At 49.3% G+C, this 56,334-nt stretch carries 60 protein-coding genes and 3 tRNA genes (2 of these 63 cut by a window edge); 42 read left to right on the top strand and 21 right to left on the bottom strand.

Translation table 11 applies throughout. From position 1 onward, the window contains the following. The 16 genes from ACOZIO_RS21760 to ACOZIO_RS21685 form a co-directional block, all read left to right on the top strand. Positions 1-712, top strand: partial view of a DUF3383 family protein gene (locus ACOZIO_RS21760; RefSeq protein ID WP_421595718.1) — the 3' portion only. Its footprint begins 431 nt before the window's first position; 712 of the gene's 1,143 nt are visible here — the last part of the coding sequence; its start codon lies beyond the left edge, outside the window; the stop codon is at positions 710-712. Positions 713-721: 9 nt separating this feature from the next. After that, the gene (locus tag ACOZIO_RS21755) at positions 722-1,162 is read left to right on the top strand and encodes a DUF3277 family protein (RefSeq protein ID WP_217156537.1); all 441 of its coding nucleotides are present in this window, start codon (positions 722-724) and stop codon (positions 1,160-1,162) included. 3 nt (positions 1,163-1,165) lie between these two features. Continuing rightward, complete coding sequence (locus tag ACOZIO_RS21750; protein ID WP_421595717.1) at positions 1,166-1,591, top strand: phage tail assembly chaperone; 426 nt, start codon at positions 1,166-1,168, stop codon at positions 1,589-1,591. Positions 1,592-1,656: 65 nt separating this feature from the next. Continuing rightward, positions 1,657-1,779: a DUF6889 family protein gene (locus ACOZIO_RS21745; protein WP_235173148.1), complete on the top strand. Its 123-nt coding sequence runs from the start codon at positions 1,657-1,659 to the stop codon at positions 1,777-1,779. Next, on the top strand, positions 1,769-3,754 hold the full coding sequence (locus ACOZIO_RS21740) for a transglycosylase SLT domain-containing protein (RefSeq protein ID WP_421595716.1): 1,986 nt from the start codon (positions 1,769-1,771) through the stop codon (positions 3,752-3,754). Before ACOZIO_RS21745 ends, ACOZIO_RS21740 begins: the two co-directional genes overlap by 11 nt. Beyond that, positions 3,754-4,368, top strand: coding sequence for a phage baseplate protein (locus ACOZIO_RS21735; protein ID WP_421595715.1), 615 nt, complete (start codon positions 3,754-3,756; stop codon positions 4,366-4,368). Before ACOZIO_RS21740 ends, ACOZIO_RS21735 begins: the two co-directional genes overlap by 1 nt. Beyond that, the gene (locus ACOZIO_RS21730; RefSeq protein WP_217139265.1) at positions 4,365-4,667 is read left to right on the top strand and encodes a phage baseplate plug family protein; all 303 of its coding nucleotides are present in this window, start codon (positions 4,365-4,367) and stop codon (positions 4,665-4,667) included. The genes ACOZIO_RS21735 and ACOZIO_RS21730 overlap by 4 nt, the downstream gene beginning before the upstream one ends. A 3-nt stretch (positions 4,668-4,670) precedes the next feature. Beyond that, positions 4,671-5,753 (top strand): hypothetical protein, encoded by a 1,083-nt coding sequence (locus tag ACOZIO_RS21725; RefSeq protein ID WP_421595714.1) that lies wholly within the window; start codon positions 4,671-4,673, stop codon positions 5,751-5,753. Positions 5,754-5,830: 77 nt separating this feature from the next. Beyond that, positions 5,831-6,082 (top strand): hypothetical protein, encoded by a 252-nt coding sequence (locus tag ACOZIO_RS21720; protein ID WP_421595721.1) that lies wholly within the window; start codon positions 5,831-5,833, stop codon positions 6,080-6,082. Between the two features lie 2 nt (positions 6,083-6,084). After that, positions 6,085-6,531 carry a hypothetical protein gene (locus ACOZIO_RS21715; RefSeq protein ID WP_421595713.1) on the top strand — a complete coding sequence of 149 codons (447 nt, stop codon included), beginning with the start codon at positions 6,085-6,087 and terminating at the stop codon, positions 6,529-6,531. A 55-nt stretch (positions 6,532-6,586) separates the two neighbouring features. Beyond that, on the top strand, positions 6,587-7,339 hold the full coding sequence (locus tag ACOZIO_RS21710) for a Gp138 family membrane-puncturing spike protein (RefSeq protein ID WP_421595712.1): 753 nt from the start codon (positions 6,587-6,589) through the stop codon (positions 7,337-7,339). 1 nt (position 7,340) lies between these two features. Beyond that, entirely contained in the window at positions 7,341-7,694 is a 354-nt protein-coding gene (locus ACOZIO_RS21705; protein WP_421595711.1) for a hypothetical protein, read from the top strand. Then, positions 7,694-8,893: a baseplate J/gp47 family protein gene (locus tag ACOZIO_RS21700; protein WP_421595710.1), complete on the top strand. Its 1,200-nt coding sequence runs from the start codon at positions 7,694-7,696 to the stop codon at positions 8,891-8,893. Before ACOZIO_RS21705 ends, ACOZIO_RS21700 begins: the two co-directional genes overlap by 1 nt. Next, the gene (locus ACOZIO_RS21695; RefSeq protein ID WP_217139258.1) at positions 8,890-9,555 is read left to right on the top strand and encodes a DUF2612 domain-containing protein; all 666 of its coding nucleotides are present in this window, start codon (positions 8,890-8,892) and stop codon (positions 9,553-9,555) included. The genes ACOZIO_RS21700 and ACOZIO_RS21695 overlap by 4 nt, the downstream gene beginning before the upstream one ends. Continuing rightward, entirely contained in the window at positions 9,537-10,385 is an 849-nt protein-coding gene (locus ACOZIO_RS21690; protein WP_420803776.1) for a hypothetical protein, read from the top strand. The genes ACOZIO_RS21695 and ACOZIO_RS21690 overlap by 19 nt, the downstream gene beginning before the upstream one ends. Further along, the gene (locus tag ACOZIO_RS21685) at positions 10,385-10,798 is read left to right on the top strand and encodes a tail fiber assembly protein (protein ID WP_217139257.1); all 414 of its coding nucleotides are present in this window, start codon (positions 10,385-10,387) and stop codon (positions 10,796-10,798) included. The genes ACOZIO_RS21690 and ACOZIO_RS21685 overlap by 1 nt, the downstream gene beginning before the upstream one ends. On the opposite strand, the gene ACOZIO_RS21680 is transcribed toward ACOZIO_RS21685, so the two are convergent. Further along, a complete protein-coding gene (locus tag ACOZIO_RS21680; RefSeq protein WP_421595709.1) occupies positions 10,791-11,864 on the bottom strand; it encodes an acyltransferase family protein in 1,074 nt (357 codons plus the stop codon). The genes ACOZIO_RS21685 and ACOZIO_RS21680 overlap by 8 nt on opposite strands. An 804-nt stretch (positions 11,865-12,668) precedes the next feature. On the opposite strand from ACOZIO_RS21680, the gene ACOZIO_RS21675 reads away from it, so the two are divergent. Beyond that, the gene (locus ACOZIO_RS21675) at positions 12,669-13,799 is read left to right on the top strand and encodes a glycosyltransferase family 9 protein (protein ID WP_240783428.1); all 1,131 of its coding nucleotides are present in this window, start codon (positions 12,669-12,671) and stop codon (positions 13,797-13,799) included. Positions 13,800-13,842: 43 nt separating this feature from the next. Here ACOZIO_RS21675 and ACOZIO_RS21670 read toward each other — a convergent pair whose 3' ends face one another. Then, positions 13,843-14,091 carry a hypothetical protein gene (locus ACOZIO_RS21670; protein ID WP_129951873.1) on the bottom strand — a complete coding sequence of 83 codons (249 nt, stop codon included), beginning with the start codon at positions 14,089-14,091 and terminating at the stop codon, positions 13,843-13,845. A gap of 223 nt (positions 14,092-14,314) precedes the next feature. On the opposite strand from ACOZIO_RS21670, the gene ACOZIO_RS21665 reads away from it, so the two are divergent. Both ACOZIO_RS21665 and leuA read left to right on the top strand, forming a co-directional pair. Next, positions 14,315-14,737, top strand: coding sequence for a hypothetical protein (locus ACOZIO_RS21665; RefSeq protein ID WP_235173145.1), 423 nt, complete (start codon positions 14,315-14,317; stop codon positions 14,735-14,737). 305 nt (positions 14,738-15,042) lie between these two features. Beyond that, complete coding sequence (leuA, locus tag ACOZIO_RS21660; protein WP_421595708.1) at positions 15,043-16,713, top strand: 2-isopropylmalate synthase; 1,671 nt, start codon at positions 15,043-15,045, stop codon at positions 16,711-16,713. Here the strand turns inward: leuA and ACOZIO_RS21655 are convergent. The 3 genes from ACOZIO_RS21655 to ACOZIO_RS21645 form a co-directional block, all read right to left on the bottom strand. Beyond that, positions 16,700-17,458 (bottom strand): AraC family transcriptional regulator, encoded by a 759-nt coding sequence (locus ACOZIO_RS21655; RefSeq protein WP_129951871.1) that lies wholly within the window; start codon positions 17,456-17,458, stop codon positions 16,700-16,702. The genes leuA and ACOZIO_RS21655 overlap by 14 nt on opposite strands. Before the next feature lie 3 nt (positions 17,459-17,461). Further along, positions 17,462-17,635 (bottom strand): hypothetical protein, encoded by a 174-nt coding sequence (locus ACOZIO_RS21650; protein WP_165383693.1) that lies wholly within the window; start codon positions 17,633-17,635, stop codon positions 17,462-17,464. A 106-nt stretch (positions 17,636-17,741) separates the two neighbouring features. Further along, entirely contained in the window at positions 17,742-17,966 is a 225-nt protein-coding gene (locus ACOZIO_RS21645; protein ID WP_015697982.1) for a DUF2594 family protein, read from the bottom strand. A gap of 737 nt (positions 17,967-18,703) precedes the next feature. Between ACOZIO_RS21645 and uvrY the strand changes: the two genes are divergently transcribed. The 8 genes from uvrY to deoR all read left to right on the top strand — a co-directional run bounded on the left by uvrY (position 18,704) and on the right by deoR (position 24,511). Further along, the gene (gene uvrY / locus ACOZIO_RS21640) at positions 18,704-19,345 is read left to right on the top strand and encodes a UvrY/SirA/GacA family response regulator transcription factor (RefSeq protein WP_129951870.1); all 642 of its coding nucleotides are present in this window, start codon (positions 18,704-18,706) and stop codon (positions 19,343-19,345) included. 7 nt (positions 19,346-19,352) lie between these two features. After that, the gene (gene uvrC, locus ACOZIO_RS21635; protein ID WP_129951869.1) at positions 19,353-21,188 is read left to right on the top strand and encodes an excinuclease ABC subunit UvrC; all 1,836 of its coding nucleotides are present in this window, start codon (positions 19,353-19,355) and stop codon (positions 21,186-21,188) included. Positions 21,189-21,244: 56 nt separating this feature from the next. Next, a complete protein-coding gene (gene pgsA, locus ACOZIO_RS21630) occupies positions 21,245-21,793 on the top strand; it encodes a CDP-diacylglycerol--glycerol-3-phosphate 3-phosphatidyltransferase (protein ID WP_129951868.1) in 549 nt (182 codons plus the stop codon). Between the two features lie 148 nt (positions 21,794-21,941). Next, a tRNA-Gly gene (locus ACOZIO_RS21625) sits at positions 21,942-22,017 on the top strand. 58 nt (positions 22,018-22,075) lie between these two features. Continuing rightward, positions 22,076-22,149: transfer RNA gene (locus ACOZIO_RS21620), tRNA-Cys, on the top strand. Positions 22,150-22,160: 11 nt separating this feature from the next. Further along, a tRNA-Leu gene (locus tag ACOZIO_RS21615) sits at positions 22,161-22,246 on the top strand. 757 nt (positions 22,247-23,003) lie between these two features. Further along, positions 23,004-23,663, top strand: a complete 660-nt coding sequence (locus ACOZIO_RS21610) for a metallophosphoesterase (RefSeq protein WP_129951867.1) — start codon at positions 23,004-23,006, stop codon at positions 23,661-23,663. Between the two features lie 83 nt (positions 23,664-23,746). Further along, entirely contained in the window at positions 23,747-24,511 is a 765-nt protein-coding gene (gene deoR, locus ACOZIO_RS21605; RefSeq protein ID WP_129951866.1) for a DNA-binding transcriptional repressor DeoR, read from the top strand. Positions 24,512-24,516: 5 nt separating this feature from the next. Here deoR and ACOZIO_RS21600 read toward each other — a convergent pair whose 3' ends face one another. After that, on the bottom strand, positions 24,517-24,993 hold the full coding sequence (locus ACOZIO_RS21600) for a GyrI-like domain-containing protein (RefSeq protein WP_129951865.1): 477 nt from the start codon (positions 24,991-24,993) through the stop codon (positions 24,517-24,519). Between the two features lie 177 nt (positions 24,994-25,170). On the opposite strand from ACOZIO_RS21600, the gene ACOZIO_RS21595 reads away from it, so the two are divergent. From ACOZIO_RS21595 to ACOZIO_RS21585, 3 genes are all read left to right on the top strand, one after another. Next, on the top strand, positions 25,171-25,680 hold the full coding sequence (locus ACOZIO_RS21595) for a YlaC family protein (RefSeq protein WP_129951864.1): 510 nt from the start codon (positions 25,171-25,173) through the stop codon (positions 25,678-25,680). Between the two features lie 128 nt (positions 25,681-25,808). Next, positions 25,809-26,084, top strand: a complete 276-nt coding sequence (locus tag ACOZIO_RS21590) for a hypothetical protein (protein ID WP_129951863.1) — start codon at positions 25,809-25,811, stop codon at positions 26,082-26,084. Between the two features lie 48 nt (positions 26,085-26,132). Beyond that, a complete protein-coding gene (locus ACOZIO_RS21585) occupies positions 26,133-26,396 on the top strand; it encodes a hypothetical protein (RefSeq protein WP_015690199.1) in 264 nt (87 codons plus the stop codon). A gap of 75 nt (positions 26,397-26,471) precedes the next feature. On the opposite strand, the gene ACOZIO_RS21580 is transcribed toward ACOZIO_RS21585, so the two are convergent. Beyond that, positions 26,472-26,684 carry a YccJ family protein gene (locus ACOZIO_RS21580; protein ID WP_129951862.1) on the bottom strand — a complete coding sequence of 71 codons (213 nt, stop codon included), beginning with the start codon at positions 26,682-26,684 and terminating at the stop codon, positions 26,472-26,474. Between the two features lie 179 nt (positions 26,685-26,863). Between ACOZIO_RS21580 and ACOZIO_RS21575 the strand changes: the two genes are divergently transcribed. The 3 genes from ACOZIO_RS21575 (at position 26,864) to ACOZIO_RS21565 (ending at position 28,316) form a co-directional block, all read left to right on the top strand. Then, on the top strand, positions 26,864-26,995 hold the full coding sequence (locus ACOZIO_RS21575) for a hypothetical protein (protein WP_013576285.1): 132 nt from the start codon (positions 26,864-26,866) through the stop codon (positions 26,993-26,995). 265 nt (positions 26,996-27,260) lie between these two features. After that, on the top strand, positions 27,261-27,620 hold the full coding sequence (locus ACOZIO_RS21570; protein WP_129951861.1) for a DUF2502 domain-containing protein: 360 nt from the start codon (positions 27,261-27,263) through the stop codon (positions 27,618-27,620). Between the two features lie 435 nt (positions 27,621-28,055). Beyond that, positions 28,056-28,316: a hypothetical protein gene (locus tag ACOZIO_RS21565; RefSeq protein ID WP_129951860.1), complete on the top strand. Its 261-nt coding sequence runs from the start codon at positions 28,056-28,058 to the stop codon at positions 28,314-28,316. Between the two features lie 60 nt (positions 28,317-28,376). On the opposite strand, the gene mdoC is transcribed toward ACOZIO_RS21565, so the two are convergent. Next, positions 28,377-29,558 carry a glucans biosynthesis protein MdoC gene (gene mdoC / locus ACOZIO_RS21560; protein ID WP_129951859.1) on the bottom strand — a complete coding sequence of 394 codons (1,182 nt, stop codon included), beginning with the start codon at positions 29,556-29,558 and terminating at the stop codon, positions 28,377-28,379. A 330-nt stretch (positions 29,559-29,888) separates the two neighbouring features. Here mdoC and ACOZIO_RS21555 point away from each other — a divergent pair, with 330 nt between their 5' ends. The 3 genes from ACOZIO_RS21555 to ACOZIO_RS21545 all read left to right on the top strand — a co-directional run bounded on the left by ACOZIO_RS21555 (position 29,889) and on the right by ACOZIO_RS21545 (position 34,444). Then, a complete protein-coding gene (locus ACOZIO_RS21555) occupies positions 29,889-31,424 on the top strand; it encodes a glucan biosynthesis protein G (RefSeq protein WP_129951858.1) in 1,536 nt (511 codons plus the stop codon). Further along, entirely contained in the window at positions 31,417-33,999 is a 2,583-nt protein-coding gene (mdoH, locus tag ACOZIO_RS21550) for a glucans biosynthesis glucosyltransferase MdoH (protein ID WP_129951857.1), read from the top strand. Before ACOZIO_RS21555 ends, mdoH begins: the two co-directional genes overlap by 8 nt. Positions 34,000-34,198: 199 nt before the next feature. Next, complete coding sequence (locus ACOZIO_RS21545; RefSeq protein WP_129951856.1) at positions 34,199-34,444, top strand: YceK/YidQ family lipoprotein; 246 nt, start codon at positions 34,199-34,201, stop codon at positions 34,442-34,444. 6 nt (positions 34,445-34,450) lie between these two features. On the opposite strand, the gene ACOZIO_RS21540 is transcribed toward ACOZIO_RS21545, so the two are convergent. Beyond that, the gene (locus tag ACOZIO_RS21540; protein WP_129951855.1) at positions 34,451-34,858 is read right to left on the bottom strand and encodes a MysB family protein; all 408 of its coding nucleotides are present in this window, start codon (positions 34,856-34,858) and stop codon (positions 34,451-34,453) included. A gap of 215 nt (positions 34,859-35,073) precedes the next feature. Here ACOZIO_RS21540 and ACOZIO_RS21535 point away from each other — a divergent pair, with 215 nt between their 5' ends. Further along, positions 35,074-35,472, top strand: coding sequence for a VOC family protein (locus tag ACOZIO_RS21535; RefSeq protein WP_129951854.1), 399 nt, complete (start codon positions 35,074-35,076; stop codon positions 35,470-35,472). Positions 35,473-35,636: 164 nt separating this feature from the next. Here the strand turns inward: ACOZIO_RS21535 and mdtG are convergent, their stop codons facing one another. The 4 genes from mdtG to ACOZIO_RS21515 form a co-directional block, all read right to left on the bottom strand. Continuing rightward, positions 35,637-36,875 (bottom strand): multidrug efflux MFS transporter MdtG, encoded by a 1,239-nt coding sequence (mdtG, locus tag ACOZIO_RS21530; RefSeq protein WP_129990523.1) that lies wholly within the window; start codon positions 36,873-36,875, stop codon positions 35,637-35,639. Positions 36,876-37,162: 287 nt separating this feature from the next. Further along, positions 37,163-37,597: a DoxX family protein gene (locus ACOZIO_RS21525; protein ID WP_129951852.1), complete on the bottom strand. Its 435-nt coding sequence runs from the start codon at positions 37,595-37,597 to the stop codon at positions 37,163-37,165. 214 nt (positions 37,598-37,811) lie between these two features. After that, positions 37,812-38,747, bottom strand: coding sequence for a Kdo(2)-lipid IV(A) acyltransferase (locus ACOZIO_RS21520; protein ID WP_129951851.1), 936 nt, complete (start codon positions 38,745-38,747; stop codon positions 37,812-37,814). A gap of 373 nt (positions 38,748-39,120) precedes the next feature. After that, positions 39,121-40,218, bottom strand: a complete 1,098-nt coding sequence (locus ACOZIO_RS21515) for an NADH:flavin oxidoreductase/NADH oxidase (protein ID WP_129951850.1) — start codon at positions 40,216-40,218, stop codon at positions 39,121-39,123. Between the two features lie 230 nt (positions 40,219-40,448). Between ACOZIO_RS21515 and ACOZIO_RS21510 the strand changes: the two genes are divergently transcribed. Beyond that, the gene (locus ACOZIO_RS21510) at positions 40,449-41,504 is read left to right on the top strand and encodes a rhodanese-related sulfurtransferase (protein WP_129990522.1); all 1,056 of its coding nucleotides are present in this window, start codon (positions 40,449-40,451) and stop codon (positions 41,502-41,504) included. Positions 41,505-41,568: 64 nt separating this feature from the next. Here ACOZIO_RS21510 and ACOZIO_RS21505 read toward each other — a convergent pair whose 3' ends face one another. Further along, positions 41,569-42,144, bottom strand: coding sequence for a YceI family protein (locus ACOZIO_RS21505; RefSeq protein ID WP_129952140.1), 576 nt, complete (start codon positions 42,142-42,144; stop codon positions 41,569-41,571). Positions 42,145-42,208: 64 nt separating this feature from the next. Continuing rightward, positions 42,209-42,754: a cytochrome b gene (locus tag ACOZIO_RS21500; RefSeq protein WP_421595707.1), complete on the bottom strand. Its 546-nt coding sequence runs from the start codon at positions 42,752-42,754 to the stop codon at positions 42,209-42,211. A 553-nt stretch (positions 42,755-43,307) separates the two neighbouring features. Here ACOZIO_RS21500 and ACOZIO_RS21495 point away from each other — a divergent pair. Genes ACOZIO_RS21495 through ACOZIO_RS21485 form a run of 3 tightly spaced genes read left to right on the top strand, consistent with a single transcriptional unit; the run spans position 43,308 to position 48,624 of the window. Then, positions 43,308-44,447 (top strand): efflux RND transporter periplasmic adaptor subunit, encoded by a 1,140-nt coding sequence (locus tag ACOZIO_RS21495; RefSeq protein WP_421595706.1) that lies wholly within the window; start codon positions 43,308-43,310, stop codon positions 44,445-44,447. A gap of 9 nt (positions 44,448-44,456) precedes the next feature. Next, positions 44,457-47,552, top strand: coding sequence for an efflux RND transporter permease subunit (locus ACOZIO_RS21490; RefSeq protein WP_421595705.1), 3,096 nt, complete (start codon positions 44,457-44,459; stop codon positions 47,550-47,552). Between the two features lie 28 nt (positions 47,553-47,580). Next, positions 47,581-48,624: an AI-2E family transporter gene (locus tag ACOZIO_RS21485; RefSeq protein WP_129951845.1), complete on the top strand. Its 1,044-nt coding sequence runs from the start codon at positions 47,581-47,583 to the stop codon at positions 48,622-48,624. Between the two features lie 212 nt (positions 48,625-48,836). Here ACOZIO_RS21485 and ACOZIO_RS21480 read toward each other — a convergent pair whose 3' ends face one another. The 5 genes from ACOZIO_RS21480 to pyrC all read right to left on the bottom strand — a co-directional run bounded on the left by ACOZIO_RS21480 (position 48,837) and on the right by pyrC (position 52,953). Next, positions 48,837-49,505 (bottom strand): LuxR C-terminal-related transcriptional regulator, encoded by a 669-nt coding sequence (locus tag ACOZIO_RS21480; RefSeq protein ID WP_129951844.1) that lies wholly within the window; start codon positions 49,503-49,505, stop codon positions 48,837-48,839. Between the two features lie 201 nt (positions 49,506-49,706). After that, positions 49,707-50,822 (bottom strand): N-methyl-L-tryptophan oxidase, encoded by a 1,116-nt coding sequence (gene solA / locus ACOZIO_RS21475; protein ID WP_421595704.1) that lies wholly within the window; start codon positions 50,820-50,822, stop codon positions 49,707-49,709. 144 nt (positions 50,823-50,966) lie between these two features. Then, positions 50,967-51,221, bottom strand: a complete 255-nt coding sequence (gene bssS, locus ACOZIO_RS21470) for a biofilm formation regulator BssS (protein ID WP_129951842.1) — start codon at positions 51,219-51,221, stop codon at positions 50,967-50,969. Between the two features lie 346 nt (positions 51,222-51,567). Further along, positions 51,568-51,822 (bottom strand): DNA damage-inducible protein I, encoded by a 255-nt coding sequence (dinI, locus tag ACOZIO_RS21465; protein WP_129951841.1) that lies wholly within the window; start codon positions 51,820-51,822, stop codon positions 51,568-51,570. 81 nt (positions 51,823-51,903) lie between these two features. Further along, the gene (gene pyrC / locus ACOZIO_RS21460) at positions 51,904-52,953 is read right to left on the bottom strand and encodes a dihydroorotase (protein WP_129990517.1); all 1,050 of its coding nucleotides are present in this window, start codon (positions 52,951-52,953) and stop codon (positions 51,904-51,906) included. Between the two features lie 223 nt (positions 52,954-53,176). On the opposite strand from pyrC, the gene ACOZIO_RS21455 reads away from it, so the two are divergent. After that, a complete protein-coding gene (locus ACOZIO_RS21455) occupies positions 53,177-53,464 on the top strand; it encodes a putative quinol monooxygenase (protein ID WP_129951839.1) in 288 nt (95 codons plus the stop codon). A 75-nt stretch (positions 53,465-53,539) separates the two neighbouring features. Here ACOZIO_RS21455 and rne read toward each other — a convergent pair whose 3' ends face one another. Further along, positions 53,540-56,334, bottom strand: the 3' portion of a protein-coding gene (gene rne, locus ACOZIO_RS21450; protein WP_129951838.1) for a ribonuclease E. Its footprint extends 496 nt past the window's final position; 2,795 of the gene's 3,291 nt are visible here — the last part of the coding sequence; its start codon lies off the right edge, out of view — the gene reads right to left on this strand; it ends in the stop codon at positions 53,540-53,542.

Below are 56,334 nucleotides of genomic sequence, written 5' to 3'. Positions count from 1 at the left end.
CCTTGCCAACACCACGCAAGATGCAGAAGTAATGGATGCGACATCCACGACGGATATCGCCTATCTGCTGAAGACCGGCGGTTTCGGGCGCACCTTTACCCAGTATTCATCATCCAGTCGTTACGCGGCGCTGTCTGCGTTCGGTCGTGCTTTCACCGTAGATTTCAACGGCAGCAACACAACCATTACCCTGAAATTCAAACAGGAGCCGGGCATCACGTACGAAACGCTTACCGCGTCTCAGGCTACTGCGCTGGAGGCGAAAAACTGTAACGTTTACGTCCTGTATGACAACGATACGGCAATTCTTGAGCAGGGCGTGATGGCAAACGGCGACTTCTTTGACGAGCGCCACGGCCTCGACTGGCTGCAAAATACGGTGCAGACGACGGACTACAACACGCTGTATACCTCCCCGAACAAAATCCCGCAGACTGATGCCGGTACCACCACCCGTATGGCGGCCATCGAACTGGCGTTGTCTCAGGCGGTGGATAATGGCCTGTTTGCGCCCGGCAAATGGACTGGCGGTCCGATCGGCCAGCTCAGTACCAACGACTATCTGACGAAGGGGTATTATCTCTACGCCGACAGTGTTGATAACCAGCTGCAGGCGGATCGTGAACAGCGCAAAGCTGTGCCAATTCAGGTGGCAGGCAAGTTAGCTGGCGCCGTTCATTACTCATCTGTCGCCATTACCATGGTCCGCTAAGGAGAGAGCATGTCAACCTATAGCTTTTCGGACGTTTCGGCGTCCTTGTCTGGCGTGACCGGCATTGTTGATCTGGGCTACGGCTCGGCGAATGCCGATGAAGGTATCACCGTAACGATGGCTGAAGCCAAAAACACCATGACAACGGGTGCTGATGGCGAAGTGATGCACAGCCTGCATGCAGGTAAAAGCGGCACGATCAGCGTGGTTTTGTTGAAAACATCACCGGTGAATAAAAAACTGTCGTTGATGTACAACGCACAGAGCCTGTCTTCTGCCGCATGGGGGAATAACGTGATTGTTGTTCGCAACAAAGCTTCCGGCGATCTGGTTACTGCGCGTTCAGTGGCGTTCCAGAAGCAGCCCGATCACGCAAACCCGAAAGTAGCTGGTACCGTCACCTGGGTGTTTGACTGCGGTAAAATCGATGAACTTCTCGGGGAGTTTTAACCAATGGAATTTGAAATCAAAGGCAATGCCTACCGCATTGCCAAACTGAGCGTGTTTGACCAATTCAAAGTCTCACGCAAATTACTGCCGGTGCTCTCCGGGATGCTCTCAGATTTTCAGGCCATTAAAGCGCTGGCGGAAAAAAAGGATTCGGCCAGCATCATGGAAAGGGTGCTGCCGAAAATTGCTCAGTCTCTTTCTGATTTGAGCGATGAAGACGCCAACGCGGTGATCTTCCCCTGCCTGGCTGTGACGGCGCGTAAGCACATGAAAGGCTGGGTGCCGGTGATGCAGGGTGATCAACTGGCGTTCGATGATATGGACATGGTCGATATGCTGCAAATCGTTGGTCGTGTGGTAGGCGACTCGCTGGGAAATTTTTTGCGAGAACTCCCTATAACGCCGACGCCAGAGGAGGCGGTGGAATAGCGCTCAATTCATTGCCTGACAATCTGGATTATATTCTGCGCCCGGCTAAGGTTTTTCATCTCGACATGAAGGACCTGAAATCGGGCGTGATTGATCTGTGTGATATCGCAATGATGAATGATTTCCTGCAAATGGAAAACGATAACGAGGCGCGAATAGCCAGGTGGAGAGCGGATAATGAACGCTGAAACGTTGAAAGATTTCCTGATCTCCCTGGGATTTGATGTCGATGATGTCGGGGCGAGAAAGTTTGAAAATGTGGTCGCTGGCGTGACGGCGAACGTGCTGAAATTGGGTACGGTCGTTGAAGCAGCTGCCGGGACCGTGTTGAAAATTGCAGCCGGTCTGGATGACCTTTATTGGGCATCACAGCGTACCGGCGCCAGCGTCGCAGGGATAAGAGCGCTGGGTTATGCGGCATCACAGACAGGTTCCAACGCAGAAGCCGCGCGCGGTTCGCTGGAAAGCCTGGCGCGATTTATGCGCAATAACCCAGGTGCGGAAGGATTCCTGAATCGCCTGGGCGTGCAGACGCGCGACGCCAGCGGCAACATGCGTGATATGTCGGCCGTGTTTACCGGTGTTGGCCAGCAACTCAGCAAAATGTCTTATCCGCGCGCAAACCAATATGCGCAGATGCTGGGCATTGATGAAAACACGCTGATGGCAATGCGCCGAGGCATCAGCGAGTATATGGGTCAGTACAACGCCATGAAAAGTGCCATCGGGTTTAATCCTGACCAGGCTGCTGCTGCCTCCAACCGGTTTATGACCTCGTTACGTTCGCTGGGGGAAATGGCCGGAATGGCGCGAGATCAGATCGATTCTAATCTCGCTGACGGACTTGCAGGTTCGATCGATAACCTGCGAAAGCAAATCCTCGATAATTTCCCAAAAATTGAAGACGCCATCACGCGGGGCGTTAAAGGACTGCTTTGGTTGGCGGATACTATCGGGCGCGTCGCGTACCGGCTGATTCAGGCCGCGGGGGATATCTGGGAGTGGTGGAACAAACTCGATAAGGGGACTCAGCAGCTTATTGAGATATTCGGTGCCCTTGTCTTTGCCTGGAAATTACTCAACAGCGCTTTCCTCACATCTCCGATTGGCATTATCACCGCGCTTGCTGGTGGAATACTCCTTCTCTACGACGACTATAAAACATGGAAAGAGGGCGGTAAAAGCCTGATTGATTGGGCTAAATGGGAGCCGGATATTGAGAAGGCTATTGCTGCTATTAAAACCATTATTTCATGGTTAGGTGAAGGGGTTAAGGCTGTTGGTGGCTGGAATAACGTACTGAAAGGATTAGCCACCTACGTTGCTGGTGCGTGGGCCGTCAAAATGCTGTCAGGTATCCTTCGGGTCAGTAAAGGCTTCGGGCCAATTCTCGCAGCAATGGCAGCAATAAACGCATGGAATAAAGTAGGTTCGGTTGAGGATGAGGCAAAAAAGAGAGGCGTCTCTGTCGGCCAATATCTTATCGACAGGCAAAAAGAAAAAACTCCTTTTAGCCTTTCTAGCTGGATCCAAGAGGTAACGGGCCTTGATTTCAGCCTTCATGCTGGGAATGAGGGTTTATTCCCTTCACGCGGCATGGCATCTGGAAAGCCAAGGCCAACCAAAGAAGGCGCAGCCCTCCTCGGCTGGCTCAGCCCTACGCTGGATAAGCTGGAAGCGCTCTATCATTTGCCTGATGGTTTACTGAAAAGCGTGGCGATTACTGAATCTGCCGGTAATCCAAATGCTGTATCTGGTGCGGGCGCTCAGGGTTTATTCCAGCTCATGCCGGGGACTGCCAGAGATTTGGGGTTGCGTGGCAATGAGGCTTTCGACCCGATTAAATCGGCTCAGGCGGCGGCCAAGTATCTGGCGCAGTTGCTTAAGGCGAACGGCGGCGATTTGGATAAAACGCTGGCCTCGTATAACTGGGGGATCGGGAACGTCCAGAAATATGGAATGGGTCTGATGCCACAGCAGACGCGGGAATACGTGCCGAAAGTGCTCAGTAATATGCCAGGGCATACCACGCATAAGCTTGAGCAAAATAACACCTATTACATTTATGGTGGGGACCCGAAAGAGATTGGCAGGGAAGTCGGTCAACGACAGGTCTCAGCAAACGCTCAGGTTATGAGAACCAATCAGAACGGGAGAGGGTGATGGATATCATTTCTACGTTATTCCATCTACAGAGTCGGCGGATCGGGATTATTATCCCTGATGTGGTGATATCCGAAAAGCATTCCGATGCTCTTGAAATAACCGAGCACCCTGTGGAGGTTGGGGCGGCTATTTCTGATCATGCCTACAGGCGTCCTGCTGAAGTGGTAATGGAATTGGGCTTCGCTGGCGGAGGTTACTTGTTTGATTTCGCGGATGTTTCAACTGCAACCGGCTCTCTTGGGCTAAGTCCGCGCGAGGTTTATGAAAATATCATCAAATTACAGCGCGAGCGAACCCCTTTTGATGTCGTTACGGGGAAACGTCTTTATCAGAATATGCTTCTGCGCAACGTCGAGGTGACAACTGATAGGACCAGCGAAAATGTGCTAATGGCAGTTTTGACGCTGCGTGAGGTCATAATTACCTCAACAAGCACTGTCCAAGTTGCGGATAAGTCGAACATGACAGAGGGTGTTAATACCTCAGCCGTTGAGAACTCCGGTGTTAAAACCCCCACCAAGCCAAATGAATCAATCGTGGGGAAATTAAATAATGCCACCGGTGGATTTATCGGTGGTGTGCTTTCATTTATCGGGGTTCCTGTGAAATGAACACAACTGAAATACCACTATCTGCGAACAATCAAAAGTTCTCAATAACCATCCTCGGGGTTCAGTATCAGATGCAGGTTAACTGGCGTGGGGCATTCTGGGCGCTTGATATATCGGATTCAACCAACTCCCCGTTAGTGTTTGGCATCCCTCTGATAACCGGCGCTGACTTACTGGCACAATACCAATATCTTGGTTTTGGTTTTTCTTTGGTGGTCATTTGCGATGTTAGCGGACAGGAAAATCCAACTGAGTCTGATCTCGGAAGTCAATCGCACCTCCTCATCGTCACGGAGTAACACATGCCACAGAACTGGATGCGTCATTTTGAACTGCAGTTACTGGATAAAAACGGGAAGGGGATCGACCTCAGCGATTTTAAAGTTAGCTTTAAAATTGACTGGTTCAACATTAGCAGCGCGACGAGGATCGCCACCTTCACTATCTACAATCTGTCAAAAAATACTGTACAGCGGATACTACAAGAGGAATTCTCAAGTGTAAGGATTATCGCTGGTTATGACGGTGTCGCGCCGGTGGTCAACCAGAGACAGGCTGGAGTGGCGCGGAATGTTACTTCTGCTGATGCTGTTGGTCAGTCGGGTAACGAAAATTTCGGCCTGATATTTAACGGTGATATCCGTTACTCAATGACCGGTCGGGAAAATCCGACTGACACCTATGTTTTGATTCAGGCGGCTGACTCGGATAACGCCTTCATTTCAGCGATGTCCGGTTCCACATTGTCGGCGGGTTATACCGTCGCTGACATGAATAAAGCGGTGATGAAAGATTTTTCCCCATATGGCATTGCCGAGGACAACAGTCAGGTGACAATGCCACCGACTGTGTTCCCGCGCGGGCGCGTGCTGTTCGGGATGACCCGGGATCTGATGGATAACGTGGCCAATCAATGCCGCGGCACCTGGATGATGGTGGGCGGCGTTCGGGTAATGACCAATTCCATCCCTGATGAGTCATTGGCTATTGAATTGAACAGCTCCACAGGTCTGATTGGGATGCCTCAGCAGACAATCGGGCAGGGTGTTAATGTCAGATGCCTGATTAACCCCAATATTCACGTAAACAGCCTCATCCGGCTTAATCAGGCGGAAGTTCTAATTAATCAGGTTGCAATACCTGAAGGTGATCTGCGTTTGTCGAACGGACCATTTTCGGCGACTGTTGAAAATGGGAACTCTACGATCACCCTGCCAGTGAGCCAGTCGAACACGGCAAGCCTCGCGACGGACGGCGTGTATATTGTCCGGGGCATAATGTACACTGGCGAGACGAGGGGGCAGGCGTGGTACATGGATATGATGTGTGCTGCGCGCGATGCTGCCGATCTAACCAGCCAATCAGCGAGAGAGAAAGGACTGTGATAAAACATTTTGCTGCAGTTTTGTTATCTGTTGTTGCATTTCCCTGTGTTGCAGACATTCAATGCGGTGATTTCCGCATGACGGGGGAGGGCATGACAATCATTAACGGCGACACCGTAACTTCGCAGAAGGTTACTTTTCTGGGAGAAAAAGGCAACTACGCTAATATAAAAATGGATATGAGTCTAATGCCAGCAAGTGATGGTAATAACTACGGATTTCAGTTCATAAAACGCGACGGTAAAGCATGGCTCAATGTTGAATTATTGCAGGCGAGTATGGATGCTACCAGGGTAATCGGTTCCTTCCCTTGCCGTAAGGTTAAATAATAATGAACTCAGGATATTTTCTACTTATTGCGATAGCTCTGTATGGAATATTTAAGATCCCTGCAATCCTGAGGATTTATAAAAATAGAAAAGACGGTGCCTTATCTGATTCTTTGGGTTGTGGTAATCGAATACAAGAATCTAAAGCAAACCATATAAAAGGGAGTGGGAATTCAAAATCGCAGAAAACTAAAGATGGCGACGAGAAAGAAAAGGCACTTGGAAATAAATTCAGAAAGTTAGCAAAAGCAGATAGGGTTAAGGCTGAGCGCATAGGTTCCACAAGTTACATTTGGCATGGGGATGACTGCTGTGATGAATGTAATAAGAACGATGGTAAAAGGTTTAAATGGAGTAGTCCTCCGGCAACTGGACATCCCGGAGAAGGTATAAAATGTAAAAATGGATATTGTCGCTGCTGGGCAGAAACAATAATCCCCAGACGCTAAACAAATCGAATTTAACCCGCTGAGTGCGGGTTTTTTATTGCCCGGAGAAATTGAAATGGCCGTGTCAGATCAAGTGCGAACTGGTGATCTTGCTGAAGTTCTAAAAACTGAGCGTAATAAAATCAATAACCAGTTACGTGTGGCTATGCCCGGGATCATCCAGTCGTTCGACCCGGAATCCGTTACCTGTGTCGTGCAACCAGCTATCCGATATGTTCAGACTGATAATGATGGTAATCAGAGCACCAATGATTACCCGCTTTTGTTGGATGTCCCGGTGATTTTCCCGCGCGGCGGCAGGGTAACTTTGACGTTCCCGGTTAAAGCTGGCGATGAATGCCTGGTCATTTTTTCCGATCGCTGCATCGACTTTTGGTGGCAGAGCGGCGGCGTTCAGGAGCCGGTGGACCCTCGGCAGCATGATTTATCTGATGCCTTTGCCATTGTCGGACCACAGTCTCAGGCGCAGAAAATCAGCGGCATCAGCACCAATACGGCACAGATGCGCAGTGACGACGGTTCGACGTATTTCGAACTTAATCCGGCCACACAAACGATTAATATCGTCGCCCCTGGCGGATTCAACGTTACGGCGCCGCAATCCACGTTCTCGGCGGCCGTGACTATCCATGGCCTTTTAACGTGGATGGGCGGCATGGTCGGCACCATTGCATCCGGCACGGCGGCAACGATCACCGGCGCCATCAAATTTATCGGCTCGCTGACTTCCAACGGCAAAGACATCAGCGATCAGCATACGCACGGCGGCGTCCAGACGGGCAGCGGGAATACCGACAAGGTGAACTGATATGAGATATCGACGCGAAGATGCTGACGGGGATTACACGTTTGGCCGGGGGGATAACACGTTTCTGATTAACTCGCCGGATACGGTGGCGCAGGCGGTAAAAACGCGCTTCTTACTCTGGCGCGGGCAATGGTTCCTCGATACGACCGCCGGAACGCCTTACATCCAGTCAGTTCTCGGAAAGCAGAGTCCTGATGTTTATAACCTGGCTATCCGCCAGCATATTCTGCAAACGCAGGGTGTCAGCTCAATTATTTCCTTTGATACGTCCGTAAACAGCACCACAAGGCGCGTTACGTTTACGGCGACCATCGACACCATCTACGGGACTGCCAAAGTAACAAGCGAGGCATAATGGCTCTCAATCTTGACACACTGGGGTTATCGGCAACGGTAACAGCTCAGGGGATCAGCGCACCTGATTACCAGACAATCCTCACCACGTTAACCGGCTACTTTCAGCAGATTTACGGTACCGACGCCTATTTAGACCCTGACAGTAAAGACGGGCAGATGGTCGCTCTCTATGCGCTGGGCATTCACGATGCGAACAACACGGCCATTGCTGTCTATAACGGTCAGTCTCCGGCAACCGGGATCGGTAACGGGCTGTCCAGCAACGTGAAAATAAACGGGATTTATCGCGATCCGGCGAACAACTCAACGGTTGATCTGCTGATCACCGGCACCATCGGTCTTGAAATCACAAACGGTTCAGCCAGAGATGCGAACAGCATCATCTGGACGTTGCCCACTTCTGTTGTTATTGGCACTGATGGCACTGTGCTGGTGACAGCAACCTGTGCAACTTCTGGCGCTGTTGCCGCACTGGCAGGCACTGTCACCGGCATTAATACGCCAACGCGCGGATGGATATCGGTCACAAACCCGAATGCGGCCACCGTTGGCTCAGTTGCTGAAACTGACGCGGCGTTGCGTATCCGGCAGGCCCAGAGCGTGGCGCTGGCGTCAGTGACGCCGTTCGATGCTTTGGATGGTGCCATCGCCAACATTTCAGGGGTGACGCGCCATAAGCTTTATGAAAATGACACGGGATCGGTGGATGCCAACGGGCTGCCGCCGCATTCAATAACTGCCGTCGTCGACGGTGGTGATGCGACCGAAATAGCGACAACAATCCAGTTGAAAAAGGGGCAAGGCGTTACTCCGAATGGCACCACGCAAATAACCGTCGCTGATAAATACGGGAATCCTCACGTAATTGGGTTTAACCGCCCGGTACCAGTACCCGTTTATATCGCTATTTCTCTTCAGGCATTTACGGGGTACACCTCGCAAATCGGAGCTGATATCAAAACAGCCATCGCCGCGTATATAAATGCGCTGACCATCGGCGATGACGTTCTTTTGAGCCGGGTTTATTCACCTGCAAATCTAGGGGTAGTGAGCGGCGGGGAAAGCCGATATTACGACATCACCAGCTTGCAGATTGGCAAAAGCACCGGTTCGGTTGCTGCTGCAAATATAATTATTGGTTACAGCGAGTCGGCGACGTGTGATGTAAATAACATCAGCATTACGGTGACGCCATGAGTAAATATACCGACCTCATCACTAACTACCACAGTCAAAAGCCACTTTTTGTTGATCACATAGACCTGATAACTCGTCCATTGACTGACGTCGCTGGCGCGATGACTTCATTCATTACTGAATTTGATATTGATGAAGCAATCGGCGTGCAGTTGGACATTCTCGGTAAGTGGATTGGCAGAACGCGCGTTGTAAGCCAGCCAATATCTGGCATCTATTTTTCCTTTGACATGGATGGTTTGGGATTCGATCAGGGGGTATGGCAGGGGCCATACGATCCTGACGCTGGATTTACGAACCTGAGCGATGATACCTATCGAATCATTCTCAAAGCGAAAATAGCAATTAACCATTGGGGCGGAACGAATGAAACGTTGCCTGCTATTCTTGATACCGCATTAAAAGGTTCTGGTTTAGAGATGCAAATCATCGACAACCAGGACATGACTGTTTCCATCTGGGTATTTGCTCCAGATGGAATAGAGTCTGTTTCATTAGAATTACTTGCTGCAATAAGGCAAGGGTATTTAACAGTAAAAGCTGCTGGAGTTTATTCCGGCGAAATTCTTACTCCATCGGTTGGGGCTGAGTTCTTTGGTTTCGATCTGGAAAATGACTATATCGCCGGATTTGATGAAGGCGCATGGGGGATTTATTTATAATGTCTACAAATAACTTTAAACCGTTTGGGATTGGCAGCGGGGCAAACGTCATATCTCAAGCAGATTATGAGGCACTGGCGGCGCTGACATTCGGGTTTCAGTCGGGGAAGGCTTCATCTGCGCAGATCAATAAGGCATTGCGTCAGGGAACGGTAATGGCGAGTGTTCTGGCGCAGTTTATTTCTGATAGTGCATTTGTCGATGTTCTTGATGATGGCAATACAGCGCTTGTCCTTTCAAGCCTGAAAAGTGCAGTGACTGGACGGCTATTGGCCGTTAAGTCATTTACCTCCTCAGGAACATATACAAAAACACCGGGTTCCAACCATATCCGAGTTCGGGTGTGGGGCGGCGGCGGCGGCGGGGCTAATACTGCTACATCTGGTCAGGCTGCCGGGGGGGGGTGTGGTGGTGGATACGCAGAAGGATTCTTTTCTACAACAGAGATAACGACACTGGCGGTTACTGTTGGTGCAGGTGGCGTAAATGTCGCAGCAGGAGTAACGGGATCAGGTGGCGCTGGTGGGCAGTCGTCTTTCGGTTCTATTATAACAGCAACAGGAGGAACAGGATCGATACAAACATCAGGTGGTGGGGTTGGTTCTGGAGGGAATATTATTAATTTCACGGCAAATATATCTCAGGGTTCTTTAACTCCTGGTGTCGCTGGATTGGGTGGTGCTTCGTTCTCTTCTTCTACGGCAGCTCCTCACATTAATCTAAAAGGTGACGATGGATCTTTCCCAGGAGGAGGTGGGGCCGGTGGTAATAATTCGTATGCCTCAGGTAAAGGGGCATCTGGCTATGTGACTGTCGAGGAGTACGCATAATGACGATGGCAATGATGATGGGTAATTTCGCCCTAATAAAAGATGGTCAGGTTATCAACACTGTTGTCTGGGATGGTGATGAAATTGACTTTGGCGAAGGAGTAACATCGGTTGAGTTAACCGCTGATACACAAGTTGAAACGGGTTATACCTATGCTAACGGTTCATTTGTCGCTCCAGTGGAACCCGCAGCGACTTATGAGGAGCTTGTTTCAGAAGCTGAAAGACAGAAATCACAAATCCTAGAGTCAATCAATGAGGTCACCAAAATATGGCAAACCCAGCTTTCGTTGGGAATTATTACAGATGATGACAAAAAAACTCTAACTTTATGGATGATTTATGCTCAGAAAGTTAACTCTATCGATGTAACTAAAGCCCCAAGCATAAATTGGCCATCCCAACCTATTTAGTTTTATTCACTGGTGTAACGCCTTTTATTATAAGTCTTTTTGATAAATTAATAAATGGCTTCTCTATATATCTATGTGCAAGTCCAGAAATTGCAACGGTAGCGCAAACAGCTAGCGTTGCAAATGCTATGTTGTGATTTAAACTCTCGCCTTTAAATATAAGGAAAATATATATTACAGGCGTGTGAAGGAGATAAATCGAGTATGATCTTTCACCAGCCTCATACAACCAGTTACTTTCAAATAAATCCGTAAGTTTATTGTCAACTAGTGGCAGTAATCCCACGCCGAGTGATATTATTATCATAGCTGCGAAGTATTGTAGCGTTGAAAGTTTAACGCCAACGATAATTACTAATAAGGTTGAGAAAGAAATATAAATCAACGCTTTATAAATTTTATTAAAAGATGGGTATTTTTCAAAAAGCAATTTTGAAATTGAATGTGAAAGTATCCCAAGCGATATGCCGAATAAACATCTAATCATGCCACCAGAAATTATTGTATAGTAACTTTGCGTGATATCACCCACATTGGCGCCTGTGATATAAAATAAAATCACAGAAGCTATTAAGGCGATAAAAACAAATACAAAAGAATAACATGCTAAAAGTACAATAATAGAACCAATATAAAATTCAGTCGAAATAGACCAGGTTGGCGGATTGAAAAATGGTTTCATACCCCCCAAGTTACTTAAAAGCGTAAGATCTCCTACTACACCTCTTTTTGATAGTGTGCCGATCCACTCAGGAAAAAATTCGCCCTGGGATATGAATAGACAGAGTGGTATTAGTAAAACTGCAAATATATGTAAAGGATAAAGTCTGAAAAATCTAACAATTAAAAAAGAAATCACACCAATTTTTTTATTAGATATTTTTTCTTTGTAGTTATAATAAAGAACTATACCAGATAAAATGAAAAAAATATCAACTGCGAATGTTGCGTTCCTGAAGAAGTTAAATCCAGTCCCCCAGCCAGTGAAGTGACTATATGAATGAGACAATGCAACAAAAATAGCTAGTAAACCGCGAATGCCGCTGAGTCCTTTAAGTCTTCGCATGAAATTATACCTTTGAGTTTTGTCTCAAGATTGTAGCAACAAGGCCCCTTACAAGAAACCTTCTTCACCCATTCTTTCGTTGCTGCTCAGGTACCTGAGATTTCTCCGGCTTTTCCCGCTTCACAATTTAAAATCATCGTGATTGCACTGTATGCATGAACAGAATTTTTAAGGGGGCTATGCCAAAGAATTCAGACATCAGAGAGGCATTCGTCAGGAGCCTCACGCGAGATCATAAGCGCGGCCAGGTTGTGACGACGGCTCGATTCGTTTCAGAGTTAGCGAAGCTTACATCACTTCTGGTCAAAGCAGGAGGTGAATGCGTGGATCGAGCGCTATCAAACTTACTTCCGTGATTACACAGACCATCATGGAGAAGATAAATGTTACTCTCTGAAAAACATGGGTTATGTGATTTGACATCTCATATCGGAAGTGACTGGGACAAAGGTGGGACGCATATGAAATGACGAGGTTAACTACGCTTGCCATCTTTTTGCATGTCAGGACGTGTGAGCGAGGCTACTTGCGGTAAGTTGATGATTTAGAGGGTGGTTCTACGCACTCTTAATCAATTGGTCGGCGGTTCGAACCCGCCACGACCCACCAACAATTTTTAAATCAATGAGTTAATCATAATCCCTCTTTCCCAGGCACTATTTCCCTCATTTGCCGTATAATGCCATTTTTATAAAATGGATAGTAATATACCTGACAATTCGGCACGCCGGTTTTGACGCAAGGATAATTTAAAATTATTCCTTTGTGAGAGTCAGCGGTTGTTTGATTTATAAGCGGATGTTGTTGGCTATTGACTGGCTAAAAAGAGGTTTGTACGTGTCCTGGAAAAATATCAGAATCAAATTAATCAATGTTTTGCTGTCGTGTTATAGCCAGTGTGCAGGAAATCTGAGAAATATAACGTCATTTGATAAAGAGCATGACTTTGAGCGGGTAGTGATATTTTCTACAAAACGGCTGGGTGATTTTATGTTCAGTACGCCGGCCATAAGGGCGGTAAGACGACGTTATCCTGCAGCAAGGATTATTCTTGTTACCAGCCAGCAAAATTCACAGCTGGTTGAGCCCGGTGACAATTTTGATCGCGTTCTTCCTATGGATAATCACTACAGTGACATGAAAAAACTTGTCTCTGTTCTGAGAAGAGAAAAGCCTCAACTAGCCATTATTCTTCATAGCCGCGCCCCTTATGATATTATCGCTTCCATCATGTCGGGCTGTGAATTTATATTTAAAGATTATTACCGTAATGAACCTGCAGGTATGGAGAAGTGGTTGTCTGGTATTACCCGGGGGCAATCGAAGCATATTATTCAGAGAAAACTTGATTTAGTCAGTTTGCTGGGCAGCAAACCTGATAATACGGAGATGTTTATACCTGCACGGATTCCTGCATTCGATAAAAAACCTGGCAAGATCCTTATCGGGCTGCAAATGGGGGCATCTAAAATGACGCACCGATGGCCGGTAGAACATTTTGCAGGTCTGGCCAAGCTGTTAATTGAAACGTCACCGCTTTTTCATCTGATCCTGATTGGTTCACCCGCCGAAACTGAGATCGCAGAGCGTTTTATTGCCAGGATGGAAGAGGCGCACGGAGCACAATTTACTGATATTACGGGAAAAACAACTATGCCGGAGTTGTTGTCAGTGATCGATGCGATGGATCTTTTAGTGACTAATGATACAGGACCGCTTCATTTAGCGATTGCAGCTAAAACGAAGACCATCAGTCTGTTCGTGCTTAATTCACCCGACGAAAACGGGCCTTATCAAAACCCGGAATTGCACAAGGTTATTTACAGGCCACCTGTCGAAAATGACCCATCCCACCAGCTGAAACATCCGATGGACAGAATCACCGTTGAGGAAGTCTACAATGCAGTTGTTGAAAAATGCCTGAGTGAGGGCTGATGATGTTCTTCCCTGCGACATGAAAAGTCGCAGGGAAGAAAAATCAGTACATAATCGTCGTATTAGGGCTATCGCCATTTTTGAGTTGTTTTTGTACGCGCATGCACAGGCTGAAGATCAATAAATGAACATGCGTGATAAATGTGCTTTCTTCGGTGAACTGGTCACTGCGTAAGACGACCGTCTCCGAACGATTCTGTTTGGCAACCAGTAACTCAATCCCTTTTTCGCGGAATTCTTCTTCGTAGGCTTTTACGATCCCGGCGGGGGCGATAAGTGTGTAACTGTACATAGGTATTCCTGAAACTGAGTTGAACGTCTGATCGGAAAAATCTTAACAAGAATATCAAATACCAGTAGCTGGCTATTAGCAATTCGGGTGATGTTTTTTTGTACTAATGTCACAGATTGAGATGACTTTTGAAGGTTGCGGACATTCCGTAACCTGCACCTGCCGGTTTTTGTTGCCCGCCACGCGCACACTGCTATCATTCGTTCATAAACTCAGGGAGATAATGATGAAAAAAACACTGGTGGCCTTGGCGGCTTTATTCTTAGCCGGGTGCGCAGCCAATCCTTATGAACCGACGCTGCAGGTTAAGTCATCTTTCGCTAACGCCAGCGCGACCCCGCCGGCAGGGCAGACCCATATCCGTTTACACCGTTTAGAACAGTGGTCAGTTGTGCCGTTTGAGAAAACGTGTCCGCTGATGGTGTTTTTAGACGGACAGACCGTGGCTTCCCTGCATTTTAATCAGTACGTGGATTTGAATGTGCCGAACGGGATACGCACCATTGATGTTCGCATTGCCTGTGCACTGACTAAAACATCGGGTTCGATTACCGTAGATGCGAACGGTAAAAGCATCAGCCTGGAAACGGATCGTAGTTTCTTCGGAACCTATAACATCCGGCCGGCAGGCAGCAGCAATAAATAACACAATAAATAACCCGCCGAGTGCGGGTTTTTTTTAGGTGCACAGACTATACATTGGCATCAGAGATAAGACGTTGGCCATCCGGAGATCGGGCTATGTTGCCGCGATCCCGGAAATAAAAGCCCTGCGCCGAGTCACATTGCAGTTCTTCCCGCCACATCAGCATGACGCTGATTCATTGATCATTCTCTTTTTGTCCGTTTTGCGGGGGTTGCTGTCAGTTAGTCAGGCGCAGGCATTTATCGTTTGCGTACTATGGCTTTAACGGAACATAACCGCAGCCTCAATGATAAATGGAGAATCGTATGTTAAACGACCCATCGCAAAAGTATCGTCCCTTCCCGCCGGTGAATTTACCTGACCGCCGGTGGCCGGGAAATATCCTCGATAAAGCCCCGCAATGGTGTTCAAGTGATCTGCGTGACGGTAATCAGGCACTGGCAGAACCTATGGATAATGCCCGTAAGCGTCAGTTTTTTGATTTGCTGGTGAAGTGTGGTTTTAAGCAGATTGAGGTGGCGTTTCCCTCGGCTTCACAAACCGATTTCGATTTTGTCCGGGGCCTGATTGAAGAAGGGCTCATTCCGGATGACGTGGTGATTCAGGTTCTGACACCTTCGCGCCCGGATCTGATTGCCCGCACTTTTGAGGCGCTTAAAGATGTACCGCGCGCCATCGTGCATTTATATAACGCGACTGCACCGGTATTTCGTGAAGTGGTATTTAATCAGGATCAGGCCGCAACACGCGAGCTGGCGGTTCGCGGCGCTCAGCAGATCCGTCAACTGTGCGGGCAATATTCGCAGACAGAATGGACATTTGAATATTCGCCGGAAACCTTCTGTTTCACCGAACTGGAGTTTGCACTGGAAGTGTGTGAAGCCGTGGCGGGTGTCTGGGAGCCGGGCGCTAAAAGGCCGATGATCATTAATTTACCGGCAACCGTGGAGGTTAGTACTCCGAATATTTACGCCGACCAGATTGAATGGTTCTGCCGCCATTTCAGCCGCCGGGAACAGGTTTCAATCAGTGTTCATCCGCACAATGATCGCGGAACCGGGGTAGCTTGTGCAGAGCTGGCGATGCTGGCCGGTGCCGACCGCGTGGAAGGATGCCTTTTCGGTAACGGTGAACGCACCGGCAACGTGGATATCGTGACGCTGGCACTGAATCTTTACACTCAGGGCGTCGCGCCGCAGCTGGATTTCAGCAATTTGCAGGCGATTGTCGAGGCAGTGGAAGAATGCAACCAGTTGCCTGTCCATCCGCGACATCCGTATGCCGGTGAACTGGTATTTACGGCATTTTCGGGTTCGCATCAGGATGCCATCAAAAAAGGGTTTGCTGCACAGAAAGTGACGGAGAGCCCTGTCTGGCGCGTGCCGTACCTGCCCTTAGATCCGGCGGATGTCGGTTGCAGCTATGAAGCGGTGATCCGCGTTAACAGCCAGTCCGGGAAAAGCGGAGCGGCCTGGTTGCTGGAGCAGAATCACGGGCTGAAATTACCGCGTGGTTTGCAAATTGATTTCAGCAAAGCGGTGCAACGTGAAACCGATACGCATGGCAAGGAAATGAGCACCAGCGATATCTGGCGGCTGTTCCGTCAGCGTTACGGATTAACCGATCAACCGGTGGTAAAATTGCTGAGTTACGACATTCGCAGCGATGAGCAAAATGTCTGCCATTTCAGTGCACGGATCCGTTATCGCAATGAAGAACAGCATATCGCCGGTAGCGGTAACGGTTTGCTGTCCGGTGCAGCCGATGCGCTGCGTCGCAGTTACGACGTGCAACTGGAAATCGGTGATTATCACGAACATACGCTGGGGCATCAAAGTCACAGTCGTGCTGTGGCGTATCTGAGTTGTCGCGGGCGGTTGGGGGAAAATTATTATGGCGTAGGCATCGACAGCGATGTGTCCAGCGCCTCATTGCAGGCGCTGTTCAATGCAGCCAGTGCTGTTATGGCTGATTAAAATATTCGCTGGGTGAGACGCCGAGTGACCGGCGAAACATCGCACTGAAGGCACTCGGGCTGTCGTAGCCGAGTGCCAGCGCCACATCAATAACGGAAATCCCCGCAGCAAGCTGATTCAGCGCTTCGAGCAATTTTGCCTGACGAACCCAGTCACTGAAACGTAATCCGGTTTCGCGCTGGAAACGGCGCGAAAGTGTGCGGCTGCTGATATCCAGACGCTGCGCGACATCTTCCAGCTCCCAGGATGAACACAGATCTGCACGGATCTGTTGGCAAAGTTCGGTCAGCTCCGGCTCTTTTGGTTCCGGCAGGTAAAGGGGCAGCGTCGGCAACAGACGCAGTTCATCGAGTAATAATTCCATGATGCGTTCATCGCGCCCGCCGGACAAATAATCGGCCGGAATGGTCAGCGATGATAAAATCAATTCACGCAGCAGCGGAGAAATCTGTACTACCTGGCATTGCGCAGGTAAATCAGCACGGGCCAGGGGATCGACAAACAGTGTGCGGGCCTTGACACCACCGATAAAACGCAGGCTATGTTCAACATAGGCAGGCAGCCAGACTCCCCGCCCGGGCGGCACCATCCAGGTGCCGAGTGACGTATGCACTTCTACAATGCCGGATAGCGTATGAATCAGCTGTGAGCAGTTGTGACTGTGGGCGGGTTCGCTGTCGCCATGTTGATAATCAATGGCCAGAGGCGCAATCGCCTGATGCGGAGCAAGGAAGTTGTGATGCATTGATCAATGATGTTTCTGTTTTTTGGCATCTTCTACGGCTTGCCTGGCTTCTTCTGCCGCTTTTTCAATTTCTTCTTCAGTCAGTTGTTCCGAAACTTCAAACAGTTCGCCCAGCCCGTCACTGACATGGACTTCATCGGCTTTGCTTTTGTTTTCTTTATTATTTTCATCGCTCATGCGTATGTCCTCATTGAATGAATCAGGGCTTGATTATAGCAGACATTACGGGGGATAACCGGAAGGAGAAGGCAGAGCCTGCCAGGCGACAGACTCTGAAAAAGCATTACTGGCGGTAAGCGAATTTAATTTGCTGCAGGGAATTTTTGAACACTTCAGCCTGCTGTTCGTCTTCCATCTGCGCGACAAAACGTTCCATATTCAGCATCACTTTACCGGCGTCAGCCTGGCCAATCGCTTTCAGGATCAGGGTCAGGGTAGCTTTCAGGCAGGCAACTTCTGTAGCCAGTGTTTCAACGTTTGCTTCCGTTGTAAAATCGCAATTACTCATTATTTTTATCTCCTCAGGCATGCTGTCAGGCAGCGTACTGAATTCTGAACCGGTGAAAAGTGGCCGCATTTTAGCATAGATGGCATGTTTTAGGGCAGCGTCAGAAAGGATGCTTAAAATGCGCGGCGATGTGCCCGCATATAGACTTTTCTGACAGTGAGTAAAGAATACTAAACATAATGAGTGGTTGAGAGTCTTTCATGTTTATGTGCAGAGTTATTCATATAAGCCATCGGCAATTCGTGCGATCACAAATAATAATTGGATATATCATAGATATATGAAGGGACGGTGCTGACGCTTAAATAGTCAGGCCGGTGTAAAGAGAGTTTCAGGTAAGAGAAAAGACCGGCGGTTATTTTCTTACAGTCTAAAGAAGAACGCAAATTTCCCTGGTTCACCGTTGATTAGAAAGGTATTTTTTATAATTTATTAAGGCCGGTGATTGTACTTCTCATTTACATTCAGCAAACTAGTTTTTTGCAGACATTTCTTGGTCAGGAACGCCTGATAGAGTAAAATACGCAGGCTATAATAAATCACAGTATCTTTCTGTTTTAAAAATACTACCGATGAGCGGTAGTGGGGCGAGTTTGTTGATATTGGCCTCTTATTTGTCACCTTCTCTTCATTTATAAGCTGTCTGAGAGCAAATTTAATGTTCGCTACGTAGGTTTACGTAAGACAAGTGTGAAGTCCCTGACGGTGTGTTGCCCTTATTTTTTGGAGAATTCTCTTTGATTAGCGTTCTTCTTGTTGATGACCACGAACTGGTGCGCGCAGGGATCCGACGCATTCTGGAAGATATCAAAGGCATCAAAGTTGTTGGTGAGGCGCAATGCGGTGAAGATGCCGTCAAATGGTGTCGGACCAATGACGTTGATATCGTCCTGATGGATATGAATATGCCAGGTATTGGCGGGCTTGAGGCGACCAAAAAAATCGTCCGCTTTTCCCCCGGTATCAAGATCATCATTTTAACGATTTATACTGAAAATCCGCTGCCAGCCAAAGTAATGCAGGCGGGGGCTTCCGGTTACCTGAGCAAAGGGGCGGCTCCGCAGGAAGTGGTCAATGCCATTCGTCTGGTTGACTCGGGTCAGCGTTATATTGCCTCCGACATTGCTCAGCAAATGGCATTAAGCCAGATTGAACCGCAGTCCGAAACGCCTTTTGATTCCTTATCCGAGCGTGAACTGCAGATCATGCTGATGATCACTAAAGGGCAAAAGGTCAATGAAATTTCTGAACAACTTAGCTTGAGCCCGAAGACCGTTAACAGTTATCGTTATCGGATGTTTAGTAAATTAAATATCAGCGGTGATGTTGAGTTAACACATCTGGCAATACGACACGGTTTATTCAACACGGAGACTTAATCAGGCAGTGAGTGATGAGCGTTTCGACCCAAAAGCCTTTCTGAAAACGGTTACCAGCCAGCCGGGCGTCTACAGAATGTATGACGCCAGCGGCACCGTAATCTACGTAGGTAAAGCCAAAGACCTCAAAAAACGTCTTTCGAGTTATTTTCGCGTCCAGGTTTCCAGCCGTAAAACCGAAACTCTGGTCAAAAACATCGCGCAAATTGATGTCACCGTGACCCACACGGAAACCGAAGCGCTGCTTCTTGAACATAATTACATCAAACTTTATCAGCCACGTTATAACGTATTGTTGCGCGATGATAAGTCATATCCGCTGATCTTCCTCAGCGCGGATAACCATCCAAGACTGTCAGTACATCGCGGCGCTAAGCACGCCAAAGGCGAGTATTTCGGGCCTTTTCCGAATTCCTATGCCGTACGTGAGACACTGGCGCTGCTGCAAAAACTTTTCCCGATACGCCAGTGTGAAAACAGCGTTTACAGCAACCGTTCACGTCCTTGTTTGCAATATCAGATTGGCCGCTGTCTGGGGCCGTGTGTCAAAGGGCTGGTGAGTGAGGAGGATTATAAAGATCAGGTGGAATATGTGCGCCTTTTCCTCTCCGGTAAAGACCAGCAGGTGGTCACGCAACTCGTCAACCGCATGGAAGAGGCCAGTAAAACGCTGCGTTTTGAAGATGCCGGACGGATACGCGATCAAATCCAGGCTGTACGCCGTGTGACAGAACGACAGTTCGTGTCGGGTAACAGCGAAGATCTGGATGTGATTGGCGTGGCCTTCGACTCAGGCATGGCTTGCCTGCACGTTCTGTTTATCCGTCAGGGCAAAGTATTAGGCAGCCGTAGTTATTTTCCAAAAGTACCGGGCGGCACCGATCTGGGCGAAGTGGTGCAAACTTTCGTCGGACAATTTTATTTGCAGGGCAGTCAGCAACGGACACTGCCCGGTGAAATTCTGCTGGATTTCAGTCTGGCGGAAAAAGATCTCCTGGCCGATTCGCTCAGCGAACTGGCCGGGCGCAAAGTACAAATCCAGAGTAAACCACGGGGTGACCGTGCCCGTTATCTGAAACTGGCGCGCACCAATGCCTCTGCCGCGCTGACGACCAAACTGGCGCAGCAGTCGACAATCCATCAGCGGATGTCAGAACTCGCAAAAACACTCCATCTTGCGGAAATTAACCGCATGGAATGCTTCGACATCAGCCATACTATGGGCGAGCAGACGGTCGCGTCCTGCGTGGTTTTTGACAGCAATGGTCCGGTACGTTCTGAATACCGGCGCTATAACATTACCGGTATTACGCCCGGCGATGACTACGCGGCGATGGCGCAGGTACTGCAACGTCGCTATGGCAAAGCGCTCGATGATAATAAAATTCCTGACGTCATTTTTATTGATGGTGGTAAAGGGCAACTCGGCATGGCGCTGGATGTGTTTCATTCGCTGAATGTAGAGTGGGACAAATCTAAACCTTTACTGATTGGTATTGCGAAAGGTGCGGATCGTAAAGCCGGGCTCGAAACTCTGTTCTTTGTGCCAGAAGGTGAAGGGATCGCGTTACCTGCGGATTCACCGGCGTTACATCTCATCCAGCATATTCGTGATGATTCGCATAACCATGCCATTACCGGCCACCGGCAGAGACGTGCAAAAGTCCGTACGACCAGCGCACTGGAAGAAATTGAAGGCGTCGGACCGAAACGGCGTCAGGTTTTACTGAAGTACATGGGAGGCATTCAGCCATTACTGAATGCCAGCGTAGAGGAAATTGCGCAGGTACCGGGTATTTCAATCGCATTGGCAGAAAAGATTCATAATGCGTTGAAACACTAAGGGCAATGTAGCAACATACTCATAATATCCACACCGGACAAACAGTTACCTTCGCTATGCAATTTAATATACCTACGTGCCTTACCCTGTTCCGCGTTGTACTGATACCGTTCTTCGTGCTGGCCTTTTACCTGCCTTATCCGTGGGCATCAATGGCCTGTGCGCTGATTTTCGTTTTTGCTGCCGTGACAGACTGGTTTGACGGCTATCTGGCTCGCCGCTGGAAGCAGACGACGCGTTTCGGTGCATTCCTTGATCCGGTCGCCGATAAAGTGATGGTGGCGATTGCGCTGGTGCTGGTGGCTGAGTATTTTCATTCCTGGTGGATTACTCTCCCGGCCGCCACCATGATTGCCCGTGAAATCATTATTTCCGCGCTACGTGAGTGGATGGCTGAGATTGGCAAACGCAGCAGTGTGGCGGTTTCCTGGATCGGTAAAGTGAAAACCACAGCGCAAATGCTGTCGCTGGTCGCGCTGTTATGGCGTCCTGATGCCATCGTGGTATGGGTGGGTGTCGTTGCACTTTATATTGCGGCAGTGCTGACTTTCTGGTCAATGTTCCAATATCTGAACGCTGCGCGCCATGATTTGCTGGAACCCTGATCAAACTGCCGCAAAAAACGTCAAACGATCGCATGAAGCAGATAATTTTATTGACTCAATCTGTCAGGTCAGTAGAATGCAACGCATCGGAAGGCAGCCAGTCTTGTGCCAAAAGATTAGTTAAAAAAATCAGTATGTTCTGATTAAAGCGGGAATAGCTCAGTTGGTAGAGCACGACCTTGCCAAGGTCGGGGTCGCGAGTTCGAGTCTCGTTTCCCGCTCCAAATTTTCTTAAACTGATTGTTGAATTGGTTTAAGTGCAAGACAAGTAGTAAGATTTAAGGCGCGTTAACAAAGCGGTTATGTAGCGGATTGCAAATCCGCCTAGTCCGGTTCGACTCCGGAACGCGCCTCCAATTTTCCCGGAGCCCGGGTGGTGGAATCGGTAGACACAAGGGATTTAAAATCCCTCGGCTTATGGCTGTACGAGTTCAAGTCTCGTCCCGGGTACCATGGAAAATTAACCGAATAATCAAAAGCAATACAAGTAGTAATGTCGTTTATAGCCACCCTCGGGTGGTTTTTTTATGCCTGAAATTCATGCCTTGCTGATGCAATAAAAAAGGCCACCTGTACAGGGGCCTTAAGTGTTTCTTCGATACATCCTTCACGCACACGGCCTCAGACAGAATGAAATATTCTGAACACGGTGTCGGATGTTAAATTAAAAGGGATGAAGAAAACAGAGATTAAAACAGCCCCGAGGGGCGTTTTTAGGGTCAGAATTCACCCGATGAATCAGTGTTGCTCAATGCCCTGATTGATAGCGGCAAATGGTAGTTAGGCTGGCTGGTGAAAAACGCCTGCAGAGCAACGCGTTTCTTCCTGTCGATTGAGATCTCTTCCATGGTTTTGCGGAAGATACTGTACCGGCCACAAGAAGTGCAGGTCACAGTAACTATTTTCGCCGACATATTAACCGACGTCTTATTCGTGCTTTGACACAACGGACACTCGTCTTGAGCGCTTAAAACTGTGGAACTCATAAAACCTCCGGTTTTACTTAGAGCGGGCAATAGTCTAGCACAAAAAGGCGTCAGTTACTTAACGATAATTTAATTATCAGTGGATTTCAGCGCCAACTCAGTGTAGAGAGCGCACAAGCCGCTGATGAGAAGAGGAAAGTTTTCTGCCACTTTTCTCCGCTTTTCTCCTCATCATCTTGCATTACACTTAAGGTATTCGTTCCGATTATGGATTTTTGCCAAGTATGATTTCTGCTCTGTACCAGCGTATTGATTGTTCAATATACAGACACATTTATATTGTCGGCGATTTGCATGGTTGCCTGAGTCTGCTTGAGGAGAAACTGGCGAAAGTGGCTTTCGATCCCCACCGTGATCTGCTGTTATCGGTGGGCGATCTGGCCGATCGTGGGCCTGACAGTATCGGCTGTTTGAAACTGCTTAATGAAAGCTGGTTCGCCTGTGTACGTGGAAACCACGAGCAGATGGCGATTGATGCCATACACGAAGAGAATATCTCGCGCTGGTTACGTAATGGCGGAGACTGGTTTTATGCACTTGATCAGGAGCAACAGGAACAGGCAAAAGCGCTGATTTTACAGGCTGACAAGCTGCCACATATCCTCGAACTCACCACCCGTGCGGGCAGGCACATCGTAGTGGCTCATGCTGATTATCCTTCCGGCGAATATGTTTTCGGTAAACCTATGGATGGTTATGAAGTTATCTGGAATCGTGACCGTGTGAATTATGCGTTGGCCGGTCGTTTTCAGTCGATTACGGGCGCTGATGAATTTTATTTTGGACATACGCCGGTCGAGTCTGCCATGCAATTTGCCAATCAGTTTTATATTGATACGGGTGCTGTGTTTGGCGGTTATCTGACACTTCGTCAGTTGCAGTAATGTCAGTGTTAGCGGGGTTTGCGGTGGCTGGCGGGCAGCGGTATAGTGGGCGGCTGCGAACCGGGAAGGCGTGAGATAGCATCATGGAAAATAAGCGTGAAGACAGGATCCAGCGTCTTTTGCTGGCATTAAAAAAGACCGACAAAATTCACCTTAAAGAAGCGTCCTTACTGCTTGATGTTTCGGAAATGACGGTCCGTCGGGACCTCAGCGCGGCCCCTGCGCCGGTAATTTTGCTTGGCGGTTATATTGTTATTGATCCGAAAAATAATCCGGCGACGCATTACTTTATCAGTGAACAGAAAACACGCCATATTGCTGAGAAACAACGCCTTGCTGCCCGCGCGGCCAGCCTGATCCAGGATAATGACACGGTATTTTTTGACTGCGGTACAACAATGCCTTATGTCATTGAAAATATTGCCGATGACCGGGTGTTTACCGCCATTTGCTATTCGCTGAATACCTTTCTTGCGCTACAGGAAAAACCTCACTGCGAAGTTATCCTGTGCGGTGGGGCGTTTAAATCCAGTAACAGCATTTTTACGCCTCTCGGACGCAGCAGTGAGCTCGACTTTATCCGCCCGGCGAAAGCTTTTATTTCCGCTGCGGGCGTCACGATCGGGCACGGTGTGACGTGTTTTAATTTTGATGAGTTACTGATGAAACATCAGGCCATAGAACGCTCAGCGCAGAGTATTCTCGTTGCTGACAGCAGCAAGTTTGATCAGGTCAGGCCCGCCGCTATCGCACCCCTCGCACGATTTAATGTGGTGGTCAGCGATGCTGAACCACCACAGGCTTATCTCGATTTTTGTGTGCAGTCCGATATTGCATTGCTGGTTTAACGCTTTCAGCGGATTGCCGGGATTTTTTCGACTGACTGATAGAGAACCACTTCCCAGATGCCATTGTTGGAACCGTCGCTGAGATAGTGTTCAAAGCACGCTTTTCCGTCCGGACGATAGGTCGTACTGGTCAGCAGTTGGCTATAGAATTCCCGCCAGACCTTTTCAAAATTGCCGTCTGTTATTGTGGTGTGATACGCCGCATACGTGCCTCCCGGCAATGTTTGCAACGCCAGTCCCTGTGCATCATCCAGAATAAAATTATCGGCTACACATACTGACGGATCAGCACGCAAAGCTTCTGGCGGCGTGATGTCAGGATTATCATGAAACCACGTCAGCCATTCATTTTGCGTCTGATGGTGCCGCGCAGCCCATTTCATCAGTTGCTGAAAACCACTGTGGATTGACTCCTGATAGGGGCCAACCACCCGGTAGCTGACCAGCTTTTTGGCCGGTCTCTCTACAATTAATAATGCCATGATGATCTCCTTTTATCTGACATGCCTTGAGCGGATTCCATGGTGAGTAGAATGTAAGTGCAAAACTATAACAGTTTGACGATTAACAGCAGTTAACTGCTCTACGCGCTATAACAGTTGTCGTGATAAAATAATACAATCAGATTGCATTATAGTCGTGACGCAATGAGGTATGAGATGGACGTAATCAAAAACGTATTAAACAGTGAAATTGATCGCATCAACCGCCTGGAAGGGCGCGATGGTAAGGCGCGGATCAATGCTGAGTTTTTTGTAAATCACCCATGGTTATGCCTGGCGATGCTGGTTGGGTATATCGCCGTAGGCATCGTCATGTACGTTTCACCTTATATGGGGCTCGGATGGTTTATCGGATTTACGGCTTTCCTGATCTTTATGTCCGCGATGTTATTGCTGGAAATTAAACCGGTTTATCGCTATGAAGATATCGGGGTGCTCGATTTACGCGTTTGCTATAACGGCGAATGGTATTTCAGCCGTGAGCTTCCCGCTGATGCCGTGAAGCAAATTCTCAGCGCTGCTGAGGTCAGTGAACACATTAAAAACCGGATAGAATCGATTGTCCGCCACAAAGGTTTTGTGGATTTCTATGATGTCTATGATCTGGCCCGGCTGGAGCGCCAGTTGCCAGACGGCACCGGAACCGCACAGTTAGCTCACTCATAACACCGCTAAACATGGCAACAGGCCATGACGTTACCCTGCATGCTCTGATAAAATAGCGGCTGGACATCATTTTCGTGAATGTATATCACTGTGCGAAAAAAGATGTTGAGCCGTTACAGGAGCGACCAGTGGAACGAATCAAACTTACCATTCATCATCTGCACAAAATCATTTCGGGCGAAAAACAGGATGCGCAAGCTACCGCACGCATTTATGCTGGCGATGAACTGTTAGTTACCGAAACGATGACCGGGCAGGCTGCGCATTTTGATCGTTTCATCAAAGCCGAACACGATAACGGCAAACCTTTGAGAGTGGAGTGGGACAGCGACGGCAGTGCACAAATGTCCGTGGCCCGTGCCGAAGTGTGTCCTTGCTGTGGCGGCGACGCCTTACACGATTGATTTAATCCGGCAATGGCCGCAAGCAGAGTAAAAGCCAGGCAGAGGTGAATGATGAAATTTATCAGCAACGAATTTGAATACCGTCAGTGGATAATGGATGAAATATTCCAGGCGAGCGCGGTAGGCGAAACCTCTGAGTTTGCCGATCAGGAAGTGGATGATTTTATCTTTGACGCCCGCCCGGTGGCTTATCCGTGCGTGGCTGTGATGATCCAGACACCCGGCGAGCCAGGGGTGTGTGAACCACGTTTTTTCTACAAAGAGCAAATCTTTGAGTGGGCACATAAAATGGGATTTGGCTTCGACAGCTAACGCCCTGATGCTTTAACGCAGATTCAGCCCTAAGTCAGACTCAGGGCTGGTTGTCAGCCGCTGACGCAGTGATTATCAGACATTTTTCCGGTCAATCTTCTCTTCGCCCCAGAACAAATGGTCTTCCTTGGTTTTGGCGAATGCGATAGGCAATACTTCATCGTTGCCTTCTTCCCAGATTTTCTGTGCCAGCGTCTCGTCGTTATTCGCCAGTTCGAAAATGGCCTCAGCGATTTCGTGAGAGGTTTCACGGGTATTTGCCCACGCTTTGATGTTTGACGTCGTCATCCGGTTCTCCTCATATTTATTTCGAAAAAGTGTCTCCGTGACACCGTTGCATTCACTATAACTATGGTTTCCTGATGCACTTTATGCAAATCCTGCGGCCTCAGGGCACAAAAAAACCGACGCCGGGCATGGCCTGTCGTTTATACTGGATACGATTTTGAACATTTAAGGTGATGAGAATGAGCGACGATATTTTTGATTTTGACATTGATGCTGCACTGGAAACTGCCGAAGTTAAAGCAGCTGAAAAAGCAGCGGAAGTGCCTGAAGCCGTTCAGGACGAAAGTGACTGCGAAGGCTGCAAAATCTGATTTTGCCCGGCTGATTTCGCACAACAAAGCAGCAAACAGAAAACCGCCACGGCGGTTTTTTTGTATCTGTCATTCAGGGTTACTTCGCCCTTATGCGCTGAATTTCCTTTGCCGCCATAGCGTTGCAACGGGTTGCCCGCAATGGCGTACTGATGCAATTGTAAGGGTTCCGTTAAGGGTTTTTTTTTGGGATAAATTCCTATAGAACAGGAAGATAGCCGGGAGTACTTTGTCACCACCTGATAAGCAGGTTGTGAGGTTCACAATGAAAAAACTAATTTTAGTTCTCGCCGTTTTGCTAACTTTGCCAGCTGTCGCACAGGCGAACGTCGAGCTTGGCGTTAATATGCCAGGGTTGTCACTGCATATCGGTGACCGTGACGACCGCGGATACTATTGGGATGGGGGCGACTGGCGTCCACCGGGCTGGTGGGAGCATCATTATCGTGATGAAGGCCGCGGTCATTGGGTTTATTACGAACCGGCACCACCGCCACGCTACTGGCATCATGAATACTGGCATGAAGGCCCGCCACCCGGCTATTGGCGCGATGGTCCTCCTGGTCACTGGCGTGATGGCCCTCCGGGACACTGGCGCGAAGGTCCGCCTCCGGGGCGTTGGTAACACAAGTTTGATGAGTTGAATGACAGGCGTTAAAAAGATTTTGGGAACAGGGTTGGCAGTGGCGATGCAAAAGTATCCCCAATGTCAGTTCTGTTCCCTTCACATCCCACCCCATCCCATCCCATCCTAAGCTAGCCTGACCCTTATCCCCGCGATTAATAATCTTCTCCTAACTAATTGGTTTATCAATGAAAGTAACGTGATTCATTTGTTTGAATTATATAAAGATGTGTTTTTTTGCTATTAAGTGCGGATGAGTTCGGTAAAAGCCTTTTAAGAGCAATTGCAGCTTGCTAATGATCATTTGTATGTTAATTTCCTGTTATGAGATCGGCAATGGATGGCTCGACTACGGCACATATCTGATGAAACAGGCCGTCACACAGGGGAAAACCCTGTCAGATATGTAATATGTCATTTAGCGAGATTATCCCTATGCAACTGATTAAAAACGATTTTGAATACCGTACCTGGATGCTGGATGCCTATTTCTATCAGGATAAAATAGAAGGCGATAAGTTGCTGACTGATGAGGAAATGGATGATTTTCTTTTTGAATATCGTCCGCAGGAATACCCGTGTCTGGGCAGCGTGACACCCTCAAAGGAATGTTCGCTGGAGCTGGACATCACTTTCTTTTATCGGGGGCACATTTCAGAGTGGGCAAAATCAATGGGACTGATAAGCACCAAATAATTCCCTCTTACTTTATCCGTCTTACAAAAAGCGCCTGAGGGCGCTTTTTGTCGTCTGGCATCAGGAAGCCTGATTCTGCGGCGGCACGTCGGTTGAGTTCTTTTTAACCGGCTGCTGTGGTTTGCCTGAGAACAGGAACCGCAGGATAGGGATGCGCTTATGGATCTCATACAGCAAAAAGGCGATACCGAATACAAATACCAGCCCCAGCCAGAACCCCAACCAGTCGCTATGGATTTTCGGTGTAATGAACGCCCCGTAAATCAGCGTTAAAGGATGGTGGATAAGATAGATAAATAAGGATGAATTGACCAGGTAGGTGATCCACGGTGCCTGGAAATTGAGTAAATAGTGGCTGAAGGAAAACACCACATTGACCATCAGGAACCCGAGCAGGGTTGTGATGATGGCATCGATTTCCATCGAGTACAGCTGGGGTGTATTGACATGTTGATTGAACATGTAAGCCGCGAACAGGAAAATGCTGACTACACCGGCGGTAGCCGACGGTTTCAGAAACAGTTCTTTCAGCCAGGAGAATTTATAAGCAAGCGCACCCAGGATGAAAAATGGCAGATAAAACAGTGTCTGCATGACAATGAAATTAAATGCACCGTTGGAAAGTAAATGCGGCGCAAAAAGATACAGGCTTCGGTTAAATGCTGCGTAAATTAAACCGATAAATAAAAAGATAATTGAGAGTTTTCCTAAGCTGTTTGTACGGCTTTTTATTATTTGAATACGACTAGTCTTAATTTCTTTAATGAATTTGAAGAGGTAAAAACAAATGCTGGTGAGAATGACCAGGGTTAGCAGGAACCATAAATGCGAAACCAGTTCCCAGACGGTAATGTTAATTTTCTGATAAAAATCCAGATTATCCCAATCAGAAAATTTGCTGGTGAATTTCATCAGAAAATAGAGTTGGGGGATAGTGATCAGCGGGAAGGCTGCCGCCAGTGGAATGGCAACACGCTCCAGGCGCACCTTCAGCCATTGCTGTGGATCATAACGCTCATACAGCATATAAGAAAAATAGCCGGAGATAACAAAGAATACCTGCATACGAAAGGCGTGAATAACATCATTGAATATTGTCAGGCCGTGAGAAGGTATTGCACTGTTTACCGCCCAGATATGACTGGAGTAAATCAATGATATATGAAAAGGAATACCCAGCAGCATCAAATATGCGCGGATGGAGTCTAAGAAAAACTCACGTTGTGGTTTTGGCTGTGTCATTACGTATCCATTGTAAGTAGCTCATCCTAATTTTAGAGCGTAATTTGTCTTTAAGGCTAATTTCGCACGTAAGCAAAAATGACCATCGTTGACATTAGTTTAGTTTCTAACCTTAAAACATGCTTTGTTATAGGACAAGTTTCCATAGCCGGAGTTTCAACGAATTGATATCCTTGTACCCTGTTGCGCTTAAACGGTTCATCAATGGATGAACCATCGACTGCTCAAGTTGTCGGAAACCTGACACTTCCCTTAAAATAGTTACAGTGAATGAATGAAGCGCGCGTAGGAGACAAGGTGTCAGATAAAAATTTTTCCATAGGGTCACGTATGATCAAAGTCCGTTTGCTAAGTGCCGCAGTGTTGATGACCATGTTCACCTCATCTGCCTGGGCTTTTTCTATAGATGATGTTGCCAAACAAGCGAAGGCATTAGCCGATAAAGGTTACGAAGCGCCGAAAAGCAATCTTCCGTCTCAGTTCCGCGATCTCAAATTCGCAGATTATCAACAAATTCAATTCAATCATGACAAAGCGTACTGGAAAAATCTGAATACGCCTTTCAAGCTTGAATTTTATCATCAGGGTATGTACTTCGACACGCCGGTGAAAATCAATGAAGTGACCGCCGATTCAGTCAAAGAGATCAAATACAGCCCGGACTATTTCAACTTTGGCAACGTCAAGCATGACGCTGACTCAGTGAAAAACCTCGGCTTTGCCGGCTTCAAAGTGCTTTATCCCATCAACAAAGCCGACAAAGATGATGAGATTATGAGTGTGCTGGGTGCCAGCTACTTCCGCGTCATCGGTAAAGGTCAGGTTTATGGTTTGTCTGCCCGTGGTCTGGCGATCGATACTGCGCTGGCTTCCGGCGAGGAATTCCCACGTTTTCGTGAATTCTGGATCGAACGTCCTAATCCGGATGAAAAGCATTTAGTCATTTATGCCTTACTGGATTCTCCGCGTGCGACCGGCGCTTACCGTCTGGACGTTTATCCGGGTAAAGAAGCCACTGTTGACGTACAGTCTCAGGTTTATCTGCGCGATAAAGTTGGCAAACTGGGTTTGGCTCCGTTGACCAGCATGTTCCTGTTTGGCGCAAACCAGCCTTCGCCGGTGCTTAATTACCGTCCGGCGCTGCATGATTCCAACGGTTTGTCTATCCACGCGGGTAACGGTGAATGGATCTGGCGTCCGCTGAACAATCCGAAACACCTTGCTGTCAGCCAGTTCTCTATGGAGAACCCGAAAGGCTTCGGTCTGCTGCAACGTGGTCGCAGTTTCTCTAACTTCGAAGATCTGGATGACCGTTACGACCTGCGTCCAAGTGGCTGGGTTGAAACCAAAGGCGACTGGGGTAAAGGGAAAGTTGAGCTGGTGGAAATTCCGACTGCGGATGAAACCAACGACAACATTGTGGCTTTCTGGACCCCTGATCAGTTGCCTGATGCCGGCAAACCGCTGAGCCTGAACTATCGTTTACATTTCACCCGTGAAGAAGAGAAATTGCACTCTCCTGATCTGGCGTGGGTCGAACGCACTATGCGCTCTACCGGTGACGTGAAACAGTCGAATCTGATCCGTGAGCCGGATGGCAGCGTGGCTTTCCTGGTCGACTTCGTCGGTCCAAACCTGAAAGCACTGAAAAGCGACACGCCGGTGGTGTCTCAGGTCAGCGTGGGCGACAACGGTGATCTGGTTGAAAACTCCGTACGCTATAATCCTGTCACAAAGGGCTGGCGTCTGACGCTGCGCCTGAAAGTTAAGGATCCTAAGAAGGCGATCGAAATGCGCGCTTCTCTGGCCAATGGCGATAAAACTCTGAGTGAAACCTGGAGCTATCAGCTGCCTGCAAATGAATAAGTCAACGCACTCTACTCAAGATTATGTAGAAGCCTTGCCGCTTACTGATGAACAGAAAGCGGCGCTCTCTCAGCAGCTTCCTGCTGAGCAGGAGCTGGCTTTTGCTACTGTACATCACCGTTTAGGCGGTGATGTAACGACCACGGTTAATGCGGCCGATCCTGATGCGCCTTTGGTGTCAGTGAAAGCCCGTGTCGGCGCAAGCTGGCCTGATGCCCTGGAAAAGGGCACCTTAGACGAAACCGATAACGAAGGGCGCACGATTACCCGCGCCATGCCACCGGTTAAACGCTCCAGCATGTTCCCTGATGTCTGGCGCACCAACCCGGTCGGGCGTTTCTGGGACAACCTGATGGGGCGCAGCGCGGTTTCGCGTCACACTACGTCACATATGCCTGAGTCGGAAAAGCGCTGGCGCCACGCCGGTTCCGTGCGTCGTTATATCCTGCTGGTTCTGATGCTGGTACAGACGGCAATTGCTACCTGGTACATGAAAACCATTCTCCCGTACCAGGGCTGGGCACTCATCGATCCAAGCGATATGCTCAATCAGGACTGGCAACAATCTGTTCTGCAATTACTGCCTTACGTTTTACAGACCGGGATCCTGGTGCTGTTTGCCATCCTGTTTTGTTGGGTGTCGGCAGGATTCTGGACCGCGCTGATGGGCTTTTTACAATTGCTTATCGGCCGGGACAAATACAGCATTACCGCGTCGACCAAAGGTAATGAGCCGCTGAATCCGAACAACCGTACAGCATTGATCATGCCGATTTGTAACGAAGACGTGGAGCGCGTTTTCGCGGGTCTGCGTGCAACGTATGAATCAGTCAAAGCGACGGGAGATTTGGATCAGTTCGATATCTACGTGCTGAGCGACAGTTACGACCCGGATATCTGCGTAGCGGAACAAAAAGCCTGGATGGAAGTGTGCCGCGACGTTGAGGGTCACGGACGTATTTTCTATCGCCGTCGTCGCCGTCGTGTAAAACGCAAAAGCGGTAACATTGATGACTGGTGCCGTCGCTGGGGCGGGGAATATGCCTATATGGTTATTCTTGATGCCGACAGCGTCATGAGTGGCGAATGTCTGACCGGCCTGGCCCGTCTGATGGATGCCAACCCGAACGCCGGTATTATCCAGTCTGCGCCAAAAGCCTCAGGCATGGATACGCTGTATGCGCGTTGCCAGCAATTTGCGACCCGTGTTTACGGCCCGCTGTTTACTGCTGGTTTGCATTTCTGGCAGTTGGGCGAATCCCATTACTGGGGCCATAACGCCATTATCCGCGTGAAACCGTTTATTGAGCACTGTGCACTGGCACCGTTACCGGGTGAAGGTTCCTTTGCGGGTTCCATCATGTCTCATGACTTTGTGGAAGCGGCATTGATGCGTCGTGCTGGCTGGGGTGTATGGATTGCTTATGATCTGCCCGGCAGTTATGAAGAGTTGCCACCGAACCTGCTCGATGAGCTGAAGCGCGACCGTCGCTGGTGTCACGGGAACCTGATGAACTTCCGTCTGTTCCTGGTAAAAGGTATGCACCCGGTTCACCGCGCGGTGTTCCTGACGGGGGTCATGTCTTACCTGTCGGCACCGTTATGGTTTACCTTCCTGGCTTTGTCGACCGCATTGCAGGTCGTGCACACGCTGATGGAACCGCAGTATTTCCTGCAACCCCGTCAGCTATTCCCGGTATGGCCGCAGTGGCGTCCGGAACTGGCGATTGCCTTGTTCTCGACCACCATGGTGTTGCTGTTCCTGCCAAAACTGCTGAGTATTGTGCTGATTTGGGCGAAAGGGGCAAAACAGTTTGGTGGAGCATTCCGTCTGCTGATTTCCATGTTCCTCGAAATGCTGTTCTCAGTATTGCTGGCACCGGTACGTATGTTGTTCCACACTGTCTTCGTGGTCAGCGCGTTCCTGGGTTGGGAAGTGGTCTGGAACTCACCGCAGCGCGATGACGACGATACTCCATGGGGCGAAGCCTTTAAACGTCACGGTTCTCAGCTGTTGCTGGGTGCGGTCTGGGCGGCCGGTATGGCGTGGCTGGACTTGCGTTTCCTGTGGTGGCTGGCACCCATCGTTTTCTCTCTTATCCTGTCGCCAATCGTCTCTGTACTGTCGAGCCGGGCAACGTTAGGGATTAAGAGTAAGAAAGCCAAACTGTTCCTGATCCCGGAAGAATACGATCCTCCGCGTGAACTGGTGGCTACCGAGGAATACCTGACGCTGAACCGTTCGCGTAAGCTGCAAAATGGCTTTATGCATGCGGTCTTCGATCCGGGCTTCAACGCGCTGGCAACGGCGATGGCAACATCCCGTCACCTGCTGCGTGAAACGGTAGAAAACGGCCGTCGTGCTCATCTTGAGCATGCGCTAAAAACCGGTCCTAAGGATCTGGGCAAGGCGGATCGCCTGATCCTGTTAAGTGATCCGGTACTGATGGCGCGTTTACACTCTGCCGTGTGGACGCAACCTGATCAGCAGGTATGGAGTGCTTACTACGCGCAACTGCCTCGTAATGTGCAGGCATTCCCTGTCACTCAGACGCCTGAAGTTAAATCCGCCTGAAAATGACATGGGGTAAATAAAAAACGGGCAGTATGTGAACGCATACTGCCCGTTTTCTTTGTGACGAAAGGCGGATTACACTTTAGCGGGGAGCGCCGGAATTTTTTACCTTGCCTTAACATAAGGCACACAGGGTGCGTGATAAGCTGACGGTGTTGCTGAATAGACTTCTTTTGAATTGAATCGACAGGTTGGGTGAGTGATTAATCGGGTTATTTTTCGCGGGTGTGCGCTGGCATTGCTGGCGACGATGCTGACCGGATGCGGCAGTATTATCAGCCGGACTGTGCCGGGACAGGGGCATGGTAACCAGTATTATCCCGGGGTGCAGTGGGATTTACGGGACAGCCCGTGGCGTTATGTCACTGTTATCGATGTTCCTCTGTCGATGATTGTCGACACGTTCATGCTGCCGGTTGACGCCCGCCACGGGCCTTATGAATAAAGTGACTTAATCGATATCACGACCCGGGTATTCGTCTTCATCGTCCCATTCTTCAGATGCCGCTTTACCTTCTTCAGTATCGAGCGGCGGTTCGTGCTGATATTCACCTTCATCCCATTCATAAAGCGTGGCTTCTTCCTGCCATTCTTCTTCGAGTTCTATCAGATCATAATCCTCATCAAAGATGGCCTGCGCCGCTGCACCGCTGCGGAACGTCAGCGCATCGATGGAATCTCCTTCACCATTGAGGAACTCCGCCTGCCACATCACATCGCCATCCTGCATGATATATTTTTGCAGATTAAACTGATCCGGAATGGGTTCTTCGTCGTCATGGATCCGATCCTGCGCGGCTTCGAGGAATTCTTCGCGGGCGGCATCAATAGCTTCTTCCAGCGTTGCGTACATGCTCATTGTTGTCTCCTGAGTTGAACGATAAAGGGATCTGCAGCAAATAGCGTTATTAATGAATAAGTAACAGCCATCTGACAGTGAAAAACCTGATTAAAAGAGTGTTGTCGATAACTGACAGGATGCAAGTTTTCAGACGAAATCAGTCAGATTTTTTCTGCTATTCTCATTTTCTTACCCGCGCCGTTGCGGCTATTTAAAAAAGAGCAGGAGTACAGATGGTTTCACGACAGGCAATCTTACGGGTGGCGCGCCCGACGGATAATCTCGGGCAAATAACGCGTATGTATTCAGAAGGGCTGGGTTTCGACATCATCGGCAGTTTTTGCGATCATCAGGGGTTTGATGGTGTGCTGGTCGGGCATGCGCATCATCATTATCATCTCGAATTTACGCATCATCACGGCTCGTCCGTGGGGCGTGCGCCTACCGAAGACAATCTTCTGGTGTTCTATATCCCGGATAATCAGCAGTGGAGTATGCAGTGCGAGCGGATGCTACAGGCGGGTTTTATTGCCGTACCGTCGTTTAATCCCTACTGGGATGAATGCGGCAAAACCTTTGAGGACATTGACGGTTATCGGGTAGTACTGGCATTGCGTGACTGGACGGCCTAGCGATAAATGTCAGCAGAGTACAGAAACTGATGTCTGTGCTTCGGCCACAACGGCTGGCAAGCATTATGAAGCGCGACGGCCAGTCGTTGAGGTGACGGAACATTCACCCGTACCGCCGCAGGTAGTTAAAACTCAATGCCCCGTTCTGCTTCGCCGGTTGTGATTCAGTCAATCATGGCCTGATGCGGCCGGCGTTGCAGACACCAGTACGAATATCCTGCATTAAATAATACGACCATCGCCGTGACAAAAAATACCGTCCGGAAGCCGTAGCTGGCTGAGACCGCGGCACCCAGTAGCGGACCGGTGACATTGCCGACATCACGGAATGACTGGTTGTAGCTAAATACCCGTCCTGCCACCTGATTCGTGCAGTTATAAATTAGCAGGGTCTGAACGGCTGGCAACAATGCACCATCGCAGGCACCCAACAGAAAACGCAAAATACCCAACTGCAATGGTGTTTGTACAAAGGCCATCGGAATCAATAACAGCACAGATAACGCCATCATCGCCACCAGGATCCGCTCGGGGCCTATCCGGTCACCGAGTTTGCCTAAACGCGGCGCACTCATCAGTGCGGCCACGCCCGGCACCGAAGCTATCATACCGCTGATAAACGCCAGGTTCTGGGTATTTCCCGCCAGTTCACGCACATACAACGTGAGTATGGGCGCAATAGAACCGGTTGCTACCTGAATAATCAGCGTCGTGACGAACAGACAGAGCACCAGTTTGGGGTTTTTCAGTGAAGCGAAAACCTGTTTACGGTTGAGCATATCTTTTTTGTTCACAGGGACAAATTGCTCACGGATGAAATACAGCGTCATCAGGAAGCAGAGAAACAGCACGGACGCTGTGATGAAGAAAACCGGCCGCAAACCGTAGCTGTCAGCGAGCAAGCCGCCGACCAGCGGACCAATCAGGGCGCCACTCACGGCACCGGTAGACAGCGTGCCGAGTGCCCAGCCGCTTTTATTGCGCGGAATTTGGGTGGCGATCAGCGCATTGGCATTAGGAACAAATCCGCCAAGCAAACCGAGTAATGCACGCAGAACCAGAAACTGCCAGATGTTTTGTGCAAATCCCATTAACGCCATGACAATCGCCATACCAAGTGCAGAGCGCAGCAGCATGATTTTTCGGCCTTTACGATCGGCGAGCCCACCCCAGAAAGGTGAGGCGATGGCGGAAAACAGGAAAGTGATACTAAACACCAGCCCGGACCACATATTCAGGGATTCATGACCGGTTACGCCGAGGGTTTCCACGTAAAGGGGCAGGAAAGGCATGATCAGACTGAATGCAGCACCGGTAAGGAAACAACCGATCCAGGCAACAAATAAATTTCGTTTCCAGTTAATGGGATCTGGGGCGATTTCAGGTTCAGAGGCCGAAGTCATATAGTACCGAATAAAGGGATCAGATTTGCTCTGGAATGAGAGAAAGAAACAAGACAGAGCACAAATAACAGTCAGTTGGCTTGATAATTATGCGCCTAATTATCATTCACTTCAATGATGTTAATGAACTGTAACAAGCCAAGTGAAATACAGGTTCAAAAAATTTGGCGGGATAAAGAAGAGCAATTCAGCGCGGTAAAAGTCAAAAAAAACGGTCAGCACCGAGGCTGACCGCGACAGACACAGAATTAAAAACAGACAATGAAAGACACAACTAAAACCAGATCTTAACGGAGGGCTTCGTTCTTCATAACAGAGTAACGGCCGCTACCCAGGAACATAATGGCCAGGCTACCGAAGAAATACAGAGCTTCACCTTCCAGTCCCCAGGCACCCACTTCGGTGACGGTGAAGAATTTGCCGCCAACAACCAGGAAAACGGCCACTAAGATATTGAATGCCAGAATCAGCGCGGCAGGGCGGGTGAATATACCCAGAATAATCAGCACCGGCGCGATCACTTCACCTATATAGGCACCGTAAGCAATAAAGCCAGGCAGGCCATCAGCTTGTAACATCTGTGCAATCCAGCCCACACCATTTTCCACTTTTGCCACACCGTGGAATAAAACTAAAATACCAAAAGTCAGACGCAACAAAAGCTTACCGAAATTCTGATGATCAACAGCACGGGTAAAGGCGGTGTTCAGTTTAGCCAACATAATGTGTTCCTTTTAAAGGTAACATGCCTGTTCAGAGGCGGGGGTCACGCGGCTCCAAAATAAGCGGAGTAATCACGTGGAGAAATGATGGGGAGAGTATTGGCCTAAACAGGATCGGATAAAATCTGATAAGTTTGAAGAAGTTTGTGAAAAAAATTGATGAAGCAAATCAAAAAACCGGACCAGCGACGGTGGCCGGACCGGTTTTGATTGATTAATCGCTAAGGGGTTTGTAGAGCGAAGGCTCACCCTGCGGGCGTGTTTTAAACCGACGATGCAGCCACATATACTGCTCCGGTGCCTGGCGGATCTCGTTTTCCACCACTTTGTTCATGTACGCTGCGGCAACCACTTCGTCATCCAGCGGGAAGTCAGCGACCTGAGGGTGAATAATCATCTCATAACCTTCCCCTTTCGGCAGTCGTCGCGGAGTGAAGGGAATAATCGCCGGTTTGCCCATGCGTGCCAGCAGATATGTCCCGGTTGTGGTGGCGGCCTTATCTACCGCAAAAAAGGGCACAAATACGCTGGCTCGCGGACCGTAGTCATGATCCGGTGCGTACCAGATGATGTCGCCTTGCTTGAGGCTGCGGATCATCCCTTTGAGATCTTTGCGATCCAGCATCCCTTTGTTAGACCGCATACGGCCTTTGGTCTGGATCCAATCCATCAGCTTGTTATCGTGAGGACGGTAAACGCCCACGCCGGGATTATGGATCCCAAAGATACGCGCACCCAGTTCCAGCGTCAGGAAATGCACACCGATTAGCAGAACCCCTTGTTTATTCTCTCTCGCATGCTGGATATGTTCCAGACCGCTGACTTTGAACCAGCGCTCTATGCGCCAGTCTGGCCAGAACCACGCCATGCCAGTTTCAAACAAGCCCATGCCGACGGACTCGAAGTTTTTCAGTATCATATCTTCGCGCTGTTCCGCACGCATGTCCGGGAAACATAATTCGAGATTACGCCGGGCGATTTTATAGCGACGTTTCAGGAAGCGCATTGAGAAGCGGCCCAGGCCGGTACCGATGCGGTAAATGACCGGGTAAGGCAGTAACACCAGCACATAAAGCAGTCCCAGACCCATCCAGGTGATCCAGTAGCGCGGGTGCAGTAACGAACGAGTAAAGGTTGGTACCTGAGTCATAGAATCTCTGCGTCAGTGAGTCGAAGTAGAAAGTTTATAAGCTCTGTCTAATGCAGCAGCCTGCCACAGAAACACGGACACATATTCATCCGGAATATGCGTTGTACGTTATTTTTTGCAGCAAAGTGGAATATTGTGGCATTTTTTCGGTGTGAGGTGAAAATCCACGGCACTAATACCTCATTTACTTATAGTTTGCGTGAATGTAAAACAAAAAGTACGCATTAATTTCCCGGCATATTCACTCACCATGATTCAAATATCAGTAGAGAATGCCTTTTTGTCAATGAAACGGGCGACACTACCGCCGCCCGGGATCACGTTTGCGAAATGCCATTTCTGGCGAGTCCCGCGTTAATGTTAAGTCAGGCGATTATTTCGGCAGAAAAAGACCTTTGACGCTGTGAGGCTCGCTGCGCCAGTACTGTTTCGGCGCAGCCACTTTTTCCCCCAGTTTTGCCGCCGCATGCCAGGGCCAGCGCGGGTTGTACAAAATGCCGCGCGCCAGAGCAATCATGTCTGCCTGCCCGGTGCCGATAATCGCTTCGGCCTGTTCCGGTTCTGTGATCAGACCCACCGCAATCACCGGCATTTTTACATGGCGCTTAATGCTATCCGCGAAGGGGACCTGATAGTTCGGACCCACCGTGATTTTCTGCTGCGGGCTCAGGCCGCCGCTGGAGACGTGGATGTAGCTGCAACCCAGCTCGTCGAGCGCTTTGGCGAGTTCAACGGACTGCTCCAGATCCCAGCCCCCGTCTACCCAGTCGGTCGCAGAAATGCGTACGCCAATCGGTTTTTCTGCCGGGAATGCCGCACGGATTTCCGTGAAAATTTCCAAAAGCAGACGCATGCGGTTTTCCAGAGACCCGCCGTACTGATCGGTGCGCTGGTTTGAAAGCGGTGACAGGAACTGATGCAACAGGTAACCGTGCGCGCCGTGCAGCTCCAGCAGATCAAAGCCCAGGCGATCTGCGCGGCGAACCGTATCAACATAGGCTTTTTTCAGTTCTGCGATACGTTCCGTGGACATCGCCAGCGGGGCTTCGGTACCTTCCGCGAAGGCCAGCGGTGAGGGCGCAACCGTCTGCCAGCCGCCTGCGGAGGGAGGAATTTGTGCACCGCCATTCCAGGGGGCAGCGCACGAGGCTTTACGCCCGGCATGTCCGAGTTGCAGACCGAGTGGCATATCACTGTTTTCGCGTAAGCCGGTCACTAAATCCTTCATGGCAGCTTCGGTTTCATCATCCCATAAGCCTAAGTCCTGGGCCGAAATGCGTCCGACGGCTTCAACAGCGGTCGCTTCAAGGATCAGTAAACCCGCGCCGGAAAAGGATAACTGCCCAAGATGCGCGTGATGCCAGGATGTGGCTTTCCCTTCGTCGGATGAATACTGGCACATTGGCGCGATCACGATGCGGTTAGCGAGGGTCAGCTTCCCTAAGGAAATCGGTTCAAAAAGCTTACTCATGTTTTATGCCCCTTAAAATTCAGCGTGGTGATGGACTACAAGGATAGATAACAACTAAGAGTAGGTTATCGCATTTCAAAAATGGGCAATGAACAGCAGGTGTTTTTTCTTCTGCCGAATTTTCAACGTAAGATGTCCTCGTTGTTGCTTTAATGTATAATCTTGCCGCTTCAAAAGTAGCTATTCGGTATTCAATAGTTAAATTTCCCTGAAAGACAGGAACGTACACCATGCCAGTGTTACATAACCGTATTTCTAATGAGGAACTCCGTGCGCGCATGTTGGCTGAAACTGAGCCCCGTACAACGGTTTCTTTTTATAAGTATTTCCAGCTTGAAGATCCAAAGGCCTTCCGTGACGCTCTGTATGTCAGTCTGACACGCCTTAACGTGTTTGGCCGTATTTACGTGGCAAAAGAAGGGATTAACGCGCAAATCAGCGTACCGCAGAGCCAGTTTGAAGCGTTTAAAACCGGGTTGTTTTCCAGCCATCCGGCGCTGGATCAGGTCCGGCTGAATGTTGCGCTGGAAGATGACGGTAAATCCTTCTGGGTGCTGCGTCTCAAAGTGCGTGACCGCATCGTAGCGGACGGGATTGATGATGATTCTTTCGATCCGTCAAACGTAGGTGAGTACCTGAAAGCTGAACAGGTCAATGCCATGATTGACGATCCGGACACCTTGTTTGTCGATATGCGTAACCACTACGAATACGAGGTGGGGCATTTTGATAACGCGATTGAAGTCCCGTCTGACACTTTCCGCGATCAACTGCCCATGGCCGTTGATATGCTTAAAGAAGACAAAGATAAGAAAATTGTGATGTATTGCACCGGGGGCATCCGCTGTGAGAAAGCCAGTGCGTACATGCTGTACAAAGGTTTTAAGAATGTGTATCACGTGGAAGGCGGCATTATCGAATATGCTCGTCGTGCCAAAGAGAAGGGTTTACCTGTTAAATTCAAAGGCAAAAATTTTGTGTTTGATGAACGTATGGGTGAGCGTATTTCTGATGACGTGATTGCGCATTGTCATCAGTGCGGTACAGCCTGTGATAATCACACCAACTGTAAAAATGACGGCTGCCATCTGCTGTTTATTCAGTGTCCGACGTGTGCAGCGAAATTTGACGGATGTTGCAGCGAAATCTGTATGACAGAGCTGAAGCTACCGGTAGAAGAACAACGGGCTTTGCGCGCGGGCCGCGAGAATGGCATAAAAATTTTCAATAAATCCAAGGGATTATTGCAAACCACCATGCATATTCCGGCACCTGAAAACGACTGACCGGTGTCTATAAAAGGCCCTGAATGGCGGGAGCGATTCAGGGCCTTTACGTTGGCGGCAGGAATTATTTCTCCTGCACACCCTCGACAGAAATGATCAGCTCAACGTTCTGCGATGCCGGGCCCAGATCGGTCGTGATACCGTAATCCTTCAGTGCGAGGGTGCCTGCCGCTTCAAAGCCAGCACGGTAACCGCCCCACGGATCCTTGCCCTGACCGAGCAATTTCGCCTGTAATGTTAAAGGCTTGGTGACGCCGTTAAGCGTGAAATCGCCGGTCACTGACAGGTTTTCACCTTCTTTTGTCACTGACGTTGATTTGAACGTAGCCTGCGGATGTTTGCCAACATTCAGGAATTCAGCGCTGCGCAGATGTTTGTCACGCTCGGCATGATTCGTAAAGACGCTGGTGGTATTGATGGTGACATTGACTTTATCCGCAGCCGGATTTTTCTCATCAAAGGTGAATCCGCCATCGAAATCGTTAAAGCTGCCATACAGCCAGCTATAACCTAAATGCTTGATACGAAATTCAATAAACGCGTGCTGACCTTCTTTGTCGATCTTGTAGCTGGCTGCCGTTGCCGAACCCGCCGCCAGTAACAGCGAGGCCAGCGTTAAACCCAGAGTGGTCTTTTTCAACATGGTTATTCTCCGTTTATCCATAATGTGAACAACATAAGTAAAGAGCAGAACGTAAACCGGATCAGCGCCCCAGCATGCGCATCAGGGTGCTGTCGCGATCGATGAAATGATGTTTAAGTGCGGCAAGGGCGTGAAAACCTGAAATGATGACAATGCCCCACGCCATCCACAGATGCAGGGTGCCCGCAATATCAGCCTGTTGTTCCAGCCCAAACAACGTAGCAGGTACCTCAAACCAACCGAAGACGCTGACCGGCTGGCCTTCAGCCGTTGAAATCAGATAGCCGCTGATCAAAATGCCGAACAGGCCGGTGAACAACAGAACGTGAGCCAGCCAGGCGCCGATGCGTGTTTTCGCGCTGTAACTGTCCAGCGGTTTGGGTGGCGGAGAAATAAACCGCCAGGCGAGACGAAATACCATCGCAGCAAAAATCAGGATGCCGACACTTTTATGTATTTCTGGCGCACGGTGATACCAGGTATCGTAATAACCCAGTCCGACCATCCATAATCCCAGTGCAAATAAACCATAAACAGTCAGAGCGACGAGCCAATGAATTAACATGGAAATAGAACCAAAGCGGACGGGGGTATTTTTCCAGTGCATAGGATGGTGTTCTCAGTAATAAGGCATTGCTGAAAATTAAACACTTAGAAACATCTTGGCAAACTATTATTTTCAAATGTTGCAATTAATTTAACTCATTCATTATTTTTGATGATTTCAAGGAGTTTTTGTTCAGTAGTTTTGTTATTTTTTGATGTAAACGAATTTTGGCATAGCTGATCCAGTACAGGAGATGCTTTGTAAGGATTTGTCACCAACCGTAAAGTTATTTCTATTTCTAAAAAACTGAGTAAAAATTATAATTCCGGCTGTGATTAATACGATGTGGTGTTTTTATTTCACCCGTTGCGCAGCAGAGAATAATGGATTGTTTATTCATAATAAGAATCTAAATGGTGATTAAATAAAACGTAAAGAAGTTAAAGGTTCATTCACAAGCTGATCGAGATCAGCTTGTGATATCAGACAATATTTATAATCCTCAATAATTCTGATTAGGAATTTTTTTATAGATTATTATCTGATGTTGCCGGTGTGTGCATTTTCGCTGAATTAAAGGTGCCACGTCCGACATCACATGGAGAGTGACTTTATGTTTCCTGCAATGCGTCGTTTTATGGCAGTGCCTGTACTGCTGACCCTCTTATCATTCCCCCTGACCGGTGCGGCTGCGCAACTTCTGCCAGCGGTGACAACAGTGACAATTGCTACCCAACCTGATGGCGTCAGCCGCACATACCTGGGTCGCCTTGAAGCTGTTCAGGCCGTCAATGTGACCAGCCGTACCGAAGGCTTTATTGCCCGTCGTGCCTTTGAGGAAGGGCAGTTTGTGAATGCAGGCGACGTTTTGTATGAAATAGAACCCGCTTTGCATCAGGCGGCTGTCGCGCAGGCCAAAGCCCGGTTAGACAGTGCCAATGCCACCGCGCGTCATGCCCAGACCCATCTGAACCGTATACAGCGTCTCGGTGATGCGCGGACCGTCAGTCAGTCAGACGTTGATGCTGCGCTGGCCGCGCGTGATACTGCCCGTGCAGCCGTCACACAGGCGCAGGCAGCGCTGAACACTCAGGAACTACAACTGAGCTACACCCGCATTACGGCCCCCATTTCAGGGCGTATCGGCGTAAGCCATTTTCATACCGGAAGCCTGGTGAATCCGGCCAGCGGTGTGCTCACGGAGATCGTGCAGCTTGATCCGGTGCGCGTAGTAATTTCAGTGAACGAACGTGATGTTCTCAGTGCCAGCCACAGCAGTGGCACGCTGCAGGACGCCTTCATGGCCGATAACATGATGCTTTCTCTGCGTTTATCTGACGGTTCGCCTTACATGAAAGCGCCGGTGCTGGAATCCATCGGTAACCGTATTGATGCGCAAACAGGCACTTTACCGGTCAGGCTGACCGTAGCAAATCCTGAGCATCGTTTGCTGCCGGGGGGCACTGTGAATGTAGCGGCAAAGCCGCGTTCCGGACATTCACTGCCGGTATTACCTGCGCAGGCTGTGCAGCAAAATGCGACAGGGCATTTTGTTTTGCTGGTCAATGCCGGGCAGCGCGTAGAAGCGCGGCTGGTGAGGCTTGGCGCGCAGATCGGACACGGTTATTTCGTCATAGAGGGCTTGCAGGGCGGAGAAAAAGTCGTGACCGAAGGCCAGCAATGGATCCGGCCAGGAATGGAAGTGAACGCACGGGCAACCGAAGCCCCGGATATGGCCGCGAAAAAACGTTAAGGAACAACGATGCTCCAGAAATTTATCAAAAGACCCCGTTTTGCAGTGGTTATTGCGCTGGTGACGGCGCTGATCGGTGCCGTCGCCCTGAAGGTTATCCCGGTTGAGCAATATCCGGATATTACGCCACCGGTGGTGTCAGTCAGTGCTATTTATCCCGGTGCGAGTGCACGGGACGTCGCGGAGTCTGTTGCTGCGCCGATCGAGGCACAGGTCAACGGTGTCAGTAACATGCTTTATATGTCATCGAACAGCGGCAATAACGGCAGCTACACGCTGACTATTACCTTCGCCAGCGGTACTGATCCGGATACGGCAGCCGTCGAAGTACAAAATCGTATTTCACAGGTCAGCTCCCGTCTTCCGCCAGAAGTGCTGAATACGGGCGTGTCGGTGCGCAAACAGGCTTCCAATATACTGATGGGTATCAGCCTCCTTTCACCAGAGAAAGCCCATGACATGTTATTCATCAGCAACTTTGCCAGTATCCAGTTGCGTGATGCGCTGGCGCGTGTTGATGGCGTAGGTGATGTTCGGGTTTTTGGTTCGCGTGACTACAGCATGCGTATCTGGCTGGATCCGCGCAAAATGGAAGCGCTGGATGTCAGCAGTATGGAAATTAGCGCCGCGATTAATAATCAGAATGTGCAGGCTGCGGCCGGGCAGATTGGCGCATCACCGAGCCCGTCAATGCAACAGCAAACCCTGACGATCAGCGGGGCAGGGCGTCTGAGTTCAGCGCAGGAGTTCGGCAATATTATTGTGCGTAAAAACGCGCATGGCGGTACGGTGCGTTTGCGCGATGTCGCCCGTATTGAGCTGGGCGCGCAGGATTATCAGGTGAATGCGACACTGAACCAGACACCGTCAGCTTTTCTCTCGGTATACCCCGCGCCGGGAGCGAATGCGCTGAGTGTGGCGGACGCGGTGCGTGAGGAAATGTCGCGTCAGGTGCGCAATTTCCCTGATGATCTGACTTATGAAATCAAATTCGACTCGACCCGTTTTGTCAGTGCTACGCTCGATGAAATTACCGTTTCACTGGTGCTGACCTTTATCGTCGTGCTGTCGGTTGTTTACCTGTTTCTGCAAAGTGCACGGGCGACATTTATCGTGGCACTGACCATTCCTGTTTCTTTGCTGGGCACCTTTGCCGTGCTTTATGCCTTTGGCTATTCCGCCAATACTCTCAGCTTGTTTGCCATTATTCTGGCGCTGACAGTCGTGGTCGATGATGCCATCGTGATGGTGGAAAACGTGGAGCGTCTGATGATGGAAGATCCGTCGCTCGGGCGTGTGGCTGCAACCCGTGAAGCCCTGAAGCAGATCGCCGGGCCGATCATCGCGACTACCGTGGTATTGCTGGCGGTGTTCGTTCCGGTTGCCGTTCTGCCAGGGATTACCGGCGCACTGTATCGTCAGTTTGCTGTCACGCTGTCAGCAGCCGTCGTTTTATCGAGTATCAACGCGCTGACTCTGACCCCTGCGCTTTGTGCATCCCTGCTGAAACCGCGCCCGGACAAACCGGCACGTGTTTTTCGCGGGTTCAATCTCGGGTTGGAGCACGTCCGTAACGTGTATGTGAAAGCTACACGGGGGATCAGCAAAAATGTGTTTACCAGCATTGTGACGGTTTGTCTGATCGGCGGAGCCAGCGTATGGGGCTACAGCAGTTTGCCAAAATCCTTTCTGCCAGATGAAGATCAGGGCTACTTCTTTGTGAATGTACAGTTACCTGATGGAGCATCATTAAACCGTACCGATGTTGTGCTTGAACAAATGCAGCAGATTATGCAGAAAGACCCGGCGGTCGAGGATGTGATCGCTATCAGTGGCTTCAGCCTGCTGAGCGGCGGGAGCTCGCCAAATGCCGCCTTTGGTATTGTATTGCTCAAGCCATGGGACGAGCGTAGCCGTGTGGATCAGGTGATCGGGCGGCTGCAACCGGCGATGGCCGGCATTCCTTCTGCGATAATTATGGCCATAAATCCGCCCGCGATTTCCGGATTAGGTACAGCATCAGGGCTGGATTTGCGTTTGCAGGCATTACAGGGGCAATCCCCGCAAGAACTGGCTGCCACAGGGCAGGCGCTGATCCAGGCCGCTAATCAGGATCCCAGCCTGAGCCGCGTATTTACCACCTTCAGTGCGTCCGTACCGGAAATTGCCCTGAGTGTGGACCGCGACCGTGCAGCGTTGATGCAGGTGCCGGTCAGCCGTATCTTCGGTACGTTACAGACGTCACTAGGCGGGGTTAACGTCAGCGATTTCATCATTAATAACCGTCTGTTTAATGTGCAGATGCAAAATGAAATGGAAGACCGCCAACGTGCAGACCAGATATCTGCACTGACGGTACGCAGCGACAACGGCTCACTGGTCAGCCTTGCGAAGATGGTTGAACTGACACCATCGTTGGGTGCGCCATTTATTACCCAATATAACCAGTTTCCTTCCCTGGCGATCAGCGGCTCGGCAGCACCCGGTATCAGCTCCGGTGAAGCTATGGCACAGATGGAACATATCCTGAACGGGACATTACCTGCGGGTTACGCTTATGAATGGACCGGCATGTCATTGCAGGAAATACAGGCTGGCGGCCAGGCCATTCTTATCTATGCGGCTGCATTGCTGTTTGCGTATTTGTTCCTGGTGGCGCAATACGAAAGCTGGAGCATCCCTCTTATTGTCATGATTTCCGTGATATTTGCGGTGTTTGGCGCAATCGCCGGCCTGCATCTAGCAGGACTAAGCAACGATGTCTACGCTCAGATCGGCATGGTCTTGCTCATAGGGCTCGCAGCGAAGAATGCCATTCTGATCGTTGAGTTCTCGAAAGCCAGAAGAGAAGAGGGGGCGTCGGTACATGACGCGGCTCAGGATGGGGCAAAACAGCGTTTCCGTGCGGTAATGATGACCGCAATCTCATTTATTCTTGGGGTGTTACCGCTGGTCATGGCATCCGGGGCCGGAGCCATGAGCCGCCATATTATCGGCGTAACGGTGTTCAGTGGGATGTTGTTATCCACGACGGCAGGGATCTTATTTATTCCGGCACTGTACGTACATATCCAGCGTCTGCGTGAGTGGGTGAAATCTCGCTAAAGGATCCGGCCAGTTTCAGGAGAAAGATGTGCGTAAAATGATCGTAACAACTCAGGGCCTGAAAGCTGTTGTAATGATGGCAATGTTGGTAGTTATCTTCGCGGGAATTAAATCCGCAGCAGATATTATCGTGCCCTTTATTCTGGCGCTTTTTCTGGCTTTCGTATTGAATCCGCTGATTGTCTTGCTGGAGAAATGGCGAGTGCCCAGGGCATTGGCTGTTTTGCTGGTGGCGACACTGGTAATTTGCATGATGGTTTTCCTCACGACCAAACTGCTGGTGACACTCAATGAGTTTGCCCGTACATTGCCACAATATCGCGGACTGCTAGTTGAGAAACTCAGTGATATCGAAGCCTGGTTTCCGCAAAGCGGGCTGACGCTATCCTCCGAACAACTGGCCGGATACATTGATCCCGCGGCGACGCTGAATCTGGTCAGTAAGTTGATCAGCTATTTGTCCAATGCGATGGCGGGGTTGTTCTTACTGCTGATGACCGTTGCATTCATGCTGCTTGAAGTCCCGCAACTGCCCTACAAAGTGGAACAAATGTCAGATGACCCGGACAAAGGCATGGCGAATGTTCAGCGTGCGCTGGACAGTGTGACACGCTATCTGGTGATCAAAACACTGATCAGTGTGGTAACGGGGCTGGCTGTTTGGGCCTTACTGGCGGTTACCGGCATTCGTTTTGCTTTTCTGTGGGGGATGCTGGCTTTTGCCCTTAATTACATTCCCAACATAGGTTCTTTTATCGCGGCTATCCCGCCGATCATTCAGGCCTTTCTGTTTAATGGTTCCACTGAAGGATTGATCCTGACGGGGGGATATATCCTGATCAATCTGGTTTTCGGCAGTATTATTGATCCGAAAATTTTGGGGCGCGGATTAGGTTTATCGACACTCGTGGTCTTTATGTCGTTGATCTTCTGGGGATGGCTGATGGGGCCGGTTGGCATGTTGCTTTCGGTGCCACTGACGATTGTGCTCAGGATAGCGCTTGAAGCCACAGCGGCAGGCCACAAAATTACTGTGCTTCTGGGTGATTGTCCCGCAGAACGCAAAAGTTAGCTTTTCTCTTCGAAATGATGAGCGAGCGCATTCACTGTTCTGCCATGAGGGTAGGGGTACAGGCGTGCCATGACGTCCGTTGCAGATTTCTGCAGTTACAGTACAACCTGGCGGGAGGCGGAGAATACAGGAAAAATATTTAAAAAAGTGAGAAAGAATGCCGTCACGTAAAAATGCCCTGAATGAGCAGGGCATTCATGATGTTCGCAGATTTAGCTGTAATTTTTGTAAATCATCTGCAGGTCGTCTTTAATCTGCCGGCTGATGGGCGTTGCTGAAATATCATCAATCGGCCAGAATAAATACTTAATCAGATTGTAAATGAAACAAAACTCCAGCCGGTTACGGACTCGGATTTTTTGCGCCAGATGCCGTTTATGAACATAAACAGTACGGCTGCTGATGTTTAATTTTCTGGCAATGCGATAGTTCGGCATTTCAGACATCCAGTAACTCATCACCAGAATTTCCTGATCGCTCAGTAACGTTTTTGGCAGGCCGATGTTATTTATCGGCATAAATGCTTCAGGGTCTTCAGCAATCTGTTGCAAGAGGGCGGTGAGCGACTGCTTGTTGAGAATAGAGACTTCACGGGTTACAGCAATTGGCGTTTCGGTATTCGGATAGTGAGCATCAACGTAGCAGTATATTCGGGCGCTATGACGAAATTCAAAGAAGGTTTTTAATTCTTCAGATAGTTCTGCAGTATGGCAATTAATCGTCATATTTACCAGGATAATATCTGGTTCGAATTCAGGAATTAAATTAAGGGAATGAGAAATATTCACAGTATCAATAATATCAAGACTATTATTTTCAACGAGATAAGAGAAAATTCCTAAGCGCGTAAAACCACAGGGTTCAATTATACAAACTTTCATATCACATCCTTGTCATGCGTAACATTACGCGCAGGAAACCACTCCTGTGATTTCTGTATCCAGCATAGATTCTTTTCTCTAATGCTGTCAATTCGGAAATGCGAGTCTGTTGATCTTGTTCAAACTGGAATTAGAAAAATCATAAAGAAAATAAAATGATAACCCCCGCTAAATATCCACGAGGGTAGAAAATATTTTACATTAATTGAACCGATTAAGAGAAAAGGGAGTAAGATCAAAAGGAATAGGACGATTGTTACCGAAGAGGCTAACTATTTCTCCTAATACACTGGCGAATTTAAACCCATGACCACTTAGCCCCGAAATCACTAACGTATTTTCTCTTTCCGGCAGGGTATCAATAATGAAATCTTCATCAGCCGTCATATCATAAGTGCATGAGGCACCACGCAAACTGACACCCACGCCCGGGAGGAAATGGCGGAAGAAATTGAATGATTCCGTTCCATCCTGACTGAAGCTGCCAAAAGATTTACGTTGTTCAGGTTCGGTTATCCATTGACCACCATTATGTTTCCCCAATTTCAGTTCATCCTTAACAGAGGGGAATCCATAATACTGGTCACCTTGCAGCGTTTCGAGCGTAAAGGCGGGAAAATGGTTTTCTTCACTGTAGCGGCCATCTGCATGGAACCAGGCAAACACTTTACGCAAAGGTTTAACGGGCAACGCTGGCAGGATTTTTGTGACCCAGGTTCCCGCTGCTACCACCAGTTTGGCTCCGCGGTAGACTCCGTCAATCGTTGTCACTTCAATGCTATCATCCAGCCAGTTAATGCTTTCAACAGGGCAGTTGAATAGCTGCGCACAACCGGCTTCCCGCGCAAGGCGAATATACGCCGACACCGCCATTTCACTTTGCAGAAAACCCGAGTTGGGTTCGTACACACCGCAATAGCCGTCCTGTAAGGTGAAAAGAGGCCATTTTTCGCGGATTTCGGCCGAACTGAGAGATTGTGTGACCAGACGGTAGGTTTCTGCACTGTGCTTAACATTACAGATAAATTCTGAATTTTCAGGACCTATGTTCAGAACGCCGCTGCGATGGAAAATCTTATCGTTGCTGAGTTCTGCCAGTTCATCCCAAAGCGTTTGCGCTCTCAACAGCATTGGCACATAACGTGAGCCTTCGCCGTAAGCGTGGCGGATAAGGCGTGTTTCGCCATGGTGGCTCCCCGCCTGATGGGGTGGCATTGCGCTGTCTATCATCAGCACTTTCAAGCCGGAACGGGTGGCGTAGTAACCTGCGGCTGAACCGACCGAACCGCTGCCTACGATAATGAGATCGTAATCCATAATTAAAACGTTCCTGTGGTGAGAGTTTTTAACAAGCTGGCTACGGGCATGATAGAGAGTTTACAGCGAAGAAGGCAAGCAGGGCGGAGGCAAAGAAAAAGGCACCAGGATAAATCGCTGGTGCCTCAGACGTGCAGGTAAAGATTAATGTTTACGGTGATCACTGTATTCGTACTCGTTAGATTCTATCTTTTCGATGCCGGCTTCAAGGATGGTAATGAGTTGCCGTGCAACGTCGGTAGTTAACCACAGGGTTCTGTCTACCTGAGCATCCTCGGGTGTCTGGTCTTTTGAAGACAGATAATGAAGGCGTATCATCATGGCGTCATAAGAGTCGACGGTACTGATATCCCAACCAACAAGCGGGTGTGTCTGAATAACTTCATCATTTCTGTCCATATAGACCCCTTATATTGTAGTGACTGACGTGAGTGACTATCTGAGGATCAATGCGGCTCATTATCATGTGAGCTATTTCAGTATAAACAGATAAAGCGATTTAGGGAGTGGTTTAAGAGAATTAAATTGTAAATAATTTGTGTTGATTATTTATTAAACGGAATAATCTGAAGTTAACCTAAATTTTATTTTTCAGAATAGTCTGTTTTATGCAGTAAAAAGGAATAAAAAACCGGACTGCGACGCCCGGTGAAATACAAAAATAGCCTTTCGGCGTGGTTTTAATAAACCTGATTATTATAGATAGGGGGGAGAGAATGAATAGCTTTTCAGAAATTCCATCGGCTTAGTCATCATTCTGATTGGAGAACCAGTCGTCAGCGCTTTCCCAGGTTTCCTGAAGAATTTCCTCAATCAGGTCGCGGTCAGTTTTTGCCCCGCCCAGAACAGACAGGCTATTTGCCCCGGCATATCGCACCTGGATTTTATTTTCGCGGTCGGAAAACTGTTTGTTAATTCTTTTACTCAATTCACCTGATAACGCGTCCAGCGCGCCGGCAGGCAGAGGCTTGGTTTTATCAATTGTGACTTCAACACGCATAGGACCTCCTGAATAGATTTGACTGTATATTTATACAGTCAAATCATGATCAGTGCAATACGCGCTGGTGAGAATTTGTTGTTAGTAAGACGTCACTTTCCAGGTCAGTGTCTGACCTGCCAGGAATGGCACAATAGATTCATGGCCTAAAACAATTTCTTCAGGCTGTGTCACCGGGATACGGGACAATTCGATGAAGTCTTCATTCAGCGGCAGGCCATAGAAACGCGGGCCGTTCAGGGAGCAAAACGCCTCAAAATGTTGCAGCGCATTGAGTTCTTCAAAGACGGTCGCATAAGCTGATAACGCCAGCGGGGCATTAAAGCAACCCGCGCAGCCACAGCTTGATTCTTTACGGCCTTTCGTGTGCGGCGCAGAGTCGGTCCCCAGGAAGAAGCGATCAGCTCCGCTGGCGATAACTTCACGCAATGCTTCCTGATGAATATTACGTTTGAGGACTGGCAGACAGAACAGATGCGGACGTACACCGCCAACCAGCATGTGGTTGCGGTTGAACATCAGATGCTGTGGCGTAATGGTCGCACCCAGATACTGATTGCCAGAAAGAACATATTGCGCGGCTTCTTTGGTGGTGATGTGCTCGAAGACAATTTTCAATTCAGGAAACTGACGACGTACCGGATCCATGACTTCATCAATGAAACGGGCTTCACGGTCAAAAATATCTACATGGTTGTGCGTAACTTCACCGTGGATCAGCAAAGGCATGCCGATTTTCTGCATACGCTCCAAAACAGGATAAATCTTTTTGACATCAGAAACGCCATGCTGAGAATTTGTTGTCGCATTGGCCGGATACAATTTTGCCGCAGTGAATACACCTTGTCCGAAACCGCGCGCAATTTCTTCCGGATCCAGAGAATCTGTCAAATAGCAGGTCAGCAGAGGAGTAAAGTTATGTCCTGCAGGCAACGCGGCCATAATCCGGTCACGATATGCTATCGCATCCGCCACGGTGGTTACGGGGGGAGTGAGGTTTGGCATAACAATGGCGCGACCGAATACTTCACTGGTGAAAGGTAACACCGTGCTGAGCATGTGGTCGTCACGAAGGTGAATATGCCAGTCATCTGGACGGCGGATTTTCAAAACTTGCGGTGTTGCGGTCATCAGGCAAAACTCCGGCATTGAGGGACAAAATAGAGAGAACAGGTGCGGTAATGGGAGCATTAACGGCGGGGAACAAGAATAAGCGTAAAAGCGTTGTGTTGCATCCGTTAAATAAAGTTCGTATTGAAATCAATGCATCGACAGGTTCATAGTGGGAATAGATTTTAGTCAGAGTGCTTCCCGGTACGCCCTGAAGCATGACCAAAAAAACAGGAGAATTATTATGGAAATCAGAGTGGTTGCCACTATTGTCGCTAAAGCAGAATTCAAGTCAAAAGTGACAGAAGCGTTGCTTGATGTCATTGAACCAAGCCGGCTGGAAGTAGGGTGCCTGCAATATGAGCTGCATCAGGATCTCGATACAGAGGGTACCTTTGTTTTCTACGAACGATGGGCCTCTGAAGAGGCGCTGAATCAGCACAACAAGACCGAGCATTTCCAACACTTTGCAAAAAGCCTGGAAGGTAAACTGGAGGAACTTACGATTCGCCGGTTGAAAAGTCTGGCCTGATCGGGTTGAACCTCTGGTCATTTTCTTTAAAAAAAAACCCGCCGAGGCGGGTTTTTGAGTCTCACTGCTCAGCAGTTACTCGGCTGGCATTTCAGGTTTGGTTGCCGGGGCTGTTGCAGTAGTGACTGCCGCATGACCACCTGCAGAACCTTTACCTTCAAAGTTGAACTCAGGGCGAACCCAGTCACTGTGACGAGGAGGCTCTTGTATATAGGCGGGTGCCGGAGCTTTCGTCATAGGCGCTGTCGCGTGGTGCTTGAAGCGAGGTGCAACAATCGCAGCTTCCGTGACTGCAGGCACGACTGCAACTGGCGCAGCTTCTGCAGCAGGTTTAACGTCAGCCACCGGTTCTGATTTCTCTTCAGCTTTCACTTCAGGTTCGGCGACTGGCACCGGGGCCTGAACTTCAGGTTCAGCGAGAACAGGTGTTGGTTCCACGACCACTGGCTCGTGTGCTTCAGGTGCAACGTCAACAACAGGCGTTTCCACGACGGGTTCAGCTGTTGCCGGTTCAACGAGAACTGGCTCTTCGGCAACAGGCTGCGCAACGTCGGTTAGTGTAGTTTCGGCTGGAGTTTCTTGTGCAACAGCTTCAACAACATCGGCAGGTTCAGCGGTTGACGGTTGTGCAACTTCAGCGATCTCAGACAGTACCGGCGTATTCGCCTGTGCAATCTCAACCTGTTCAGTCAGCACTTCAGGGGTTTCTGTTTCAGCAACCTGTAGTTCAGAAGACGGGGCAACCGGATAAGTGACCCAGACTTTACCCGAAGCCATTTCCGGAGAAACAAACGCACCGGCAAGTGGCATAGGTGACTGAGTCGGATAACGTTCATCACGATAACGACGACGACGTTGACCACTTACACGCAGGTGGCGTGGCGAGCGGCGTGAACGACGTGGCATACCATTTTCACGGCCATTGTCATTCTGATTATCTTCGTTATCGGTAATGTTTGTTGTTTCAGCATCAGAAGGTTCCTGCTCAGCAATCACAGGCGCCGCCGGGCGAGTGCCGGTGATCAATAGCTGTGCTGCAGCTTCTTCTTCGTGATCAACGTCTGTTTCAGACTCGAAGCGGATTTTATGCGATAACTGACGACGCTGACGGCGCTGAGTTGGCTGACGATCTTCCTGCTCAGTTTCATCAGCAACCACCGGCGCAGCAACCTGTTCAACGGCTGCGACTTCCTGAACTTTTTCTTCCGTCTGTGGTTTGCGCTTGTCTTCAGAACGGCGACGTGAGCGTTCACGACGAGGCTGTTGTTGCTGTTCTTCACGCGCGGCCGTTTCAACCTCTTCGCTACGGGTTTCGGTAACAACCGGTTCCTGATTACGGCGGCCACGGCGCTGATCATCACGCTGTTCACGATTATTTTCGCGGCTATCACGGCTTTCGCCACGATTATCACGATTGTTGTCACGGCCTTCGCCACGTTCACCACGATTACCGCGGTCATTGCGATCGCCACGTTCTCCGTTGCGCTCACGACGTCCGCCCTGGCGGCGTGGATTACGGCGTTCGTTGTTACGGCGATTTTCCGTTTCAGCCGCTTCCTGAGCCTCTTTTGGTGCTTCAACAGGTTTAACTTCCTGCTGTGGCTCAGGCGCGAACAAGCTTTTCAGACCGCTCAGAAGACGGCTGACAAAACCTGATTTTTCAGCAACAGGTGTTGCAGGAGCGTTAACTGTTGTGGTTCTGACTTTAACCGGCTCTTCGGTTTCGGTCGTCGGCTCAAAGCTGGACGGAGGCGCTTCGCTTTGCAGCGCAAACGCAGCCAGAGCGGGTTGCTCAGGACGACGACGCTCAGCGGGCAATTCTTCAGAAGGCTGCAGCATTTCTGCTTCATGAATCTGTGGCAGCAGATAGCTCAGTGCAGAGATTTCTTCGCCTTTACGAACACGCAGGACATGGTAGTGCGGAGTTTGCATTTGATCGTTAGGCACGATCACCGCGCGCACACCGCCCTGACGTTTTTCGATGGCATTCACCGATTCACGTTTTTCGTTCAGCAAGTAAGAAGCGATAGGCACCGGAACGATGGCATGGACTTCTTTGGTATTTTCTTTCAGTGCTTCTTCTTCGATCAGACGCAGAATCGACAGTGACAGGGATTCGTTGTCACGGACGGTACCGGTACCTGCACAACGCGGGCAGATATGGTGCGTTGATTCACCCAATGAAGGGCTAAGGCGCTGACGGGACATTTCCAGTAAACCGAAACGGGAAATGCGGCCGATTTGAATACGGGCGCGGTCCTGACGAACGGCATCACGCAGACGATTTTCGACTTCGCGCTGGTGGCGAACGGGCGTCATGTCGATGAAGTCGATAACAATCAGACCACCGAGATCGCGCAGACGTAACTGACGGGCAATTTCATCTGCTGCTTCAAGGTTAGTGTTGAATGCGGTTTCTTCGATATCGCCGCCGCGGGTGGCACGTGCGGAGTTGATGTCGATAGCGGTCAGCGCTTCGGTGCTGTCGATAACAATAGAGCCACCGGAAGGCAGACGGACTTCACGCTGGAAAGCGGATTCAATTTGCGATTCAATTTGGTAGTGACTGAACAGCGGAATCTCACCCACATACGGTTTAATTTTGCTGCTGAAATCAGGACGGCCCAACGCGGCAATATGTTCTTTTGCCAGATCGAGAATTTTCGGGTTATCGATGAGGATCTCACCGATGTCCGGGCGCAGGTAATCACGAAACGCCCGAACGATAACATTGCTTTCCTGATGGATCAAAAACGGAGCAGGGCGGCCTTCAGCGGCTTTCTTGATCGCATCCCAATGTTTGAGGCGGAAAGTCAGGTCCCATTGCAGAGCTTCTGCGGATTTGCCGACACCGGCAGTACGCACAATCA

Source organism: Rahnella sp. PD4, from assembly GCF_049199325.1.
In the GTDB taxonomy this organism is placed as follows: domain Bacteria; phylum Pseudomonadota; class Gammaproteobacteria; order Enterobacterales; family Enterobacteriaceae; genus Rahnella; species Rahnella perminowiae.
This window is presented reverse-complemented; position numbering and strand designations above follow the sequence as displayed.

Bases quoted from the DNA above. Each gene is read 5' to 3' on its own strand.
- ACOZIO_RS21480 (WP_129951844.1), bottom strand. From the start codon at position 49,505: ATGAAAGTTTGTATAATTGAACCCTGTGGTTTTACGCGCTTAGGAATT.
- ACOZIO_RS21685 (WP_217139257.1), top strand. From the start codon at position 10,385: ATGACGATGGCAATGATGATGGGTAATTTCGCCCTAATAAAAGATGGT.
- deoR (WP_129951866.1), top strand. From the start codon at position 23,747: ATGGAAAATAAGCGTGAAGACAGGATCCAGCGTCTTTTGCTGGCATTA.
- ACOZIO_RS21705 (WP_421595711.1), top strand. From the start codon at position 7,341: ATGAGATATCGACGCGAAGATGCTGACGGGGATTACACGTTTGGCCGG.
- ACOZIO_RS21670 (WP_129951873.1), bottom strand. From the start codon at position 14,091: ATGTACAGTTACACACTTATCGCCCCCGCCGGGATCGTAAAAGCCTAC.
- ACOZIO_RS21690 (WP_420803776.1), top strand. From the start codon at position 9,537: ATGGGGGATTTATTTATAATGTCTACAAATAACTTTAAACCGTTTGGG.
- ACOZIO_RS21720 (WP_421595721.1), top strand. From the start codon at position 5,831: ATGACGGGGGAGGGCATGACAATCATTAACGGCGACACCGTAACTTCG.
- ACOZIO_RS21725 (WP_421595714.1), top strand. From the start codon at position 4,671: ATGCCACAGAACTGGATGCGTCATTTTGAACTGCAGTTACTGGATAAA.
- ACOZIO_RS21755 (WP_217156537.1), top strand. From the start codon at position 722: ATGTCAACCTATAGCTTTTCGGACGTTTCGGCGTCCTTGTCTGGCGTG.
- leuA (WP_421595708.1), top strand. From the start codon at position 15,043: ATGTTAAACGACCCATCGCAAAAGTATCGTCCCTTCCCGCCGGTGAAT.
- ACOZIO_RS21515 (WP_129951850.1), bottom strand. From the start codon at position 40,218: ATGAGTAAGCTTTTTGAACCGATTTCCTTAGGGAAGCTGACCCTCGCT.
- ACOZIO_RS21520 (WP_129951851.1), bottom strand. From the start codon at position 38,747: ATGACTCAGGTACCAACCTTTACTCGTTCGTTACTGCACCCGCGCTAC.
- dinI (WP_129951841.1), bottom strand. From the start codon at position 51,822: ATGCGTGTTGAAGTCACAATTGATAAAACCAAGCCTCTGCCTGCCGGC.
- ACOZIO_RS21525 (WP_129951852.1), bottom strand. From the start codon at position 37,597: ATGTTGGCTAAACTGAACACCGCCTTTACCCGTGCTGTTGATCATCAG.
- ACOZIO_RS21665 (WP_235173145.1), top strand. From the start codon at position 14,315: ATGATGAAAAAAACACTGGTGGCCTTGGCGGCTTTATTCTTAGCCGGG.
- ACOZIO_RS21735 (WP_421595715.1), top strand. From the start codon at position 3,754: ATGGATATCATTTCTACGTTATTCCATCTACAGAGTCGGCGGATCGGG.
- ACOZIO_RS21585 (WP_015690199.1), top strand. From the start codon at position 26,133: ATGATGAAATTTATCAGCAACGAATTTGAATACCGTCAGTGGATAATG.
- mdtG (WP_129990523.1), bottom strand. From the start codon at position 36,875: ATGACTTCGGCCTCTGAACCTGAAATCGCCCCAGATCCCATTAACTGG.
- ACOZIO_RS21610 (WP_129951867.1), top strand. From the start codon at position 23,004: ATGATTTCTGCTCTGTACCAGCGTATTGATTGTTCAATATACAGACAC.
- ACOZIO_RS21570 (WP_129951861.1), top strand. From the start codon at position 27,261: ATGAAAAAACTAATTTTAGTTCTCGCCGTTTTGCTAACTTTGCCAGCT.
- ACOZIO_RS21650 (WP_165383693.1), bottom strand. From the start codon at position 17,635: ATGAGCGATGAAAATAATAAAGAAAACAAAAGCAAAGCCGATGAAGTC.
- pgsA (WP_129951868.1), top strand. From the start codon at position 21,245: ATGCAATTTAATATACCTACGTGCCTTACCCTGTTCCGCGTTGTACTG.
- ACOZIO_RS21730 (WP_217139265.1), top strand. From the start codon at position 4,365: ATGAACACAACTGAAATACCACTATCTGCGAACAATCAAAAGTTCTCA.
- ACOZIO_RS21740 (WP_421595716.1), top strand. From the start codon at position 1,769: ATGAACGCTGAAACGTTGAAAGATTTCCTGATCTCCCTGGGATTTGAT.
- pyrC (WP_129990517.1), bottom strand. From the start codon at position 52,953: ATGACCGCAACACCGCAAGTTTTGAAAATCCGCCGTCCAGATGACTGG.
- ACOZIO_RS21700 (WP_421595710.1), top strand. From the start codon at position 7,694: ATGGCTCTCAATCTTGACACACTGGGGTTATCGGCAACGGTAACAGCT.
- ACOZIO_RS21600 (WP_129951865.1), bottom strand. From the start codon at position 24,993: ATGGCATTATTAATTGTAGAGAGACCGGCCAAAAAGCTGGTCAGCTAC.
- ACOZIO_RS21745 (WP_235173148.1), top strand. From the start codon at position 1,657: ATGAAGGACCTGAAATCGGGCGTGATTGATCTGTGTGATATCGCAATG.
- ACOZIO_RS21710 (WP_421595712.1), top strand. From the start codon at position 6,587: ATGGCCGTGTCAGATCAAGTGCGAACTGGTGATCTTGCTGAAGTTCTA.
- ACOZIO_RS21535 (WP_129951854.1), top strand. From the start codon at position 35,074: ATGGTTTCACGACAGGCAATCTTACGGGTGGCGCGCCCGACGGATAAT.
- ACOZIO_RS21580 (WP_129951862.1), bottom strand. From the start codon at position 26,684: ATGACGACGTCAAACATCAAAGCGTGGGCAAATACCCGTGAAACCTCT.
- ACOZIO_RS21500 (WP_421595707.1), bottom strand. From the start codon at position 42,754: ATGCACTGGAAAAATACCCCCGTCCGCTTTGGTTCTATTTCCATGTTA.
- ACOZIO_RS21510 (WP_129990522.1), top strand. From the start codon at position 40,449: ATGCCAGTGTTACATAACCGTATTTCTAATGAGGAACTCCGTGCGCGC.
- solA (WP_421595704.1), bottom strand. From the start codon at position 50,822: ATGGATTACGATCTCATTATCGTAGGCAGCGGTTCGGTCGGTTCAGCC.
- ACOZIO_RS21575 (WP_013576285.1), top strand. From the start codon at position 26,864: ATGAGCGACGATATTTTTGATTTTGACATTGATGCTGCACTGGAAACT.
- ACOZIO_RS21655 (WP_129951871.1), bottom strand. From the start codon at position 17,458: ATGCATCACAACTTCCTTGCTCCGCATCAGGCGATTGCGCCTCTGGCC.
- ACOZIO_RS21490 (WP_421595705.1), top strand. From the start codon at position 44,457: ATGCTCCAGAAATTTATCAAAAGACCCCGTTTTGCAGTGGTTATTGCG.
- ACOZIO_RS21645 (WP_015697982.1), bottom strand. From the start codon at position 17,966: ATGAGTAATTGCGATTTTACAACGGAAGCAAACGTTGAAACACTGGCT.
- mdoH (WP_129951857.1), top strand. From the start codon at position 31,417: ATGAATAAGTCAACGCACTCTACTCAAGATTATGTAGAAGCCTTGCCG.
- ACOZIO_RS21680 (WP_421595709.1), bottom strand. From the start codon at position 11,864: ATGCGAAGACTTAAAGGACTCAGCGGCATTCGCGGTTTACTAGCTATT.
- ACOZIO_RS21455 (WP_129951839.1), top strand. From the start codon at position 53,177: ATGGAAATCAGAGTGGTTGCCACTATTGTCGCTAAAGCAGAATTCAAG.
- ACOZIO_RS21750 (WP_421595717.1), top strand. From the start codon at position 1,166: ATGGAATTTGAAATCAAAGGCAATGCCTACCGCATTGCCAAACTGAGC.
- ACOZIO_RS21715 (WP_421595713.1), top strand. From the start codon at position 6,085: ATGAACTCAGGATATTTTCTACTTATTGCGATAGCTCTGTATGGAATA.
- mdoC (WP_129951859.1), bottom strand. From the start codon at position 29,558: ATGACACAGCCAAAACCACAACGTGAGTTTTTCTTAGACTCCATCCGC.
- ACOZIO_RS21540 (WP_129951855.1), bottom strand. From the start codon at position 34,858: ATGAGCATGTACGCAACGCTGGAAGAAGCTATTGATGCCGCCCGCGAA.
- ACOZIO_RS21595 (WP_129951864.1), top strand. From the start codon at position 25,171: ATGGACGTAATCAAAAACGTATTAAACAGTGAAATTGATCGCATCAAC.
- ACOZIO_RS21565 (WP_129951860.1), top strand. From the start codon at position 28,056: ATGCAACTGATTAAAAACGATTTTGAATACCGTACCTGGATGCTGGAT.
- ACOZIO_RS21495 (WP_421595706.1), top strand. From the start codon at position 43,308: ATGTTTCCTGCAATGCGTCGTTTTATGGCAGTGCCTGTACTGCTGACC.
- bssS (WP_129951842.1), bottom strand. From the start codon at position 51,221: ATGGACAGAAATGATGAAGTTATTCAGACACACCCGCTTGTTGGTTGG.
- ACOZIO_RS21695 (WP_217139258.1), top strand. From the start codon at position 8,890: ATGAGTAAATATACCGACCTCATCACTAACTACCACAGTCAAAAGCCA.
- ACOZIO_RS21555 (WP_129951858.1), top strand. From the start codon at position 29,889: ATGATCAAAGTCCGTTTGCTAAGTGCCGCAGTGTTGATGACCATGTTC.